52 protein-coding genes and 1 riboswitch (1 of these 53 only partly in view) are annotated in these 57,671 nt (G+C 39.9%); of the genes, 11 read left to right on the top strand and 41 right to left on the bottom strand.

What is annotated here, in order from left to right; all coding sequences use genetic code 11:
• Nucleotides 1–211: 211 nt before the first annotated feature.
• The 15 genes from MHH44_RS03690 to MHH44_RS03620 all read right to left on the bottom strand — a co-directional run bounded on the left by MHH44_RS03690 (nucleotide 212) and on the right by MHH44_RS03620 (nucleotide 14,273).
• Nucleotides 212–1,504 (bottom strand): methyl-accepting chemotaxis protein, encoded by a 1,293-nt coding sequence (locus MHH44_RS03690; RefSeq protein ID WP_008404464.1) that lies wholly within the window; start codon nucleotides 1,502–1,504, stop codon nucleotides 212–214.
• Nucleotide 1,505: 1 nt separating this feature from the next.
• Complete coding sequence (locus MHH44_RS03685) at nucleotides 1,506–1,955, bottom strand: low molecular weight protein arginine phosphatase (RefSeq protein ID WP_081483473.1); 450 nt, start codon at nucleotides 1,953–1,955, stop codon at nucleotides 1,506–1,508.
• A gap of 19 nt (nucleotides 1,956–1,974) precedes the next feature.
• The gene (locus MHH44_RS03680) at nucleotides 1,975–2,472 is read right to left on the bottom strand and encodes a manganese efflux pump (RefSeq protein WP_008404468.1); all 498 of its coding nucleotides are present in this window, start codon (nucleotides 2,470–2,472) and stop codon (nucleotides 1,975–1,977) included.
• Nucleotides 2,473–2,585: 113 nt separating this feature from the next.
• Nucleotides 2,586–3,617, bottom strand: coding sequence for an L-threonylcarbamoyladenylate synthase (locus MHH44_RS03675; protein WP_340797834.1), 1,032 nt, complete (start codon nucleotides 3,615–3,617; stop codon nucleotides 2,586–2,588).
• A 31-nt stretch (nucleotides 3,618–3,648) separates the two neighbouring features.
• Nucleotides 3,649–4,263: a stage II sporulation protein R gene (locus tag MHH44_RS03670; protein ID WP_008404472.1), complete on the bottom strand. Its 615-nt coding sequence runs from the start codon at nucleotides 4,261–4,263 to the stop codon at nucleotides 3,649–3,651.
• Nucleotides 4,264–4,306: 43 nt separating this feature from the next.
• Nucleotides 4,307–5,170, bottom strand: a complete 864-nt coding sequence (gene prmC / locus MHH44_RS03665) for a peptide chain release factor N(5)-glutamine methyltransferase (protein WP_340797833.1) — start codon at nucleotides 5,168–5,170, stop codon at nucleotides 4,307–4,309.
• Entirely contained in the window at nucleotides 5,157–6,233 is a 1,077-nt protein-coding gene (prfA, locus tag MHH44_RS03660; RefSeq protein WP_087615671.1) for a peptide chain release factor 1, read from the bottom strand. The genes prmC and prfA overlap by 14 nt, the downstream gene beginning before the upstream one ends.
• Nucleotides 6,234–6,440: 207 nt before the next feature.
• Nucleotides 6,441–7,013 carry a thymidine kinase gene (locus MHH44_RS03655; protein ID WP_008404479.1) on the bottom strand — a complete coding sequence of 191 codons (573 nt, stop codon included), beginning with the start codon at nucleotides 7,011–7,013 and terminating at the stop codon, nucleotides 6,441–6,443.
• Between the two features lie 420 nt (nucleotides 7,014–7,433).
• Entirely contained in the window at nucleotides 7,434–7,634 is a 201-nt protein-coding gene (gene rpmE / locus MHH44_RS03650; protein WP_008404481.1) for a 50S ribosomal protein L31, read from the bottom strand.
• A gap of 252 nt (nucleotides 7,635–7,886) precedes the next feature.
• Nucleotides 7,887–9,170, bottom strand: a complete 1,284-nt coding sequence (gene rho / locus MHH44_RS03645; RefSeq protein ID WP_008404483.1) for a transcription termination factor Rho — start codon at nucleotides 9,168–9,170, stop codon at nucleotides 7,887–7,889.
• 195 nt (nucleotides 9,171–9,365) lie between these two features.
• Nucleotides 9,366–10,331, bottom strand: a complete 966-nt coding sequence (gene glpX, locus MHH44_RS03640) for a class II fructose-bisphosphatase (protein WP_008404484.1) — start codon at nucleotides 10,329–10,331, stop codon at nucleotides 9,366–9,368.
• Between the two features lie 156 nt (nucleotides 10,332–10,487).
• On the bottom strand, nucleotides 10,488–11,765 hold the full coding sequence (locus tag MHH44_RS03635) for a UDP-N-acetylglucosamine 1-carboxyvinyltransferase (protein WP_008404487.1): 1,278 nt from the start codon (nucleotides 11,763–11,765) through the stop codon (nucleotides 10,488–10,490).
• 258 nt (nucleotides 11,766–12,023) lie between these two features.
• Nucleotides 12,024–12,674: a fructose-6-phosphate aldolase gene (fsa, locus tag MHH44_RS03630; RefSeq protein ID WP_008404490.1), complete on the bottom strand. Its 651-nt coding sequence runs from the start codon at nucleotides 12,672–12,674 to the stop codon at nucleotides 12,024–12,026.
• 185 nt (nucleotides 12,675–12,859) lie between these two features.
• Complete coding sequence (locus tag MHH44_RS03625; protein WP_065216618.1) at nucleotides 12,860–13,714, bottom strand: class II fructose-bisphosphate aldolase; 855 nt, start codon at nucleotides 13,712–13,714, stop codon at nucleotides 12,860–12,862.
• A gap of 187 nt (nucleotides 13,715–13,901) precedes the next feature.
• A complete protein-coding gene (locus tag MHH44_RS03620) occupies nucleotides 13,902–14,273 on the bottom strand; it encodes a response regulator (RefSeq protein WP_081483462.1) in 372 nt (123 codons plus the stop codon).
• A 342-nt stretch (nucleotides 14,274–14,615) separates the two neighbouring features.
• On the opposite strand from MHH44_RS03620, the gene MHH44_RS03615 reads away from it, so the two are divergent.
• Nucleotides 14,616–15,188: a DUF2529 domain-containing protein gene (locus tag MHH44_RS03615; RefSeq protein ID WP_340797832.1), complete on the top strand. Its 573-nt coding sequence runs from the start codon at nucleotides 14,616–14,618 to the stop codon at nucleotides 15,186–15,188.
• 161 nt (nucleotides 15,189–15,349) lie between these two features.
• On the opposite strand, the gene MHH44_RS03610 is transcribed toward MHH44_RS03615, so the two are convergent.
• From MHH44_RS03610 to MHH44_RS03535, 16 genes are all read right to left on the bottom strand, one after another.
• Nucleotides 15,350–16,954, bottom strand: a complete 1,605-nt coding sequence (locus tag MHH44_RS03610) for a CTP synthase (protein WP_340797831.1) — start codon at nucleotides 16,952–16,954, stop codon at nucleotides 15,350–15,352.
• 354 nt (nucleotides 16,955–17,308) lie between these two features.
• Complete coding sequence (gene rpoE / locus MHH44_RS03605) at nucleotides 17,309–17,893, bottom strand: DNA-directed RNA polymerase subunit delta (protein WP_008404501.1); 585 nt, start codon at nucleotides 17,891–17,893, stop codon at nucleotides 17,309–17,311.
• A gap of 511 nt (nucleotides 17,894–18,404) precedes the next feature.
• Nucleotides 18,405–21,647, bottom strand: coding sequence for a fused isobutyryl-CoA mutase/GTPase IcmF (gene icmF, locus MHH44_RS03600; RefSeq protein ID WP_340797830.1), 3,243 nt, complete (start codon nucleotides 21,645–21,647; stop codon nucleotides 18,405–18,407).
• A 92-nt stretch (nucleotides 21,648–21,739) separates the two neighbouring features.
• The gene (locus MHH44_RS03595) at nucleotides 21,740–22,375 is read right to left on the bottom strand and encodes a TetR/AcrR family transcriptional regulator (protein WP_340797829.1); all 636 of its coding nucleotides are present in this window, start codon (nucleotides 22,373–22,375) and stop codon (nucleotides 21,740–21,742) included.
• Nucleotides 22,376–22,378: 3 nt separating this feature from the next.
• Entirely contained in the window at nucleotides 22,379–23,515 is a 1,137-nt protein-coding gene (locus MHH44_RS03590) for an acyl-CoA dehydrogenase (protein ID WP_008404507.1), read from the bottom strand.
• Nucleotides 23,516–23,718: 203 nt separating this feature from the next.
• Entirely contained in the window at nucleotides 23,719–24,855 is a 1,137-nt protein-coding gene (locus MHH44_RS03585; RefSeq protein WP_340797828.1) for an acyl-CoA dehydrogenase, read from the bottom strand.
• A gap of 9 nt (nucleotides 24,856–24,864) precedes the next feature.
• Nucleotides 24,865–25,719: a 3-hydroxybutyryl-CoA dehydrogenase gene (locus tag MHH44_RS03580; protein ID WP_340797827.1), complete on the bottom strand. Its 855-nt coding sequence runs from the start codon at nucleotides 25,717–25,719 to the stop codon at nucleotides 24,865–24,867.
• A gap of 13 nt (nucleotides 25,720–25,732) precedes the next feature.
• Nucleotides 25,733–26,923 (bottom strand): acetyl-CoA C-acetyltransferase, encoded by a 1,191-nt coding sequence (locus MHH44_RS03575; RefSeq protein ID WP_339263729.1) that lies wholly within the window; start codon nucleotides 26,921–26,923, stop codon nucleotides 25,733–25,735.
• A 298-nt stretch (nucleotides 26,924–27,221) separates the two neighbouring features.
• Nucleotides 27,222–29,510, bottom strand: a complete 2,289-nt coding sequence (locus MHH44_RS03570) for a (Fe-S)-binding protein (protein WP_340797826.1) — start codon at nucleotides 29,508–29,510, stop codon at nucleotides 27,222–27,224.
• Nucleotides 29,511–29,716: 206 nt separating this feature from the next.
• Nucleotides 29,717–30,277 carry a cob(I)yrinic acid a,c-diamide adenosyltransferase gene (locus MHH44_RS03565; RefSeq protein ID WP_340797825.1) on the bottom strand — a complete coding sequence of 187 codons (561 nt, stop codon included), beginning with the start codon at nucleotides 30,275–30,277 and terminating at the stop codon, nucleotides 29,717–29,719.
• A 102-nt stretch (nucleotides 30,278–30,379) separates the two neighbouring features.
• The gene (locus MHH44_RS03560) at nucleotides 30,380–31,846 is read right to left on the bottom strand and encodes an adenosylcobinamide amidohydrolase (protein ID WP_340797824.1); all 1,467 of its coding nucleotides are present in this window, start codon (nucleotides 31,844–31,846) and stop codon (nucleotides 30,380–30,382) included.
• Nucleotides 31,846–32,844 carry a FecCD family ABC transporter permease gene (locus MHH44_RS03555; RefSeq protein WP_008404523.1) on the bottom strand — a complete coding sequence of 333 codons (999 nt, stop codon included), beginning with the start codon at nucleotides 32,842–32,844 and terminating at the stop codon, nucleotides 31,846–31,848. Before MHH44_RS03555 ends, MHH44_RS03560 begins: the two co-directional genes overlap by 1 nt.
• Nucleotides 32,837–33,784: an ABC transporter substrate-binding protein gene (locus MHH44_RS03550; RefSeq protein ID WP_014824741.1), complete on the bottom strand. Its 948-nt coding sequence runs from the start codon at nucleotides 33,782–33,784 to the stop codon at nucleotides 32,837–32,839. The genes MHH44_RS03555 and MHH44_RS03550 overlap by 8 nt, the downstream gene beginning before the upstream one ends.
• A gap of 141 nt (nucleotides 33,785–33,925) precedes the next feature.
• A riboswitch (cobalamin riboswitch) is annotated at nucleotides 33,926–34,113 on the bottom strand.
• Between the two features lie 117 nt (nucleotides 34,114–34,230).
• Nucleotides 34,231–35,385, bottom strand: a complete 1,155-nt coding sequence (locus MHH44_RS03545) for an acyl-CoA dehydrogenase family protein (protein WP_340797823.1) — start codon at nucleotides 35,383–35,385, stop codon at nucleotides 34,231–34,233.
• A 338-nt stretch (nucleotides 35,386–35,723) separates the two neighbouring features.
• Complete coding sequence (argS, locus tag MHH44_RS03540; protein WP_340797822.1) at nucleotides 35,724–37,391, bottom strand: arginine--tRNA ligase; 1,668 nt, start codon at nucleotides 37,389–37,391, stop codon at nucleotides 35,724–35,726.
• A gap of 2 nt (nucleotides 37,392–37,393) precedes the next feature.
• On the bottom strand, nucleotides 37,394–37,831 hold the full coding sequence (locus MHH44_RS03535) for a DUF1934 domain-containing protein (RefSeq protein WP_339263718.1): 438 nt from the start codon (nucleotides 37,829–37,831) through the stop codon (nucleotides 37,394–37,396).
• A 194-nt stretch (nucleotides 37,832–38,025) separates the two neighbouring features.
• Here MHH44_RS03535 and MHH44_RS03530 point away from each other — a divergent pair, with 194 nt between their 5' ends.
• The 3 genes from MHH44_RS03530 to MHH44_RS03520 all read left to right on the top strand — a co-directional run bounded on the left by MHH44_RS03530 (nucleotide 38,026) and on the right by MHH44_RS03520 (nucleotide 41,510).
• Nucleotides 38,026–39,105 (top strand): GGDEF domain-containing protein, encoded by a 1,080-nt coding sequence (locus tag MHH44_RS03530; RefSeq protein ID WP_340797821.1) that lies wholly within the window; start codon nucleotides 38,026–38,028, stop codon nucleotides 39,103–39,105.
• A gap of 32 nt (nucleotides 39,106–39,137) precedes the next feature.
• Nucleotides 39,138–40,217 (top strand): GGDEF domain-containing protein, encoded by a 1,080-nt coding sequence (locus tag MHH44_RS03525; protein WP_340797820.1) that lies wholly within the window; start codon nucleotides 39,138–39,140, stop codon nucleotides 40,215–40,217.
• 237 nt (nucleotides 40,218–40,454) lie between these two features.
• Nucleotides 40,455–41,510, top strand: coding sequence for an acyltransferase family protein (locus tag MHH44_RS03520; RefSeq protein WP_340797819.1), 1,056 nt, complete (start codon nucleotides 40,455–40,457; stop codon nucleotides 41,508–41,510).
• Between the two features lie 47 nt (nucleotides 41,511–41,557).
• Here the strand turns inward: MHH44_RS03520 and MHH44_RS03515 are convergent, their stop codons facing one another.
• Nucleotides 41,558–42,268, bottom strand: a complete 711-nt coding sequence (locus tag MHH44_RS03515; RefSeq protein WP_340797818.1) for a GDSL-type esterase/lipase family protein — start codon at nucleotides 42,266–42,268, stop codon at nucleotides 41,558–41,560.
• A 589-nt stretch (nucleotides 42,269–42,857) separates the two neighbouring features.
• Entirely contained in the window at nucleotides 42,858–43,730 is an 873-nt protein-coding gene (gene speB / locus MHH44_RS03510) for an agmatinase (RefSeq protein ID WP_014824749.1), read from the bottom strand.
• A gap of 327 nt (nucleotides 43,731–44,057) precedes the next feature.
• On the opposite strand from speB, the gene MHH44_RS03505 reads away from it, so the two are divergent.
• On the top strand, nucleotides 44,058–46,115 hold the full coding sequence (locus MHH44_RS03505; RefSeq protein ID WP_065216632.1) for a transglycosylase domain-containing protein: 2,058 nt from the start codon (nucleotides 44,058–44,060) through the stop codon (nucleotides 46,113–46,115).
• Between the two features lie 301 nt (nucleotides 46,116–46,416).
• Here MHH44_RS03505 and MHH44_RS03500 read toward each other — a convergent pair whose 3' ends face one another.
• Nucleotides 46,417–46,929: a YwhD family protein gene (locus tag MHH44_RS03500; protein WP_008404546.1), complete on the bottom strand. Its 513-nt coding sequence runs from the start codon at nucleotides 46,927–46,929 to the stop codon at nucleotides 46,417–46,419.
• Between the two features lie 65 nt (nucleotides 46,930–46,994).
• Here MHH44_RS03500 and MHH44_RS03495 point away from each other — a divergent pair, with 65 nt between their 5' ends.
• From MHH44_RS03495 to MHH44_RS03485, 3 genes are all read left to right on the top strand, one after another.
• Nucleotides 46,995–47,180 (top strand): 2-hydroxymuconate tautomerase, encoded by a 186-nt coding sequence (locus tag MHH44_RS03495; protein WP_008404547.1) that lies wholly within the window; start codon nucleotides 46,995–46,997, stop codon nucleotides 47,178–47,180.
• A gap of 120 nt (nucleotides 47,181–47,300) precedes the next feature.
• Nucleotides 47,301–47,864 carry a helix-turn-helix domain-containing protein gene (locus tag MHH44_RS03490; protein ID WP_340797817.1) on the top strand — a complete coding sequence of 188 codons (564 nt, stop codon included), beginning with the start codon at nucleotides 47,301–47,303 and terminating at the stop codon, nucleotides 47,862–47,864.
• Complete coding sequence (locus tag MHH44_RS03485) at nucleotides 47,828–48,691, top strand: IS3 family transposase (RefSeq protein WP_340799483.1); 864 nt, start codon at nucleotides 47,828–47,830, stop codon at nucleotides 48,689–48,691. Before MHH44_RS03490 ends, MHH44_RS03485 begins: the two co-directional genes overlap by 37 nt.
• A gap of 126 nt (nucleotides 48,692–48,817) precedes the next feature.
• Here the strand turns inward: MHH44_RS03485 and MHH44_RS03480 are convergent, their stop codons facing one another.
• Nucleotides 48,818–50,125: an HD domain-containing protein gene (locus MHH44_RS03480; RefSeq protein WP_014824751.1), complete on the bottom strand. Its 1,308-nt coding sequence runs from the start codon at nucleotides 50,123–50,125 to the stop codon at nucleotides 48,818–48,820.
• A gap of 123 nt (nucleotides 50,126–50,248) precedes the next feature.
• Nucleotides 50,249–50,473, bottom strand: a complete 225-nt coding sequence (locus MHH44_RS03475; protein ID WP_008404549.1) for a DUF1450 domain-containing protein — start codon at nucleotides 50,471–50,473, stop codon at nucleotides 50,249–50,251.
• Nucleotides 50,474–50,704: 231 nt separating this feature from the next.
• Between MHH44_RS03475 and MHH44_RS03470 the strand changes: the two genes are divergently transcribed.
• Nucleotides 50,705–51,346 (top strand): RsfA family transcriptional regulator, encoded by a 642-nt coding sequence (locus MHH44_RS03470; RefSeq protein ID WP_014824752.1) that lies wholly within the window; start codon nucleotides 50,705–50,707, stop codon nucleotides 51,344–51,346.
• 21 nt (nucleotides 51,347–51,367) lie between these two features.
• On the opposite strand, the gene MHH44_RS03465 is transcribed toward MHH44_RS03470, so the two are convergent.
• Nucleotides 51,368–52,195 (bottom strand): lipoate--protein ligase family protein, encoded by an 828-nt coding sequence (locus tag MHH44_RS03465; protein WP_065216634.1) that lies wholly within the window; start codon nucleotides 52,193–52,195, stop codon nucleotides 51,368–51,370.
• Nucleotides 52,196–52,360: 165 nt separating this feature from the next.
• Here MHH44_RS03465 and hemQ point away from each other — a divergent pair, with 165 nt between their 5' ends.
• Nucleotides 52,361–53,098, top strand: coding sequence for a hydrogen peroxide-dependent heme synthase (gene hemQ, locus MHH44_RS03460; RefSeq protein ID WP_014824754.1), 738 nt, complete (start codon nucleotides 52,361–52,363; stop codon nucleotides 53,096–53,098).
• 96 nt (nucleotides 53,099–53,194) lie between these two features.
• Here the strand turns inward: hemQ and MHH44_RS03455 are convergent, their stop codons facing one another.
• Nucleotides 53,195–53,383, bottom strand: coding sequence for a hypothetical protein (locus MHH44_RS03455; RefSeq protein ID WP_008404557.1), 189 nt, complete (start codon nucleotides 53,381–53,383; stop codon nucleotides 53,195–53,197).
• Nucleotides 53,384–53,792: 409 nt separating this feature from the next.
• Here MHH44_RS03455 and gerQ point away from each other — a divergent pair, with 409 nt between their 5' ends.
• Nucleotides 53,793–54,113 carry a spore coat protein GerQ gene (gene gerQ, locus MHH44_RS03450; protein ID WP_008404558.1) on the top strand — a complete coding sequence of 107 codons (321 nt, stop codon included), beginning with the start codon at nucleotides 53,793–53,795 and terminating at the stop codon, nucleotides 54,111–54,113.
• 187 nt (nucleotides 54,114–54,300) lie between these two features.
• Here gerQ and MHH44_RS03445 read toward each other — a convergent pair whose 3' ends face one another.
• The 3 genes from MHH44_RS03445 to MHH44_RS03435 all read right to left on the bottom strand — a co-directional run.
• Complete coding sequence (locus MHH44_RS03445; protein ID WP_340797816.1) at nucleotides 54,301–55,986, bottom strand: methyl-accepting chemotaxis protein; 1,686 nt, start codon at nucleotides 55,984–55,986, stop codon at nucleotides 54,301–54,303.
• 1 nt (nucleotide 55,987) lies between these two features.
• Entirely contained in the window at nucleotides 55,988–57,178 is a 1,191-nt protein-coding gene (locus MHH44_RS03440) for a M20 family metallopeptidase (protein WP_340797815.1), read from the bottom strand.
• 134 nt (nucleotides 57,179–57,312) lie between these two features.
• Nucleotides 57,313–57,671, bottom strand: partial view of a DUF423 domain-containing protein gene (locus MHH44_RS03435; RefSeq protein WP_008404562.1) — the 3' portion only. The gene runs 22 nt beyond the window's last position; only the last 359 of its 381 coding nucleotides appear in the window; its start codon lies off the right edge, out of view; the stop codon is at nucleotides 57,313–57,315.

The following is a 57,671-nucleotide window of genomic DNA, read 5'->3' as shown; positions in this document are numbered from 1 at the left end:
TTATTTGAACATCGATAACCTTTATTAGCAAATGTGAAAAGGATTTTAGAACAAGCAGCCAAAATATTAGAAGATAGACATTTTATTAGAACTTTACCGCGGTTATTAGAAAATCTCACCTCGATATTAGAAAACATCCTTCAAATAAAAAATACCCAACAGATAAACCATGCCCGTTTATCCATTCGGTATTTTAAAACGATCTTCCCATCTACTGTGTGCGGTCGAATTGTTGAATCATTCGATAAAGCTCTGCAGACTGTTGCTTTAAATTACTTGCCAGTTCTTCTACTTGCTTGATCGCTTCAGCCTGTTCCAATGAAGCAGACGTTACTTCCTGAGCGCTTGCAGAAGTTTGTTCGGCAATTGCCGCCACTTCCTGTGACTGGTGTGATGTATGTTCGATATTTTTCATTTGCTGTGCGACTAAATCCGAAATTTGGACGACATCATCTGCCATTTCATAAACGGATTTTGTCATGCCTTCTACTGCAGACGTTGTTTCAGAAACACGTGACGATTCATTTACCGCAAATGATACTTGTTCGTTCATCTGTTTAACGACAACCGATACATTTTGCTGCATTGTGTGGATCAATGTTGTAATCCCCTGAACAGCACTTGCACTCTCATCGGCCAGACCGCGCACTTCCTCTGCCACAACCGCAAAGCCTTTCCCATGCTCACCTGCTCGTGCAGCTTCAATCGATGCGTTTAATGCAAGCAGATTCGTCTGTCCTGCGATATCGCCTACTAAACCTATAATCCGTTCAATCTGCTCGGCATTTTTTTCTAGCTCACGAATATTTACTAATGAATTTTCATTATCTGTTGCAATTTTTTTAATACTGTTTACAACGCCATGGATGGCATCTGTTGTAGACGTTAAGTTTGTTAAAAGATTTTTTGAGCGACTTGCTGTATGTAACGCTTTATTGTTCACTTCCGCAGCTAATGTGCGAACTTCTTCAATGGCTTCCACTGTTTCTTGAATGGCAACCGCCGAAGATTCAGCCCCCAATGAAATCTGGCTAATATTGCTTGTAATTTGCTCAGCGTTGTTCGTTACAGAAATACTTTCTTCCGACAGCTTCAAAATCGTTTCATCGGTTGACTTATAATTGTCTTCAATCCCGTTTACCATCTTGCGCAAATTGATCACCATTGTTTGGAATGCCTCTGCTACTGAGCGGATTTCATCATTGGTTTTCGGCATTTCGACATCTTGTCCGATTTTACCTTCCGCTACATGGTTTGCACTGCGCTCCAATTGCTGTAATGGGCGAACAATGACTAAACCAAATACCGCAGCCAATGCACAAGACCAAAAGATCCCTAATAAATAGGTTATAATCTGAAATACGCTTGTGCTTGTCGATTCAAAAAACATTGGGCGTAAGTATTCGATAAATACAAAACTGCAAGTGTAGGTAATCAGCGCTAATATCCCGACAAATAATACGAGCTTCTTGCGCAAACTAAAGACCTTTTTCTGAGAGTTCATGTTAAATTTTATCCTCCAATTTCAATTTCGTTTCCAGCTTGTTGATTGCTTCGTTCAATTGCTCGTATGTTTGTTCATATACTTGCAGGTTTCCACCGAATGGATCTTGAATATCCAGACCAGTTTCCATCGCTACATACTCATTTAGCGTAAACGTTTTATGTGCCGCTTCTTCTACTAAACGGAGGACCATCTCTTTATGAGCGGTCGTCATCGTTAAAATCAGGTCCGCCCATTGTGCATCTTCTACCGTAAATCGGGATGAACGGTGCGATTGCGAAATATTTTTTCTATGCAATATTTCCTTTGCGTTCAAGGACATGTCACTGCCTTCGTGCGCATAAATACCTGCTGAACGCACAGTAATATTCTCATAGTTTTTTGCTTGTAAAATTGCTGCTGCCATAGGACTTCTACACGTGTTGCCTGTACAAATAAAATAAATATTAATGTTCCTCACACCCTCTAATTTACCATTTTAGTAGCATCACACTCATAATAATCAAGAGGAGTCCTGCTACTTTCTTTAATGCATTATTCTTAAAAATTGGTGATTTTTGCGCTATTACCAATGCCGCATATGACAATATGAATGTCGATAGGCCGGCACTAATAACAAAAACATATTTTTGTAAATTTAGCATACCAAAAGATAGGCTAACTGAAAAGGTGTCAATACTTGCAAAAATCGCAATTATCGGTAAAGACATCGCAGGAAAACTTTCATCTTTCTTCGAGAGCAGTAATTGCAGTCCAACAAAAAACAATAATAATGTAGAAAGACCTGATGCCCAGTTTGTTAAATAGACGGCAAGCCATTCCCCAAAGCGGTAACCGAGTAACGGAAAAAGCATATGTAAAAAGGCCGTCCATAAAGCTAATAACCATTTCGCCTTAACATTTGTAGCAATTAAATACAGTGCAACGACATCGAACGACATTAAGATCCCGGCAACTACTTCTTGCATCTATTCCCCTCTTCCACTAAGCGCTGTTGTAATTTATGCTTTTGGGCGGGGAAATATCCTTTTGTTTATACACAAAAACCACATCCCATTGTTATAAGATGTGGTTTGATTTTTTAAAGTGAATACCATTTGCCGCCTGCAGCTTTTTCCAGACGGTTCATAATCGCTGTACCAACACCGTTTTTTGATGTTGCCGTCGCTAAAATAATCGTAGCATCCGTTTTATCGCATGAACGCAATGCATCATATAGTGAAGCGCTCATTTGTTCGAGATCATGTGCACTTCCGAATGAAAAATAATAATCGGCCTCGATCTCTTCAAAGTTTTGCGGTGCCAATAAGGCCACTTTATGTACCGGTTTTAATTCGGCAATAGCCGTTTCAATCGCTTTTTTATTTGCTTCTATTAAATAGACAGGTGCATCCGGAGCATAATGGGTATATTTCATACCAGGCGCTTTCGGTGTCGAATCAATTTTCTGCTGTTCCAGACTTGGCTCAACAACTGGTCCAATTACTGCTTCGAGCATTTCTTTCGTCACTCCGCCCGGACGCAAAATAACGGGTGTTTCCAGTGTGACATCCAAAACGGTCGATTCAAGTCCGATTCCCGTCATCCCACCATCCAAAATACAAGGAATAATGTTTTGCAAATCCTCAAATACATGTTCAGCTTTCGTCGGGCTAGGCTTGCCGCTGCGATTCGCACTTGGCGCGGCTAACGGTTTCTTTAATGTTTGAAGAAGTTCCAGTGCTACTGGATGATCGGGCATACGAATTCCAACAGTATCTAATCCTGCCGTAACACTCGGCGCTAAAACATTCGGCTTAACATCCATAACAAGCGTCAATGGACCTGGCCAAAAAGCCTCCATACATTTTTGGGCAACTTCCGAAATATTTGTTGTATACAGCGATACTTCTTCCACCGTTCCGATATGAACAATCAATGGATTATCCGAAGGTCGTCCTTTTGCAGCGAATATTTTCTTCACTGCCTGCTCATTTGTCGCAACGGCACCCAAGCCATATACGGTTTCTGTCGGAAAAGCGACTATTTCGCCTTTATTTAATAAATCCACAGCCTGTGTATAATTTTCTGAATTATCCACAAATTCATCCACATTTAATTGAAAAGTGTGCATTACTTTTTCCTCCTTTCTCTAAAAGTTCCGTTTAACTATCCACAAATTGTGAGTAAGTTGGATCATTTTCTACAAGTTCTTCTGTATTTTGTGGATCACTTTTTTCCATATGTTTCTCCCACCATTCAGCAATAAAAAATGGCGGCCGTTCATTTTCCACCGGCTCATTAACTATACAAAGCGTTGGGAATACTGCACAGAACCAGTTTTCGCCACGACCCTGCCCAATAATGAAGTTAACTGAATAATATTCTTTTTGCGGATAAAACTGACCAGCCACCCATTTCGGAGGTATTAAGTTATCCCCAAACTTATAGGTAATTTTTAATTGTGGGTAAGTTTTCTGAATTTCCTGATACATGTTTTCCACACTGTGGATATCTTCTGAAAATTCAGGAGTATTTTGCAAATAGGTTTGAATTGTTTCCACTACCTCATACTTGATGAGTTGGTCGGCATTTGTCGAACTGTTGGCAATAACGCGGAATTTTAACTGGTCATTGCTTTCTCCTTGATCAATGCGGATATCATCTACAAAAGTAGGTATAAATGTAGCAGCACAATATAGAAATAAAACACTTATTAGTAATTTAGCAATCGCTAAAAATAGATTGGATTCATTTTGAATATCGTAATCATGTAACATAATCATTCCCCCTTGCAAACATTGTTTACAAGGAATCTATTTTTTATTCACTAATCTCACAAAAAACAATACGATCTTTTTTATTTATATCTTGAACGACTGATACATAGGCATTTGGAAAGCTTTTTTTGAAAAAATCCGATACGGCTTCTCCCTGTGTATATCCTATTTCCAGACCAATTAATGCCGGTTTCTTCATAAGAGCCGGTAAGTTTTCTGCTAGTTTACGATAAAGCAAGAGTCCATCTTCATCTGCAAATAATGCCTGATGCGGTTCGTGAGCTACGACAACATCGGACATCTCCTCCATTTCCTCATAGGCGATATAAGGCGGATTCGAAAGTACAACATCCCATTTTTCATTCGCAATCGGTTCTGTTAAGTCGCCAATCTTAAATTCAATTTCTGCCTGCAGCTGCTCAGCGTTTTTTTGTGCTGTTGCAAGTGCTGCAGGGGAAAGATCTGTTGCTGTTACATCAAGTTGCGGACATTCTTTTTTCATCGTAATAGCAATAGCACCACTGCCTGTCCCAATATCGGCAAACTTCAGCTTTTGATTATCCCCAAATAACTTGCGAATACGCTCAATCGTTCCGACAACCAGTTCTTCCGTTTCCGGACGAGGAATCAGTACCGATTCATCAACTACAAATGTACGGCCATAAAATTCCTCTACACCCGTTATATATTGTACAGGAAGCCCTTTCACATGTTCTTGAATAAAATCATCGAACTGCTGTTGCTGCTCTTCAGGTAGAACATCGTGCATCTTCATCATTAAACCCGAATAGCTTGTCTGTAAAATATGCTGCAATAAAATTCTTGCGGCATTTCCTTCGCGACCGTTCTTCTCTAAAAAAGAAGAAGCCCCATTCAGGGCCTCAAAAATGGTTTTATGCATCTTCATTTAAATTTGATAAGCGTGTTGCCTGCTCATCTAAAATAAGTGCATCGATGATTTCATCCAATTTACCTTCAACGATTTGATCAAGTTTTTGAATCGTCAAACCAATTCGGTGATCTGTTACACGGTTTTGTGGATAGTTGTAAGTACGGATACGTTCAGAACGGTCGCCTGTTCCTACTGCTGTCTTACGTGTTGCATCGATTTCAGCCTGTGCTTCTTGACGGTGTTTATCCGCTACACGCGCTACTAATATTTTCATCGCTTTTTCACGGTTCTTAATTTGTGAACGCTCATCTTGCATCGAAACGACAACGCCTGTCGGTAAGTGGGTCATACGAACAGCTGACATCGTTGTATTTACCGACTGACCACCCGCACCAGATGAAGCGAATGTATCAACGCGAATATCTTTTTCATGAATTTCTACATCTTCTACATGAACTTCCGGTAAACATGCAACCGTAGCAGTTGATGTATGGATACGGCCTTGAGATTCTGTCGCCGGTACACGTTGAACACGGTGTGCGCCGTTTTCATATTTGAATTTCGAATAAGCACCTTGACCGTTAATCATTAAGATTACTTCTTTATAACCGCCTGCCTGGTTTGGTGTTGCTTCCATTACATCCACTTTCCAACCTTGCGTTTCCGCATAGCGTGTATACATACGGAATAAGTCGCCTGCAAAAATATTAGCCTCGTCACCGCCAGCAGCTCCGCGGATCTCCATAATTACGTTTTTCGAATCATTCGGGTCTTTAGGAATTAATAAAATTCGCAGACGCTCTTCTAATTCCGGAACTTGTTTATTTAAATCATTAAACTCTTCCTTCATCATCTCCAGCATTTCTGCATCTTTTTCAATTTCCATTAATTCGCGTGTATCTGCCAGTTGCTCTTTCACCGATTTGTATACACGGTATACATCTACCATTTCCTGAATATCGGATTGCTCTTTCGAATATTCGCGAAGCTTATTAGAATCGCTGACGATATCCGGGTCGCTTAGCAATTCATTTAATCTTTCGTAACGGTCTTCAACCGCCTGTAAACGATCAAACATCTATATTTCACCTCTAAAAGTTATTTTGTTATTAGTTGTATTTCACTCGTCTTCTCACGAGTCACGTTAAAATGCACCTTTACTAGTATAAAGAAATTTTGCGGTTGTTGCTACATCTATGTTGAACTTTCTTCATATCATTTACACATTGGCACTCATATATTTAAATTTTGTTGTGTCGTTTCAATATCTATTCTTCACCTAAAATTATAGTGGCGGATTGGAATGACATTTGCGGCAAACAGGGTAATAACTATCATTACCCCCAATTTGAATTTGATCACCTGTACGGACTGGTTTTTTATTTTCATCTACTCGTAAATTCATCGTCGCTTTCTTATGGCAGAACCAGCAAATTGTTTTCATTTCCTCAATTTTATCCGCGTAAATCGTCATATAACGGCTGCCTTCAAACAGTTCGTTCTGGAAGTCATTTTTTAAGCCAAAGCCCATAACCGGAATGTTCAGCTCATCTACAATTTGAGTCAGCTGCAAAACATGTTCTTTTGTTAAAAATTGCACTTCATCAACTAGTACACAATATAATTTTCCTTCGTGTTTTTCCACGATTTCATATATATTTGTATCTTCAAAAACCGCAACTGCCGGACGTCTTAAACCAATTCGGCTTGAAACCGTTCCGACTTCATCGCGCGTATCAATTCCTGAAGTAAAAATCATTACCGCTTTATTCTGTTCTTCATAATTGTGGGCAACTTTTAAAATTTCAATCGATTTCCCGCTATTCATCGCCCCATGCTTATAAAATAATTGCGCCATTTATTTATCCCCGTTTCTAAATAAAATTACAAGTTCGTTTTTCACCAACAAAAAACCTTGAGCATGAAACCCAAGGTCAACTTTTCACTTCTTTTATCTTAGCTAGTTTTTTGCCATTCGTCTATTGCAAAAGGTCCTCTATTTATTAGAATATTTCTCTTTAGAAAAACATGTGCGAAAGTTTTCTAATATCTTCTAAATTCTTCTAATATATTTTTATTTTTTCTAATAAAAGTCTGAAGTTCTAATATAATATGTACATTTTCTACTATCCGGCGGAGGTTTTCAAATAAATGATTCAGATTTTCTAATAACCTGTAAAACTGTTCTAATACCTGCTCAATATCTTCTAATAAAATGAAATCAGTGCTTTAAAAAATTAAAAACCCATTTCCAGCAATGCGGAAATGGGCAGAGGTATTATTTCATACCATATTTTTTGTTGAAGCGATCTACACGTCCGTCAGCAGAAGCGAACTTTTGACGACCTGTATAGAATGGGTGACATTCGTTACAGAACTCGATTGAGATCTTTTCTTTAACTGAACCTGTTTCAAAAGAATTACCACAAGAGCAAGTTACTGTTGCTACTTTGTAATCTGGGTGGATACCTTGTTTCATATTCGTTTTCTCCTCTCGCCCTGAACCATCCGGAACAGAGTATTTTCGAACTGCACCTTACATAGCCCGAATATGTCACTACATACGTAATGTGTTGAGGTCAGCTATATATGTGCACGTTTCATACTTAAAGAAGTATAGCAAGTTTTAAAAAAGGTTGCAACTATTTTATATTATTTTACGAAATTGAATGTATGTAGTTCCTCACTAAATCAAGAACTTGATATCCATTCGCGCTCAATCTTCTAAAATCTATAACAACCCTTTACCGTTCGTAGCTTTCTTCATATCTGTATCAAGCTTTTCAAAGAATTCTTCGTTTGTTTTTGTTGTGCGTAGTTTGCGTAAGAACTTTTCACCAAAATCATGTGAATCGCTGAATGTTTTACGGATTGCCCATAATTTATCAAGCTGGTCTTTCGGAATAAGAAGCTCTTCTTTACGCGTACCTGAACGGCGGATATCGATTGCAGGGAAAATACGGCGTTCTGCCAAGCTGCGATCCAAGTGCAGTTCCAGGTTACCCGTTCCTTTAAATTCTTCATAAATTACTTCGTCCATACGGCTGCCTGTATCAACAAGAGCAGTCGCTAAAATTGTTAAACTGCCGCCCTCTTCAATATTGCGGGCAGAACCGAAGAAACGTTTCGGACGGTGGAATGCAGCAGGGTCAATACCACCTGAAAGTGTACGGCCGCTTGGCGGAATCACTAAGTTATAGGCACGTGCCAAACGTGTGATCGAATCCATTAAAATAATAACATCGCGTTTTTGTTCTACTAAACGTCGTGCACGTTCCAATACGATTTCTGCTACTTTTACATGATTTTCAGGCACTTCATCAAACGTTGAAGAAACAACATCCGCATTTACTGAGCGCTCGATATCCGTTACTTCTTCCGGACGCTCATCGATTAGCAGGACGATTAGTTCCGCTTCCGGATGGTTTGTCGTAATAGCGTTGGCAATTTCTTTTAATAAAGACGTTTTACCGGCTTTTGGCGGTGCCACAATTAATCCACGTTGACCAAAACCAACAGGCGCTACTAAATCCATAATACGTGTTGAAAGTTTTGTAGGTACAGTTTCCAACTTAATATGGCGATCCGGATAAAGCGGTGTTAACGCCGGGAAATGCACACGCTCTTTTGCAACTTCAGGATCTTCGCCATTTACAGCATCAACTTGCAATAAGCCATAGTAACGTTCATTTTCTTTTGGCGGACGAACTTTACCTGAAACTTTATCACCATTTCGTAAATCGAAGCGACGAATTTGGGAAGCAGAAATGTAAATATCCTCTTTTGAAGGAGAATAGTTAATCGGGCGCAGGAATCCGAAGCCGTCTGTAGGAATAATTTCTAAAACACCTTCCATGAAGAAGAAGCCTTCTTGTTCAGAGCGGGTTTTTAAGATTGCAAAAATTAGTTCCTTTTTATTTAGCTTACTAGCATTTGATAATTTGTATTGCTTCGCCAAAGCATATAATTCTTTTAATGTCATGCTTTCTAATTGAGCAATTGTTAATGCTGTCATACGTTTTCTCCAGTCTATTAAAATTTAATTTTTTAATTAAGTTATTGAAAGATGTTTAGGAATTTGTGTAAGAGAAGTATACTACACTTTATTTGAAAGATGCCCAGTTTTTACACTGGGCATTTATTATATTATAGTGTAAGTAATTTGAAAATGGGCATTTTCTATTTGAGGCTACTTACATTATACGGGAAGTTATATTTGGTCATACTTTGGTTTTTTATCAATGCTGTGGCGTCCTTCAATAAAGCGTACTGTTCCTGTTTTTGCACGCATAACAACTGAATGTGTAAGTGCATAGGAACCTTTATATTGAACACCGCGTAAAAGCTCCGAATCTGTTACAGCTGTTGCTGCAAAAATAGCATCATCGCCTTTAACTAGGTCTTCCATCATTAATACTTTATCTACGTCGACTCCCATTTTTACGCAACGAGCAAGCTGTTCTTCATCTTCAGGTACTAGTTTCGCTTGGAAATCGCCACCTAAACATTTTAACGCAACTGCCGCAATAACGCCTTCTGGTGCGCCACCCATACCGAACATAATATCGATACCAGTTTCATCGAATGCTGTGTTAATCGCTGCACCTACATCACCGTCTTGAATGAATTTAATACGTGCACCGGCTTCACGGATTTCATCGACAATATGCTGATGACGTGGACGGTCTAAAAGTGTTGCTACAACATCGGAAATATCTTTGTTTTTTGCTTTTGCCACTTGCAATAAGTTGTACGTAACAGAAGCGTTAATATCAACTTTACCTGCCGCTTCCGGCCCTACAGCTATTTTATCCATATACATATCAGGCGCATTTAATAGATTGCCTCGGTCTGCAATTGCCAGTACTGTCATCGCGCCATTTGTACCTTTTGCTACGATATTTGTACCTTCTAATGGATCTACTGCGATATCAACTTCAGGTCCGCCATTTCGAAGCCCTAATTCTTCACCGATATAAAGCATCGGTGCCTCATCCATTTCTCCTTCACCAATTACAACTGTCGCATGCATTGGGATTGTATCAAACATAACACGCATCGCTGTTGTTGCTGCGTCGTCCGCTTCGTTTTTAAGTCCGCGTCCCATCCATTTCGCTGATGCAATCGCTGCTGCTTCTGTTACACGTACTACTTCCATTGATAAACTACGTTCCATTTTGTGTTTGCCTCCTGTAATCGGTTAAAACCGATTTTAACAGCCTAAATTAACTGCTTTTTTGAATTGTATTATGAACTAACATATTTTTATTACCCAAATATATATTATCATACTCTCATCGTTGCGCGATTCGGATCACGAATTATAGCAAATTTATGCATTATTCTTTGTTTTAATGACAATGGACTCTTTACGAATATTTGCACCAATTGCACAAAGCTTTTCAATTAATGAACTATAGCCGCGTTCAATATGGTAGATATCGTGAATTTCTGTTTCACCTTTTGCGATAAGTCCAGCCAATACTAATGCAGCACCCGCGCGTAAATCTGTTGCCGTTACCGTGGATCCTTCCAAAGATGCAGGTCCTTGAATGATGGCCGTATTGCCTTCAACACGGGCTTTTGCACTCATACGTCGCAGTTCGTCTATATGCTTGAATCGGGCAGAATAAATTGTATCTGTAATCATCGATGTCCCTTCCGCCTGCGTCATTAAAACAGATAAAGGCTGTTGAACATCAGTCGGGAATCCTGGATAGACCAGTGTTTTTACATCAACCGCCTGCAGGTTCTTTTGCTTTGAGATGTAGATGCTTTCCTCATTCTCTTCCACAGTTACACCCATTTCGCGAAGTTTAGCTGTTACGGCTTCCATGTGAAGCGGAATGACATTATCGACAAGTACACCATCACCAATCGCTGCAGCCATAATCATAAATGTAGCTGCTTCAATTCGATCCGGTATAATTGTATGTTTCGTACCTTTTAGCTCATCGACACCTTCAATACGGATAACGCTCGTTCCTGCGCCTTTAATATTGGCACCCATATTTGTTAAAAGTGTCGCAACATCAATAATCTCAGGCTCTTTCGCTGCATTCTCGATTGTAGTTTTCCCTTTTGCCCGCACTGCTGCCAGCATAATATTAATTGTTGCGCCGACACTTGCAACATCCAGATAAATTTTCGCACCAATTAATTCATCTGCGCGTAAGTAAATCGCACCGTGCTCATTTGTTACTTTTGCTCCTAAAGCTTCAAAACCTTTAATATGTTGATCGATTGGACGTGGCCCTAAAAAACACCCGCCTGGCATGCCGATTACCGCTTGTTTAAAACGTCCCAGCATGGCACCCATCATATAGTAGGAAGCACGCAATTTTTTTACATTGCCGTTTGGCAGCGGCATCGCAACCATTTTTGATGGATCAATCGTCATCTTGCCATTTTCGAATGTTACTTCTCCGCCAATTTCTTCTAGAAGTGCTTTTAACGTCCATGCATCTGAAATTTCTGGAATTCCCCCAATGGTAACGGAAGAATCTGCCAAAATTGATGCAGGAATTAAAGCAACTGCGCTATTTTTTGCACCGCTAACGGTTATTTTACCTTTTAGACGATTTCCGCCCTGAATTTTATAAACATCCATTTTGTGTTCTCCCTTACGATTGGACAAATTTCATCTTCATTCAGCAGAAGTCTACGGACATCTGCTGAATGAAGATGAGCTTCTGGCAGATGTCACAGATTTTTTAAAGGATGTTTTAATGAGGAAGTCAGCCTAAAAACGTCGCCGTGCGACAACGGCTGACTGACCCACGTCCTGTAGGTCTAAACTCAAAAAAATCTGGACACAATTACGCCGAGGCGTAATTGATAATAAGTCAACTGCTGTGAGTTATTCTTATTATTTCCCTTCTCGCTTTGCCCAATCCGCTAAAAATCCTTCAATTCCCTTGTCTGTTAATGGATGATTAAACAGTTGCTGTAAAACTTTGTATGGAGTTGTTGCAATATGTGCGCCAGCTAATGCAGCTTGCGTAATATGTTGCGGGTGACGAATAGATGCGGCAATAATTTCCGTTTCAATTTCGTGGATAGCAAACATTTCAGCAATTTCACGGATTAATTCTACGCCATCTTGACCAATATCATCTAGACGTCCTAAGAATGGAGATACATAAGATGCGCCTGCACGTGCCGCCATCAATGCTTGGTTTGCAGAGAAAATTAATGTCACGTTCGTTTTGATGCCTTTTTCAGAGAAGTGTTTACATGCTTTTAATCCTTCTGGTGTCATTGGAAGTTTTACAGTAATATTCGGGTGAATCGCAGCCAATTCTTCCCCTTCACGAATCATTCCTTCTGCGTCTAAAGAAATAACTTCACCAGAAACCGAGCCGTTTACTAACTCAGCAATTTCACGTAAGCGGTCGTGGAAATTCACGCCTGATTCCTTTGCAACTAATGATGGGTTCGTCGTTACACCTGAAAGAATCCCCCAAGAGTATGCTTCTTTAATTTCGTCAAAGTTTGCTGTATCGATAAAAAATTTCATTATAATAGCCTCCGATTTACATTTGATTATAAAAACACATCTCGCTCATTTGTGAACGAGATGTCTTATGTTGAAAAACACGTGTTCACAAAGAAAAGTACGCATAGTTTGTGCACTTTTCTTTTGTGGATTCATTTATCCCGCTTTAACGGGTAGTAAAATTCTGCCTCTAAACTTAAGCAGGCTTAGGCTTTTCCAGAGCTGCCGAATTCGCGCATTTTACCGATTACTGTCGCTTTAATCGCTTCACGAGCTGGACCTAAATATTTACGTGGATCATATGTTTTCTTATCATTTTCTAAAAACTCACGGATTACTTTCGTTGCCGAGATTTGGTTTTCTGTGTTTACATTAATTTTTGCTGTCCCTAAAGAAATTGAACGTTGAATATCTTTTGTCGGAATACCTGTTCCACCATGTAGTACTAACGGAACATCTGTTAATGTTGAGATTTCTTCCATTTCAGCAAATCCTAAGTTTGGTTCGCCTTTGTAAGGACCGTGAACTGAACCTAATGCTGGAGCTAAACAGTCGATACCTGTAGCTTCAACTAATGATTTACATTCTTGCGGGTTTGCGTACATAATGCCACCAATGACACCGTCTTCCTCGCCGCCTACAGTACCAAGTTCTGCTTCAACAGATACGCCTTTTGCATGCGCATAGTCGACAACTTCTTTAGTCGTTTGGATATTTTCTTCGAATGGATGATGTGAAGCGTCAATCATTACAGAAGTAAAACCAGCATCGATCGCTTCTTTACATTTATCGAAGCTTGAACCATGATCTAAATGAATTGCTACTGGAACAGTTGTTTTGTAGCTTTCCATTAAGCCTTCAACCATTTTTACAACAGCAATGAAACCGCCCATATATTTCCCGGCACCTTCAGAAACACCTAGAATTACTGGTGACTTTTCTTCTTCTGCTGCTTGTAAAATGGCTTGCGTCCATTCTAAATTGTTAATATTGAATTGACCTACTGCATAACCTTCCGCTTTTGCTTTAATTAACATTTCTTTCATTGAAACTAATGCCATTATTAAAATCCTCCTCGAAGATACATAAATAGTTTGCTGCTAGAAAAACATAGTTTGCGCAAAATACTTTTTTTAAGTATTTTTTTCATCGTCTATTCTTTGCAAAATCACATGAATTGACAAAAACATTTAGATTAATCATAACAAAAACAGACAGTATGCGCTACTGCCTGCTCGCCTGTTTCATTTATATTTTTTCAGCCTTTTCTACTAGTTTATTAACTTCATCACGTACTTCAAAAATATTAAAAGGTTTTGTAAAGTATTTCAACACACCTAATTCGTTTGCAGTGTCCATCATATGCTGTTCAACATAAGCAGTCATCATCATTACAGGCAGCTCCGGGTGTTCTTCTTTCAAACGTGCTAAAATTTCCAGACCGTCCATTCCGGGTATTTTCATATCCAGTAGAACACAATCGAGCTCATTTTCCTGTGCAATTTTTATTGCATCAAAACCGTTTGCCGCTAAATAAGTCGTAAATCCTTCTTTTTTAAACACTTCATTTAGAAGCATCCTTATCCCCTGCTGATCATCTACTATTAGTATCCCCTTCAATGTGATCCCCCATTACAATAATAATTTATCCCGCATTAACGGGTAGTAAGACTCCCGCCTCTATACTTCTCAAGGGCGAAAAGGATAGGCGGTAGCTCAACTACCCATAAGTGCCCGATCGGTTCAGGCCAACACGATGTTGGTCACACAAGCATTGTCTCAGGACGTGACGGTTTTAGCTTGTGTTCCTTCTAATCAGTGGGCAAGAAAACCCCACTGATTGAAGTTTCACTTTATATAAGTTACATTCTATTACTAAATTGATTTCCCCTCTTTTATAGAGAGAGTTTGTGCTTTTGCTTTTTTATGTGCACAATTTTATAATAACTTTGAGGTGTAAATATGTCTAAAATTTTAACTACGCAATTAACAGGCCTTCTACAGCGCATACAGCAAACTGAAGAAGAATCAATTGAGGAAACTGCACGATTATTGGCACAGGCAGCAATCGGACAAGGAACAATTTACTTTGCGACATTTGGTGAAATGGAAGCTGTTGCGGTAAATGCAGAGCTTGGTGCAGGTACATTCACTAAATTTGCACGTTATACAGAAGAGGTCGAACTAATGCCTGCTGACCGTGTGATTATTTTTACGCGTCATGCTACAGATGAACAAGCATTAAAGCTCGCACAGCAACTGCATGCAGAATTCATTCCATTTGCGGCTGTCGCAAGTGAAGTGGCCAGTGACGACAATCCGTTAAGCGACCTTGCTTATACGTATATTTCATTAAAAGTGCGTGGCGGCATTTTACCGCATCCGACGAAGCTCGGCGAACGCATCGTTTTTCCACATATTATAGCAGCTTTATATATTTATGAAGCGATTAAGATGGAATTCGATGAAATGCTCGTAGACGATGATGAAGAGGATGACGAGTTACTTGACGACCATCCATCACCATTCGCATAATTTATTGGCGACTCTTAATCCATACTGGTATGGGGGTCGTCTTTTGTATTTTTGAATTTATATGCGCCTCTCTAAAGTAGGTATACAAATTAAGCAGCTCAAACTTTACTATCGTAAAATTGAGCTGCTTTTAATTTTGGAGCTACTTTTGCCCCAACTCTTTATTTTTTATTATTAAATGCTGCGCCAACAAACTCACGGAATAATGGTTGTGGACGTTGTGGTCGTGAAATTAATTCCGGGTGGAACTGACCCGCAACAAAGAATTTCTTCTCTGGTAGTTCAACAATTTCTACTAATTTATTGTTAGGAGATAATCCTGAGAATACCATACCTTCCGCTTCCATTGCTTCACGGAATTCATTGTTGAACTCGTAACGGTGACGGTGACGTTCGTATACTAACTCTTCACCATTGTAAGCCGCGCGTGCACGAGATCCTTCTTTTAATTTACATGGATATAAACCAAGACGTAATGTTCCGCCGATATCTGTATCTTCTGTTTGATCTGGTAAGAAATCGATAATCGGATACTTCGTATTTTTGTCCAGTTCTGTTGAATGTGCGCCTTCCAAGCCCATAACATTACGCGCAAATTCTACTGTCGCCATTTGCATACCTAGGCAAATACCGAAGAACGGTACATCGTTTTCACGTGCATAACGGATAGATTCGATTTTCCCTTCAACACCACGGTCGCCGAAACCACCTGGTACTAAAATACCGTCTGCTTGTCCTAGCAACTCATCAACATTTTCCGCTGTAACATGCTCAGCATTGATCCAGTCGATCTCGATATCCGAATTGTATACATAACCTGCATGTTTTAATGCTTCAACAACTGAAATATAAGCATCTTGCAATTCTACGTATTTCCCTACTAAAGCGATACGTGTTTTGTGCTCCAAGTTTTTCACTAAATGTACAAGCTCTTTCCAATCTGTCATATCTGCTTTCGGCGCTGAAATACCGAAATGATCAAGAACGATTTGGTCAAAACCTTGTGCATGAAGATTTAATGGAACTTCGTATAAATGTTCTGCATCACGTGATTCAATAATATCAGAAGGTTTTACGTCACAGAATAAAGCGATTTTTTCTTTCATGTCCTGCGGCACTGGTTGTTCTGTACGTAATACGATAATATTTGGCTGAATACCTAATGAACGCAACTCTTTAACAGAGTGCTGTGTCGGTTTTGTTTTCATTTCACCAGCAGCTGCAATATAAGGCATTAATGTACAGTGGATGTACATTACATTTTCATGGCCTAAATCACGGCGCATTTGACGGATCGCTTCAAGGAATGAAAGTGATTCAAAGTCACCTACTGTACCACCGATTTCCGTAATAACAACATCAGCAGAAGTTTCACGGCCAGCACGTTGTACACGGTCTTTAATTTCATTTGTTACGTGAGGAATTACTTGAACTGTACCACCATTGTAGTCACCGCGGCGCTCTTTATTTAGTACCGATTGATATACTTTACCTGAAGTAACAGTTGAGTGTTTACCAAGATTAATATCGATGAAACGCTCATAGTGACCTAAGTCTAAGTCCGCTTCTGCACCATCATCTGTAACGAATACTTCACCATGCTGGTATGGGCTCATTGTACCTGGATCAATATTTAAATATGGATCAAATTTTTGAATTGTTACTTCCAATCCACGATTTTTTAATAAACGACCTAATGATGCTGCTACAATCCCTTTACCAAGTGATGAAACTACCCCACCTGTTACGAAAATATACTTTGTCATACAAATTCCTCCTTCTTTTAAAACAAATTAGAAAAACACTCTATTGCTTCCTAAATGCAAGGGAATGTTTTTCTAATAAAGTGAAACTACCAATCATCGGGAATTTTCTCCATCCCCTCGGATTATTAGTTGAACCCTCTGGATTTTACGGGGAGTTGATCTCCCGCGGAGTCTTACCACCCGTTAATGAGGGATTAAAAACGCCTGAAAAAATAAAAAACGCTCCTCCTGCACTATTTTGCAGGGGGAGCGTATAACTTATACGGTCAATCTCCTTTTTAAAGGAGCCCAAGTAAAAGATTATACGGAACTGAAATAGAAGTCAAGCACTTTCAATTTCCAATGTGAAAATACTTATTTTAACTCTTCGTCTTCTTCGTCTAGCTCTTCATCTATTTCTTCTTCATCATCATCCTCGATAATAAATGTATCATCTTCATCGATTAGTTCTTCATCGATGTCAGGATCGATTTCTTCAATGTCTTCTTCAACGAAGTCGATGTCCTCATCCACTTCTTCCTCTTCTTCTTCGTCGTCAACGAATTCATCGTAATCTTCCTCGAATAAAACATCCTCTTCTTCAAGGTCGATAACTTCATCTTCATCTTCGTCGTCAACAGCTTTTGCTTTCTTCTTACGTGTCTTAATTGTTGGCGCTGTTTCTTCTTCGATTGTTTCTACTTTATACCACTCACGTAAACCCCAGCCATTTTCTTGGTTTAATAAAAAACGGCCTTCTACGTTTAAGTCAGTATAAAATTGCACTAAACGTGATTTTAAATCTTCATCCGAAATCCCATTTAATGCTTGAATACCTTTTAATAATTCATTTAATGGCATTGCTTGTTTTTTATCTTCTAATAGTGCGTATGCTAAGTCGATTAATGACTCTTCTGCTAATTGTTCATCTGTCATACCACGAAAGTTCAAATCGTGCACGTCCTTTCCATCCTTACATGTCTATTTATCAATTACGACTCGGCGTAATTGCGTCTGGATTCGTCTTCCAAATCCTTACCATCTGCCGAAGATCTTATACCCGTTCTGCTGTTGCTTGTACAACAACTGGATGGATATAAGCATAATACCCATTATATACAAACATGCTATCACTATGCTAGTTTCATTTCTTGTTTTTTAAATTTGTTACTTTTTTATAGGCAACATAAAATAAAATAAAGGATAAAAGCAGCAAAGGGATTGCTGCTAATTGTCGGTTATATAAAAAGAAGGTTGCAATTAGGCATGCTAAAATTAAAATATAATGTACATACTGTTGCACTATTGCGCACCTTCCTTCATCAGATCGTCCATGTATTTACTAGTATAACGAAAATTTCCGCACTCGTGGTATTCTAAGTTCATTTTTTTGCTTTTTTTTCAAATAACTAAGTAAAAAAGGCTTGTTATTAAGTTGTTTTCTGCAAGCTGCAAACAACAAATCTATCCCTTACATATTACGGCGGTATTGGCCTCCTACTTCATAGAGGGCCTGAGTAATTTGGCCAAGGCTCGCTACTTTAACTGTTTCCATTAGTTCTTCAAAAATATTGCCGCCTGTTTTTGCGACTTCTTTTAATTGATCTAGCGCTTTTTGACTATTGTCCGCATTCGCTTCTTTAAAGCCTGCCAAGTTTGCAATTTGTAGATCTTTTTCTTCTTTAGATGCACGTGCAATCTCCATGTTATTGATCGCTTCTTCAGATGTCGGATTCGGGTTTAAATATGTGTTCACGCCAATAATCGGCAGTTGTCCTGAATGTTTTAAATGCTCATAGTGCATCGATTCTTCTTGGATTTTTCCGCGTTGATACTGTGTTTCCATCGCACCAAGTACCCCGCCGCGATCATTCATGCGGTCAAACTCTTCCAGCACCGCCTGCTCTACTAGTTGTGTAAGCTCTTCGATAATGAACGCCCCTTGTAACGGGTTTTCGTTTTTCGATAAGCCGTGTTCCTTTGTAATAATCATTTGAATCGCCATCGCGCGGCGTACCGATTCTTCTGTAGGTGTAGTAATTGCCTCATCGTATGCATTTGTATGCAGTGAGTTACAGTTGTCCTGCAATGCCATCAATGCCTGCAGTGTTGTACGAATATCATTGAAATCGATTTCCTGTGCATGCAGACTGCGGCCCGAAGTTTGAATATGGTATTTCAGCTTTTGCGAGCGGTCATTTGCGCCGTACTTTTCACGCATGACAACAGCCCAGATGCGACGTGCTACACGACCGATGACTGTATATTCAGGGTCAAGACCGTTCGAGAAGAAGAAACTTAAGTTCGGTGCAAAATCATCGATATTCATACCACGGCTTAAATAATATTCAACATACGTAAAACCGTTTGCCAATGTAAATGCAAGCTGCGAAATCGGATTCGCTCCTGCTTCGGCGATATGGTAGCCTGAAATGGATACCGAGTAATAATTTCTTACTTTATGATCGATGAAATATTGTTGGATATCGCCCATCATACGCAGCGCAAATTCTGTTGAGAAGATACATGTATTTTGCCCTTGATCCTCTTTTAAAATATCCGCCTGTACGGTACCGCGCACTACTTGCAATGTCTGTTCACGCGTTTCTGTAAATTCTTCCACCGTTAAAGTACGGCCCAACTCCTGTTCACGCTTTTGTACTTGCTGGTCGATTGCTGTATTCATAAACATTGCCAAAATAATTGGCGCAGGTCCGTTAATCGTCATCGATACAGATGTAGAAGGTGCACATAGATCGAAGCCTGCATAAAGTTTTTTCATATCATCCAATGTACAGATGCTTACGCCAGACTCCCCTACTTTTCCGTATATGTCAGGACGTGTATGAGGATCTTCCCCATATAACGTTACTGAATCAAATGCCGTCGATAAACGCTTTGCATCATCATCTTTAGATAAATAGTGGAACCGTTTATTTGTACGCTCAGGAGTCCCTTCACCCGCAAATTGACGTTTCGGGTCTTCACCTTCTCGTTTGAACGGGAAAACACCTGCTGTATAAGGGAATTCACCTGGTACATTTTCTTTATACACCCAGCGTAAAATTTCACCGTAATCTTTAAAGTTCGGCAACGCGACTTTCGGAATCTTCAAGCCTGACAGAGACTCGGTACGTAAAATGGTTTTAATCTCCTTATTACGCACTTTCGTAATGAGTTCGTCGCCAGCGTAAGCTTCTTTTAATGCATTCCAATTTTTCAGTATACGCTTCGACTCCGCAGTTAATTCATTTTGAACCCCTTCCAGTAAAGAATCAATTGATGCAGTTAATGCTGTTTCACTTTCCGGAAGCAGTGCTTTCGTTCCTTCTAGCTGATACCACTTCGTTGCCAGTAATGCCTGCTGTTCCGCATGCTTATGATAATTTCTGATCGTTTCCGAGATTTCGCGCAAGTAATAGCGACGGTCATTCGGAATAACGATGTTTTGTTTTTGCGTTTTCACAAATTGCTCATACGAAGTTTCCCAATCTAATCCGAACTTCTCATTAATTTTCGCTACAAGAGCCGCAAATAATGAGTTCGTCCCTAAATCGTTGAACTGCGAAGCGATTGTCCCGAATACAGGCATATGATCAAGTGGTTCTTCCCATAGTTCACGTGAACGCTGGAATTGTTTCTGAACTTGACGCAATGCATCCTCAGAACCTTTTCGTTCAAATTTGTTGATCGCAATCAAATCTGCAAAATCGATCATGTCGATTTTTTCAAGCTGTGTCGGTGCACCGAATTCGCTCGTCATTACATACATCGAAAGGTCTGTATGTTTCGTAATTTCAGCATCCCCTTGCCCGATACCACTTGTTTCAACAAGGATTAAATCAAATCCTGCTGTGCGTACAACATCGAGTACATCACCAATCGAACTTGATAATTCCGTATGTGAGCCGCGTGTTGCCAAACTGCGCATGTAAACGCGATTATTAAAGATGGCATTCATACGGATACGGTCACCTAATAAAGCCCCGCCTGTTTTTTGTTTTGTCGGGTCAACCGATATAATGGCAAGCTTCTTATCCGGGAATTCTTGCAGGAATCGGCGGATAAGTTCGTCTGTCAGCGAAGATTTCCCTGCGCCGCCTGTACCGGTAATCCCAATAACCGGTGTGTTTAAGCTTTTAGTTCGTGCAAGCTGCAGCATTTCTTCAATTTCTGCATCCCCGCCAACTTCGGCAGCTGTAATTAAATTCGCCAAAATTTCCGGCGTATCGGTCGAAAGTTTTTCTAAAAGTTCTTTGTAATTTCCTTTTAGTGTAGAAAAATCTGCACCTTCAAGCTTTTTGTTTATCATCCCTTGTAAACCTAATTGGCGCCCATCTTCCGGTGAAAAAATGCCGGCAATGCCATAATCATGCAGTTCCTTAATTTCGCGCGGCAATATTACACCACCGCCGCCACCGTAAATTTTAATATGTGGTGCCCCTTTTTCGCGAAGCAGATCGTACATATATTTGAAATATTCAATATGACCGCCCTGATATGAAGATAGCGCCACCCCTTGCGCATCTTCCTGTATTGCAGCATTAACCACTTCCTCTACAGAACGGTTGTGGCCTAAATGAATGACTTCAGCCCCACTTGACTGTAAAATTCGGCGCATAATATTTATTGAAGCATCATGCCCATCAAAAAGGCTCGATGCTGTGACAAAGCGAATATGATTTTTTGGTTTGTATACTTCAGTTTTCCCCATTTTAATAACCCCTTTGTTATGTTGGAATAATGAAAAATCGCCATACGAAGCAAACTGTTTAACTAGTTGCTCTACATGGCGATTCTCCTTTCCTAATTTTCAAACTGCATAATGCCTTGTAAAAACATTGTTGTTTGCAAATTTATATATTGATCGATCGTGTATCGTTTTTGCAGTGCCCATTTGCGGAATGCCCAACTTTGCCCCTGTACGACGATGTGGTTTGCTGCTAAATAGATTGCATCTTCAGAAAGCGATAAATTACCAGCTTCCACACAGTCCTTTAATATGCGTTCAAAAATAGCGACCATTTCAAGTTCTTTATCGAGAATGTAATGCATCGCAGCTTTTTGCAATGACTTCGTTTCTTGATACATAATCGTAAACTCCTCAGGCATTTGATCAATCAGTAAATAATAATGACGGATCGCCTGTTTCAAACCTTCGATTGTACCTGTATCGGACGTGAAATCGGTTAAGCATTTCGTTACTTCATTGAAGATATTGTCGCAAACTAAAAATAAAACATCTTCTTTTGTACGAATATATTCATATAAAGTCCCGATAGAAAAACCGGCTGCTTTTGCAAGTTCCCTTGTAGTTGCACGGTGGAAGCCTTTTTCTTTGAAAAGCTTCACACCGGCATCGATAATTTGCTGACGGCGGGCAATAATTTTATTTTCATCTTTTATTGACGATTGGACGTGCAGCTTATCATTTTTCGCCATAGGCTATTTCGTGATCATACGCGAAATTACAAGGCGTTGGATTTCTTGTGTACCTTCATAAATTTGCGTAATCTTCGCATCGCGCATATAACGCTCTACCGGGTAATCTTTCGTATAGCCATAGCCGCCGAAAACCTGAACAGCTTCTGTCGTTACTTTCATCGCTGTATCACCCGCAAGCAGTTTTGCCATCGCCGATGCTTTTCCGTATGGTAAGTCATTTGATTCCAACCATGCCGCCTGGTACGTCAATAAACGTGAAGCTTCAATTTCTGTTGCCATATCCGCTAACTTGAATGATATCCCTTGGTTTGCAGTAATCGGCTTGCCGAACTGAACACGCTCTTTTGCATAATCAACCGCTGCATCCAATGCGCCCTGTGCAATCCCAACCGCTTGTGCTGCAATTCCGTTACGTCCGCCATCAAGCGTTTTCATCGCGATAATGAAACCTTGACCTTCTTCACCTAGTACGTTTTCTTTCGGTACACGGCAGTTGTCAAAAATGATTTCAGTCGTTGGAGATGAACGAATTCCTAGTTTCTTCTCTTTTTTCCCTACAGAGAAGCCTGGGTAGTCCGCTTCAACGATAAAGGCAGTCGTACCATTTTTCGCTTCCGGATCTGTTACCGCAAATACGACATAAATATCTGCCACTCCACCATTTGTAATGAAGATTTTCGAACCGTTTAAAATATAGTCGTCCCCGTCTTTTACGGCATATGTTTTCATTCCGCCTGCATCACTGCCTGAACCTGGCTCTGTTAAACCGTAAGCACCGATCTTCTTACCTTCTGCCATTGGACGAAGATATTTTTGCTTTTGCTCTTCATTTCCAAATTTGAAAATCGGCCAGCCTGCAAGTGATGTATGTGCTGACAATGTTACCCCTGTCGATGCACAAACACGTGATAATTCTTCAACTGCGATACAGTATGCCAAGTAGTCAAACCCTGCTCCGCCGTATTCTTCCGGCCAAGGAATACCTGTTAAGCCTAGCTCGGCCATTTTATCGAAAATGCCTCGGTCGAATTCTTCGTGCTCATCGCGGTGCTCTGCTGTTGGTGCTACTTCATTGATTGCAAAATCGCGAATCATTTCGCGTAATTGTTGGTGTTCTTCTGATAATTGAAAGTTCATATCCCTATATCCCCTTTAAATTAGATTACCCGTTGATTTCCGTTACGGTTACGCTTTCCGCGGGCACGAGGCCAACACGGATGTTGGTCACAAAAGCGTTGCCACAGGACGTGGCGTTCTTAGCTTTTGTTCCTAGTCTCTGGCGTCGTGCTTTTCCCGCTGGAGTCGAACCTCCACTTCAATCAACAATATTTTTAAGTACGTCACCCCATCACATTCTTACTAATAACGATGCGCTGGATTTCGCTTGTGCCTTCGTAAATTTGTGTAACTTTTGCGTCGCGGAAATAGCGTTCCACCGGATAGTCTTCGGTATAGCCGTAGCCGCCTAATATTTGTACGGCTTCTATCGCTGTATCCATCGCTGTTTGAGAAGCAAACAGTTTTGCCATCGATGCTTCTTTTCCGCATGACAGCCCTTCACTGCGCATGTTGGCAGCTCGGTAGACGAGCAGTTTCGAAGCTTCCACTGCTGTTGCCATATCGGCAAGCTTGAAGCCGACCCCTTGCTGCTGGGCAATTGGCTTTCCGAACTGTATCCGCTCTTTTGCATAGGCAGTTGCCGCTTCCAATGCTGCTTCGGCAATTCCTAAACTTTGAGCTGCAATGCCGATTCGTCCTACATCCAAGTTGGCCAATGCAATTTTAAAGCCATCCCCTACTTGCCCGAGCAAGTTTTCTGCAGGAACGCGCATGTTTTCAAATGTAAGCTGAACCGTACGAGAACCGTGAAGACCCATTTTTCGCTCGTCTTTTCCGATTATCAGACCTGGTGTATTTTTCTCTACGATAAATGCGGAAATCCCCCGAGAACCTGCTTCCGGATCGGTAGAAGCAAAGACGATATACACATCGGCTTCCCCACCATTTGTAATAAACACTTTTGCGCCGTCCAGCACATAATGTTCGCCGTCACGAACTGCCCGAGTTTTCAGTGAACCTGCATCACTACCGGCACTTGGCTCTGTTAAACAAAATGCTCCGATCGATTCTCCACTTGCTAGCTTCGGTACATACTTTTTCTTTTGTTCTTCATTGCCGAAATATAATATCGGATTTGTGCCGACTGAAGTATGCACTGATAAAATAACACCCATTACCGCACTTACTTTCGACAGCTCATGAATCGCTATAATGTAGGAAGTAAAATCCATTTCCGCCCCGCCATATTCAGCAGGTGCAGTAATTCCCATCAGACCAAGCTCACCCATTTTCGTCAGCAAATGCCTCGGAAACTCTCCCGCTTCCATTTGCTCGATAAACGGTTCAATTTCGGTTTTAGCAAAATCACGAACCATGTTACGCATCATCAACTGCTCATCAGTAAATTGTAAATTCATAGAAGTCCCTCAGCTTTCGTATATGTAGAACCCTCGACCGCTCTTTTTGCCTAACCAGCCGGCTGCCACATATTTGCGTAATAACGGACATGGACGATACTTACTGTCACCTAGTCCTTCGTGTAAAATTTCCATAATCGACAAGCATGTATCCAACCCGATAAAATCAGCTAATGTTAATGGACCCATCGGATGGTTCATCCCCATTTTCATCACATCGTCAATTGCTTCTTTCGACGCTACGCCTTCATACAATGCATAAATTGCTTCATTGATCATTGGCAATAAAATACGATTTGAAATAAAGCCCGGGAAATCATTTACTTCCACACCTGTTTTCCCCAGCTGCTTTGTCATTTCAGCAACCGTTTCATACACTTCATCCGCTGTTGCCAATCCGCGAATAATTTCAACAAGCTTCATGACTGGAACCGGATTCATGAAGTGCATACCAATTACTTGCTCAGGTCGTTTTGTCACTGCCGCAATTTCGGTAATCGGTAAACTCGATGTATTCGTCGCTAAAATGGCATGCTTAGGTGCAATTTCATCAAGCTGCTTAAAAATCGATTGTTTAATATCCATGTTTTCAACTGCCGCTTCAATGATAATGTCCGCGTCTTTTGCATCTTCAATCGTCAATGATTTAGTAATTCGAGCTAAAACAGCAAATTTTTCTTCTTCTGTTTTACGGCCCTTTTCAACATCGCGTGCCAAATTTTTCGTTATGGTATTTAAACCGCGTTCGAAAAATTCATCCTTCATATCATTCAAAATGACTTCATAGCCTGCCTGTGCACAAACTTGTGCGATCCCGGAACCCATTTGCCCTGCGCCGATGACCATTACTTTTTGAATTGCCATTTATTTCATCCCCTTAGTTTGTTACTTCGATTAATACCGCGTCCCCTTGACCGCCGCCAGAACAAATAGCCGCAATTCCTAGACCGCCCCCACGACGCTTCAGTTCGTAAGCGAGTGTTAATATAATACGGGCACCACTTGCTCCAATCGGATGTCCTAAAGCTACGGCACCCCCGTTAACATTTACTTTGCTCTCATCCAGTCCGCTAATTTGATTGCTTACAAGAGCAACCGCTGCGAATGCTTCATTAATTTCGATTAAATCAATGTCTTCCAATGTTTTGCCAGATTTTTTTAGCAACTCATTTATTACAAGTCCCGGTGTTTGCGGGAAATCTTCAGGTGCTACCCCTACTTCCGCATGCGCGAGAATTGTTGCAAGTGGCTGACGGTTTTCCTGATGTGCTTTTTCTTCACTCATTAGTACTAGTGCACATGCTCCGTCATTCACACCTGGGGCATTACCAGCTGTAATTGTACCGTCACTGCTGAATGCCGACTTTAATTTTGTTAGCGTTTCCAATGTTGTCCCTGCTCGCGGTGCCTCGTCCGTCTCAATACGAAGTGGTTCGCCTTTACGCTGTGGAATTTCCACTGCTACGATTTCCTCTGCAAATTTCCCTGAGTCCATTGCCGCCAATGCTTTTTCATGGCTACGTACCGCCCATGCATCCTGCTGTTCACGAGAAATCTCAAACTTGTTCGCTGTGCTATTACCGTAAATGCCCATATGCACTTGTTTCGGATGGAAGGCACAAGACAAACCATCATAAATCATGCCATCTACTAAACTAGCATCTCCCATACGCAAACCAAATCTACCTTTTGGCATATAGTACGGTGCGTTTGACATCGATTCCATTCCACCTGCCACGATTACTTCTTCGTCCCCTAATCGAATAAGCTGATCGGCAAGAGTAACACTGCGCATGCCTGAAGCACATACTTTGTTAATTGTTTCGGTTTTCACATTCCAAGGAATTCCCGCTTTTGTTGCAGCTTGCCGTGAAGGGATTTGCCCCTGCCCCGCCTGCAATACGGTTCCAATAATGACTTCATTTACCTCATCTGCTGATACATTGGCCTTCACCAATGCTTCTTTAATTGCAATTCCGCCTAAGTCACTTGCTGTTAATGAACTTAATGCGCCACCAAATTTACCGAATGGTGTTCGTGCGCCGTCTAAAATAACTGTTCTCGACAATCCATACACCCCTTTGTTTGAATTAATCCGAATTTTTTACATCGTCATCCGTATTGTGAAGTTCCTGCAGGCTATTAATCTATTAGTAACGATCCCCATCATTTACTAATAGAAACACTGTTTGCAGTCTGTAATTAGTAATTCGACTGAACGCTCGCTCAATCAATATTTAGAAAAAAATGAGAGTATTTACTACTCTCATTTCTTCGCTTACTTTCATTGTATTAAAACCAATTTGAATTCGCAACAAATTATTCAAATATACTGACTATAAATTTTATTCTCGTTAATTCTATTTTTACTTGTTTTGATCGTTATTTTCATTTTCAGCAGGTGCCGTATCTGTTGCCACTTGCTGCTCTTCTGTAAGTGATGAAGTTTCAACTGCTGATGCTTGTTTCTCAACTTCAATCGGTTCTACAGGTGCAGCAACTGTTTCTTCTACTACTTCTTCTTGCACTTGTTGAACTTGCACTTTTTCCGGTGTTCCGAATACTGCACGCTCTAAAATTTCAGCAATATCGTAAGTGCCTACTGTATCTTCCACTTCTTTTGCTTTCGTTCCATCCGAAAGCATTGTTAAACAGTAAGGACAGCCTGAAGAAATAACCGATGCCTGTGTTGCAATTGCCTGTTCTGTACGTGCAACGTTAATACGGTTTCCGACATGCTCTTCCATCCACATTAAGCCACCGCCTGCACCACAGCACATACCGTCTTCACGATTACGCTCCATTTCAACTAGCTTCACGCCTGCAATACCTTTTAAAATTTCACGTGGCGGGTCGAATACATCATTATAGCGTCCTAAGTAACATGAATCGTGGAATACAATCGTTTCATCCACACGGTAATCCATTGTTAAACGGCCTTCCTGAATCAGATCGTATAGTAATTCTGTATGGTGAAGTACTTCACCTTTCCAGCCGAAATCCTGATACTCATTTTTGAAAATGTTGTATGCGTGCGGGTCAATCGTTACAATTTTCGTCACGCCATTTTTCTCAAATTCGTCAATGTTGGCTGTTGCAAGCTCCTGGAACAAGAATTCGTTACCTAAGCGGCGTGGTGTATCTCCAGAGTTCTTTTCTTTGTTACCTAAAATGGCAAACTTAACGCCTGCTTTATTCATTAATTTAGCGAATGCCAATGCAATTTTTTGTGAGCGGTTATCAAATGAACCCATTGAACCGACCCAGAATAAATATTCCATTTCTTCGCCTGATTTTTTCAATTCTTTTACTGTTGGAACGTGTACTGTTTCGTCCATTTCTCTCCAGTTTTCTTTTTCTTTACGGTTTAAGCCCCATGGATTCCCTTGGCGCTCAATGTTTGTCATTGCGCGTTGGGCATCCGGATTCACTTTACCTTCAGTCATTGTTAAATAACGTCGTAAATCAATAATTTTATCAACATGCTCATTCATTACCGGACATTGATCCTCACAGTTACGGCATGTTGTACAAGCCCAGATTTCTTCTTCTGTAATAACATCGCCGATTAATGACGGGCTGTAAATGTCTTCAATTACTGCACCTTCAGCACCAGCAGCCATTGCCAATTGGTTACCTTGTGTATTATTAAAGAATGAGAATGGTACCCAAGGCTTTTTCTTTAGCTCAACTGCACCGGTAAATGTTAGATGGTCTCGTAATTTTACGATCAGGTCCATCGGTGACAGCATTTTTCCTGTACCTGTTGCCGGACACATATTCGTACAACGTCCACATTCTACACATGCATACAGATCAAGCATTTGCTTTTGCGTGAAATCGTGAATTTTTCCGACTCCAAGCGGCGGCATACTTTCTTCATCTTCCGCTTCTTCCAATGCAGCAAAATCGATTGGACGTAATGTGCCAATACGGTCTTGACGGTTGTAATAAACGTTGAAAATCGACGTAATTAAGTGGAAGTGCTTACCTTGCGGGATATAAACAAGGAATGCTAATAACGCCAACAAGTGTGCCCACCACATAACGAAGAACAAGACAGCAGCAATCGTCGGATTCATCCACTGGAATACCCAGGCAATTGCAGATGCTACTGGTTCAGAACCTGTTAAACTATGTTCCTGCCATATTAAATAAAAGCCGTTGCCAAATAATGTGGCAAACATCAGGATTGCTAAAAACATATACACTAAGCCATTTTTAAAACCTTGCTTTAAACGCGCAAGCTTTTCCATATAACGACGGTAAAATGCAACCGCAACTGCGATTAAAATTGTTAGTACAACTAACTCCTGTGTAAATGTAAATACCGGATACAGGCCGCCGAGCGGTAAATGTGAACCTGGCGCCAGACCTTTCCAGATTAAATCGATTGCTCCGAACTGAACCATTAAAAATCCATAGAAAAACAGAACGTGTACAAGACCCATCTTTTTATCTTTTAATAGTTTTGACTGGCCGAATACTTTCTCGACAATATCCGACATACGTTCAGAAAATTTGTGATTGAACTCTTCTTTGCGACCAAGCTGAATGTAGTCATAACGTGTTTTCAACAAATATGCGAATAACCCCAGCGCATAAAGTAACACGGCGAAAAATGCAATCCAGTTAATGATTAAAAATGTATTCATCCTTTTCCCCCCTAGAATACGAAGCTTTAAACCCCTTTGTTTATCTCATACACCCCGATAAACTATTTTTCCATATTAAACTATAAACCCATTGTAATAATGAATGAGCATTCAGTCAACAGATTTCGTCATTTATTCTGAAAATTAAATCAAAATATAAAAAATGCTAGTTAGACGATTTTTCCGTCTTAACTAGCATTTTTCGTTTATTTAAATACGTCGCCACTACGAATATATTCGACATCCTGAATCGATAATCGATAGTTTACAACACGTGCTGCAGCAAATAAATAATCCGATAATCGGTTTAAATATTTTTGTACAACTGGTGAAACATCTTCAATTTCTTTCATTAAAGATACAGTTTCGCGTTCCGCACGGCGGGCAACTGTTCGAGCGATATGCAGAGTAGCTGCTGCAGGTGCTCCCCCTGGTAAAATGAAACGTTTTAATGGTGGAGCTTCTTCGGAAAGTACATCGATACGGTTTTCCAAAACAGTGATTGGTTCTTCGGTAAGTTTGTAATGGCGTTCTTTCATTACATTTGCCAAGTCCCCGCCTCCATCAAACAATTCATGTTGAATGGCTGTTAAGTCGTCAATCAAATCCTTGAACTTTTCTTGCTCCAATTCACTGACAGCTTTACCGATAAATGAATTCAGCTCATCAATTGTCCCGTATGCTTCAACACGCAGATGGTCTTTATCAACACGTCCTCCAATAATGCTCGTCTTTCCTGTATCGCCTTGCTTTGTATATAATTTCATCCATCATCACCCTTTCGATTTAGTATTCTAGAATTTTTGAAAATTTCCTTTAAGTATATTGACACTCTTTTTCCATGCGTAAGCTTTTTCCTTTAAGGTTTTTCATTTATTATAATGCTGTTTATATTTCTTAATCGCTTCGATCGTCACTTCAAAAACGGCCCGGCCGATCAGTTTGCCGATTTCTGTAATAGGTCCGGCATACGGCATTTCTTCACCTTGTTGGGTAGCGGCAATTAATAAACTGTCCGTTGCGGTGCTTGTTGCTATCGTATTTGTTACTGCATCTTTTATTTGCTGATCTGCCAATGCTTTCGTTTTGGCTTCTGTTGCCGTAATCATCGCCTGAATAAATGCTTCATCTGTCAGCTTACCATTAATGATTACCCATGTATTAATCGTACCAATATGTGGCTCTTCTTCGCGCAAATATGTTTTCGTAACGTCAACACTGTTGCCTACCCCTGCTGTTACCATGACAAGGATTTCTGCATTATTTTTCGAAAAATGACGAATTGCCGCGCAGCTTGTTTCCACGGCTGTCAGCATGACGACCGTATTTGTTGGAGAAAACTTGCGCTCTTTCAAAAAATGCTCCGTTTCCTCTTTCACATTATAAATATCGTATTCAGGAGCAATGGAACGGTTGAGTAATGTGTCATACCAGCCTATGCCGGCATTATGAACAGCTGATGAAATTACTTTTAGCGGTGCCTGTGCCTGATATTCGATATAGTCTTTAGTTATTTGAAACTTGTTGATATGGATTGCCGCAGCTTTTCTTTCCATTTCATTCGTTGGCAGCATCGTAATTTGCGGTTTTGGCAGTTCCGGATGGGGATATGTCGCAATTCGAGCCTGATACACATCGGCAATCTGCTCTTGCAGCACGACTTCATGCGGTTCACCAAACGCCCGTACTTCACCATTTTCCAATAGCAGCAGCTCATCACAATAAAGCGATGCCAAGTTAATATCATGGAAAATCGAGACAACTGTCAGCCCATGCACCTCAACTTGCATTCGAATCATATCCAAAATCTGCTTTTGATGCGCGATATCCAAATGGTTTGTCGGTTCATCCAATAGAAGCAGCTCCGAATTTTGTGCAAGTGCCTGTGCAATAAATACCCGTTGCTGCTCGCCGCCGGATAAAAACTCCAAGTATTGATTTTTATATTTCGAAACACCTGTGCTTTCCATCGCCCGCTGTACCGTCGTTTCATCTTCTTCCGTCCAAGATGAAAAAAAACCGCTCTGATGAGGGTAGCGTCCTAACGAAACCGCATCATATACACTGTTCGTAAATGCGCTTGCATTTAATTGAGGGAGTACGGCCATCTTTTTCGCTAATTGCTTGTTATCATAACTTTTAAGCGGTTTCTCTTCAATGAAAATTTCGCCTGTTTCACATTTCAGCACACCACTGATCATCTTCAGTAATGTCGATTTTCCGCTACCGTTTGGACCAAGAATCCCGAGAATTCTTCCTTTTTCCACGTGAAACGTCATATTTTTCACAACCGTTTTCCCACCGTAACCGCCGGATAGATTATTTACTTTTAACATTATGCAACAACCTTTCTACGTTGCTTGAAGAAGATATAGGCAAAGACGGGTGCTCCAATAAAGGAAGTAATAACACCAATCGGCAGTTCAATAGGGGAAATAATTGTACGTGATACTAAGTCACAAATGACGAGCAGGCTTGCACCGTTCAAAAACGACAATGTCAATAAATGTCGATGGTCTGCTCCGATTAGCAGGCGAATCATATGCGGTACTACTAATCCGACAAATCCAATTGTCCCGGATGCAGCAACAGCCGCTCCTGTTAGAATGGAACCACCCGCCAATATCATATACTTGCTGCGCTTAACATTTACCCCTAAATACTGGGCACGCTCTTCTCCATAAATCATCGCATTCAATTCACGGCGAGTCAGCCAAATAATTGCCGTTCCAAGCACCATAAATGGCAGAACCATCCGGACATATGGCCACCCTCGCATCGATACACTTCCTAGAAGCCAGCCGATGATTTCTCGTAGCTGTTCACCAGTAAGTGCGACCATTAAGGAAATACAGGACCCTAAAAACGAGCTGAAAATAATTCCCGTCAAAATCAGTGTCTCCATTTTCATCGAGCGGTCAACAAGTCTGGCAAATGTCAGGACGATGATCATCGTACATGCAGCTCCAGCCATACTGAATACCGGCAATGTGAATACACCGAGCACCGGTATGGAAATGCCTAAAAAGATTGTCATTACCGCACCTACCGAGGCCCCTGATGAAATACCTAATGTGTATGGATCTGCCAAAGGGTTTTTAAGCAACCCTTGGAATGCTGCCCCCGCAATTGCTAAAGAAGCCCCGATTAATGCGGCTAAAATGACGCGTGGCATTCGGATTTTCCACAAAATACTGTATGCAACCGGATCTGTTGTTTTATCCCACAATGTCGAAAACGGAATATTAACAGACCCGAACGAAATGCCAATCCATATACTGCTTAAAAGCAATCCAATCGATAGTACATAGGCGATTGAATATTTTTTATTCATTGAATACCTCTGGATAAATTGCTTCCCCAATTGATTCAATACCTTCTACAATACGCGGACCTTGTCGACTTGTCGTATCGCTATCGACTAATTTCACATTGGCGTTTTTCACAGCATCCATTTCTGCATATGCATCATTTTCCTCGATTGCTGCCAAGTCGTTTTCATATGTTACTAAAATGATATCCGGATTGCTCTTTACAAATTGCTCCGAGCTGTACTGCGGCCACCCGAGTTCCGGAACGGCATTTTCTACATTTAATACTTCAAGCATTTCACTAATGAACGTCTCCTGTCCAGCAACATATAGTTGCGGATTTGTCCCAACAACAACAAATACGGACTTCTCTTCCAGGTCGGCTACTTTCACTTCAATTTCTTCAATCCCCTCTTTAATGGAGACGATCATTTCTTCTGCTTCTTTTTCTTTATTCGTCAGATTGCCAATTTGTTCGATTGTTTCATATGTTTCTTCAAATGTTTTCGCATCTTTTACAACAAATACAGGAATTCCTACTGATTCAAGCTGAGCAATCGCCTGTTCATTGAAGCTGTACAATCCCGATTCATGTGCGACAACTAAGTCGGGCTGCAGGCTGATTATTTGTTCTAGATTAAATTCCATGCCGCCAACTGATTCTTTAGATAATGCTTCTTCAGGATATGTATCATTGTCGTTCACAGCGATAATTTCATCGTTTAACCCTAGTCCGAATAAAATTTCCGTATTGGATGGAGCCAATGTAATAATGCGCTCTGGTGCTTTTTCAAGCGTGATTTCTTTGTCCAAGGCATCTTTTATAGTTACCGGGAATTGTGCTGCTTCAGTTACTTCTGTATTGTCTTTTGCTGATTGTTCATCTGTTGCTTTTTCCGAGTTGCATGCCGCCAATGTTAATGTAAGTAATGCTGCGGAAGATAGCAGTTGCCATTTTTTCAAAATAATAACCTCCAAAATTTCGTTGTATAATTTTCTACAAAAATAAAAAGCTTCCTACTAAAAATGAAGGAAGCTTTACGTATGCAAATAAAATTCAATGGAAAAAGAATTTATCCGCCACATCCTATCCTCGTAGGTTTATTTTAGGGCATTATAAAGGCAGGTCTCCTGGCTTATGCATAACGTTGTAAGCGCCTTCCCGAAAGTTTTTCAGTGGCATACTGCTCTCAACTAGCATTTACAGTGGCGGGACCGCATCGGAATTGCACCGATTTCCCTTTTACTCCTTACTCTATCAGTGAGCAAGAACCTTTATCGTCCATATAAAATTAATAGCTCTATTATAGCTGATATTCAGAAAAATGTGTGCTCAATCGCCAAAGTTTCAGATAATTCTTCTTATTTCGCTGAAATTACGAATAAAAGAACTGCTTACCCCTTTGCTTTTAAGCTTTTTCAATTGCCGTTTCAGCTAAACGTTTAATCGTAATGTCATCCATTGGCGGGTTGTGCAGACCTGCACGGACATCACGGTAATAGCGTTGAAGCGGATTTGATCTTTGCAGGCTTTTTGCCCCAACAAGACGCATCGCTTTATCGACAACTTCGATTGCTGTATTTGTCACTACATGTTTCGCAATATTGATTTCATTGACTAGTGTCGCCTTTTTAATCGGGTCATTATATAGTCCCGCAACTCCGTAAAGCGTAAAGCGTGCTCTCGTCAACGCCAAATCCATTTCGCCAATCAGCGTTTGTACATTTGGCAGCTGGGCAATCGTTCCTTGAATACTGTTCGGGGAATGGCTATTCGCAAAATTAACTGCGTAATCGCGTGCAGCCTGGGCAATACCTAAATAGGTTGCCGGGATAAGCAGCAACCAGCCGTTCAGTTTAAATCCGGTTGAATAATTCGGTAATTCCACTAAGTTTGTTTTATCAACTCGTACATTATCGAGCACTAAATCATCGCTTCCCGTACCACGCATTGATGCAACATCCCATGTATTTTCGACCGATACCCCTTCAGCCGTTTTCGGAACGAGGAAAAATCCTAGCTGTCCCTCATCTTCAATCCATGCCGAAACTAAAAAATAGTCGAGGTCCGGTGCACCGCTCGTATAGTTTTTACGTCCATTAATTACATAATAATACCCATCACGTTTTGCTGAAGTTCCCGGACGTCCGCCACGTACTGGACTTCCCATTGCAAACTCGCTTACCGCACGATTGACTGTCGCGCCATTTGCAACCTGTTTACCAAACCAGTCGAGCTTTTGTTCATCCCAGTAACGATTTTCGAAAATCTCGCCTACATTTTGAATTGTCCAAGAAACAGCCAGCCCGGTGCTTCCGCAATAGCTCGCCAATGTTTCCTGCAGTAATAGCGCATCATAGACTGTGAAGCCATCCCCGCCATATTCCTTTGGCAGCGTTATTTTTGTATAGCCGATTTCACGCAGCTTCCGGAAATTTCCAAATGGAAATGTTGCTTGTTCATCTGTTTGCTGAGCATTTACTTTCACGCTCTCTGATATTGTTTCTAACTTTTTCAGCCATTGTTGCTGCTCGTCGGTTTGAATAAATAATTCCTTGCTCATGGAAAGCACCACCTCATATTTATTGTCCTGTATATAGAAGTCAAATTTAATAGTACGTTTCGGGAAATTACAAGTCAATAGATATCCCCAGTTCCTTTATAGGGATTACACTAGATGCGTTTCCCTGTTTTGTAATTGGAAGGTTTGCTGGCGGAATTGGAACAAATTACGGAAAAAGGAGAACTGATTCAACTTAATGTGGAAAATAGCACCTCAAAAGGAGAACTGTTGCTCTCGAAACGTAAAACGAATCACGCTTAAAGTAGAAATCTCACAATCCTCAAAGAAAAAACACCCTATTTTCGTATACAGAAAATAGAGTGCTTTAAATAGTTGAATTACATTTTTTCAGGTGCGCTTACGCCGATTAGTTTCAGTGCATTCGCCAATGTTGCTTTTACTGCTGTGATTAATGCTAAACGAGCTTCTGTCAGCTCTTTGTTATCCTGGTTCAATACTTTTTCTGCATTGTAGAAGCTATGGAATGCAGCTGCCAAGTCTTGAATATAGTTTGCGATACGGTGTGGTGTGCGGTGTTTTGCTGCATCTGCCACAATTTGCGGGAATGCGCCGACTTTTTTCAGTACATCTTCTTCTTTTTCTGCTACTAGCAAGTTCAGGTTTTCCAATGAAGCTTCGAAACCTTGCTCGTTAGCTGCACGTAAAATCGATGAAATACGCGCATGTGCATACTGTGCATAATATACTGGGTTTTCGTTCGATTGTGATACCGCTAAGTCTAAATCGAAGTCCATATGTGAATCCCCTGCCGTTTTAACGAAGAAATAACGTACAGCATCCAAGCCCACTTCTTCTACTAACTCACGCATCGTTACAGCATTACCTGTACGCTTACTCATTTTGAATTTCTCACCGTTTTTGTACAGCTGAACCATTTGGATAATATCTACTTCCAATGTGCCGCGGTCATAGCCAAGTGCTTCGATTGCCGCTTTCATACGTGGAATATAGCCGTGGTGGTCAGCACCCCAAATATTGATCAGTTTATCAAATCCACGACGCAGTTTGTCTTCATGGTAAGCGATGTCCGGTGTTAAATATGTGTATGAACCATCGTTTTTAATTAATACACGGTCTTTATCATCACCGAATGTTGTTGAACGGAACCAAGTTGCGCCGTCTTCATCAAACACATGACCATTTGCTTTTAGTTTGTCTAACGCTACATCGATTTTACCGTTTTCATATAAAGATGTTTCTGAATACCAAACATCGAATTCAACACGGAAGTTTTTAAGGTCGTTTTGCAGTTTTGCCAATTCCAGTTTCAAGCCGTGCTCACGGAAAAATTTAAAGCGTTCTTCATCAGACTTGTCCAAAATCGTCGCACCGAATTCTTCAGCCAGCTTACCAGCGATTCCGATAATATCCGGACCGTGGTATCCATCTTCCGGCATTTCTGCATCCATTCCTAACGCTTGCTTATAACGTGCTTCCAAAGAATACGCCAAGTTATTAATTTGGTTACCGGCATCATTAATATAATATTCACGTGATACATCAAAACCAGCAAAATCCAGTACATTACACAATGAATCGCCTACAGATGCACCGCGCGCATGTCCTAAATGCAAGTCACCAGTCGGGTTAGCAGATACGAACTCGACTTGTACTTTTTCTCCTGCGCCTGCAATTGAACGACCGTAGTTTTCGCCTTGTTCAAATGTAGCTGTAACTACACTTGCCAAGAAGTCTTTACGTACTGTGATATTCATGAAACCTGGTCCGGCAATTTCAATCTTCTCAATATCTGTACCTTCAGTCGTTAAATGCGCTAAAATTGCTTCAGCTATTGCACGTGGTGGCTTCTTCGCCAATTTTGTCAATTGCATTGCGATATTTGTTGCGAAGTCTCCGTTTGCTTTATCCTTTGGTGTTTCTAAATGAATATTGATTTCCGTGCCTGCTTCTACTAGGCCTGCTTGATCGATTGCCGCTTTGAGTGCTGCTTTAATCGATTGCTGTAATTGTTCTACTGCGTTCATCGTTATACCTCCGTAAATTGAATATCTAATTTGTAATGGCCAACTGAGTTGCCACCTATGATAAGGTCATATTGCGTTTTAAATTGCCCTGACACTTTTTCGCTTTGTACTACTTCTATGGCTAACTGATGTGTATCGGTAACAAGAGGTAATGAGCCGAATGGACTTTCATAATGACCATTCTCGCGTAAGTCCGGATTTAAAGGCAAACGCATGTTCACACCGCCTTTTCGCATAATAAACGAATTCGCTTCATTCAGTTTAATCGTCGTTTGAATTTGCAGATCCTCCTGAACTTCCTCATAGCGCAGATAATGACTGTTCCCTTTTTCCACACAACTGCCTTCAAGCCACATTTCATATTGTTCAAGCTCGCCCTCGGTTGGAATGATTGAGGAAACTAGTTTAATTTTGACTGTTTTCCCGCTCTCGTTCGCCATAGCAGTCAGCTCCTATACATATATTTCTATAACCTTTTTATTATAGGATAAGTATATCTCTTTAAGCAACAACGAACTTAACTTTGCGCTTACTCCCTCAATCATCTTGATTTGGACAATTTTCCTTCAATTCCACTATTTTTATAGCAATTTCCGTTCATAACAGTAATGATTAGTGTATAAAGGAGCTTATTATGTTAATCGAATTACTATCTTACTTCTGTATATTATTTACGTTTACACTTTTAATTTATTGGCCATTTATCAACTACTTTAGACAGACACCATTCATCAGTCGAACGAAGCCTTATGTAATTGGATTGAAGTTTGGTGTAACCGGCCTTGTGCTGACATTCTCTGCTGTTCACCTTACGAATGATTTCATGATGAACATTCAGTATATTCCGGTGTTATACAGTGGTCTTTTAGGCGGGCCATTTGCTATTCTGATCAGTGGTCTGATTATAGGAATCGGACTTTTTTTCCTGCCATATTTGGCATGGGTACCGATGTTCCTGAATATTAACTTTATTGTACTTGTTCTGATATTATTCTTTGTCACAAGTAAATATAAAATGACGCAAAAAAATATATTTTTATTTTTTTGGGGATGCTTTATTGAAACATTTATCGCATTATTTCTCGGGCTTTGCTTCCATACTAAAAGCTATGAATACTTATTGCTTTATGGCATCTTTACGATTTTTTCATTTTATTTCATTTACTTTGTCATTCGCCAAATAAAACTTGCCAATGATACTGTACAACAGACCACTCATTTGAAAAAGATCGATTTTTTGACACAGTTGCCAAACAATAAGGAAAATGAGAAATTTGTCAAAAACCTGATGAAAAAGAAAACCTCTTTCAATTTATTGCTCGTCGATATTCGGGATTTTAAAATGATAAATTTACGGCATGGTTTTTCTACAGGTGATCTTGTTATTAAACAACTTGCCCAACACTTGATGGAATATGCCAATAAAAATGGAGCATATGTTGGCCGATTAGGCGGTGAGGAGTTTCTTCTCGTATTAAAGGATGTACCTCCTGCTATTGCGATTGTAGAGGCCAATAATCTAATTAATATGATTGCCCAACAGCCGTTCGAAGTATCCCAAGATTTATCTTTACATATTTCTGTTACGGTTGGAATTAGTTCATTTCCTGATAATGGGGAAACATCTTTGGAGCTCCTGGAAAATTTAGTTATGGCAAAACAGCAGGCAAAAACAAAACTATCTTCTTATTTCCATATAAATAATCTAAAATAAGGGGTAACGATACATTACCAAGGGGTGATGCCATGTTTTTGGAGCTGACAATCAACTTTTCGATTCTATTTTGCTTTACGATTTTAATTTTCTGGCCTTTTATACAATATGAAGATAATCCTTTCATCCATAAATACAAGTCCATTATCGTCGGTGTGACATTCGGATGTGCCGCCTTTATTTTAACTGCATTGGCTACTCCCTATGCTCACGGTATGCTAATAAACAATCGGATTATATTTGTACTTTTTAGTGGTTTGCTTGGAGGACCTGTTTCAATTTTCATTACAGGTTTTATGATTGTGATCAGTCGGTATGTTTTATTGTACACATCAGTATTGTCGTTCATTATCATGCTGAATACTTTAGTAGTGACAGTCATTACATGTTTTTTCGCATTCAAACGTCCGATTACCTATCAAAATTTACCGGTCTATTTTTTCGTTATAACGATCGAACACATTATCGTCCTCATTATTTATGACCGTTTTCAAATAAATAATCTGTTCTATTTAATCCTTTACTTTGCTGTTTCGACCATCACTTTTTTTGCAGTCAGAAAAATCTTAATGCAGCTTGAACATAAAAATAAACAAATCAGACAAATATACGCAATGCGGAAAACGGATTTGCTTACACAGCTGCCGAATAATATTGCGATTGAGCAGAAGTTATTATCATTTGTGAATGCAAAAATTCCATTTGAGCTCCTTCATATCGATATTCGTCAGTTTCGTGAATTGAATTATATGTATCACTATAAAGCTGGCGATGAGGTGCTTGTCCAAGTCTCAAAACTAATGAAAGACCAGCTGCCGAAAAATGCGCTGATCGGGCGAATTGATAGTGATGAGTTTTATGTCGTGCTGCCGCATTTGGTACCTGCAGAAGCGGTTACTTTAGCCAACGCAATCAATAAAGCTGTACAGCAGCTCACTTTTGAAAATTATCCATCCAGTCAGCTCGTTCTTGCAATTGGAATCTGTTCTTTTCCGCAAAATGGACAGAGCGTTAAAGAGCTTTACCGCTTTTCATACGAAGCCTTATTGAGAGCAAAGCATCAGGCAAATATTCAGATCTGCCACTACAACCAGATGAAACAGCGATACTAAAAAGGTGTGTTAAAAGTTTTCAAGACTTTTAACACACCTTTTTTCTTATTTTACCAAGCCTAAATTTCCATTTTGTAAAATGAAGTGAATTTCTTTTATGATTTATGACACCATAAGAATCCTTTATATCCGTGATTTACCGTTTATTTAACAATTACATAACGATGCTGTTACATTGCGCTATTCACACGAAAAGAGGGTATATAATGGGAGCATATTTTTTTAAGAGGTGGATTAATGAAGAAAAAACGGATAACGTGGGTGGATATTACGAAAGGATTCTTAATGATCCTTGTCGTCATCGGGCATTATCCAGGTGAGCTCGACTTTCCACTCGCGAAATATATTTATTGGTTTCATATGCCAGCATTTTTCATATTAAGCGGTTTGTTCTTTAAGCCGATTTTAGATAAAAAGGAGATAAAGCCGACGATTCACAAGCGTTTTATGCAATTAATCGTCCCTTACCTATTTTTCCTTGCAAGTATTACACTAGTCCGTTATGGAATGGAGATTTTTTCAGGCAATTGGAATTTAGAATGGTATCTTAATGATTTATGGACACTTGTCATAGGGGGGCGTTTTGTTCGAGGAGCATATGGTGTTTTCTGGTTTGTGACGACATTATTCTTCACCTACCTGTTATTCATGTGGTTGACGACCTACTTCAATCGGAAGAAACAGTTTATCATTCTAGGGCTCTTTTATGTTCTCGGAAATTTTGAGAGCATCGTCGCTATGAAAGTCATCGGCGGCAAACCCTCCGAAGCAGCGCAATCGATTCCAATGATTTGGAACCTCGATGTGGCGCTGATGGCAATCATCTATTTTGCAATCGGGTATTATTTCAAACATCTATGGATGGATATTTCAAAACGATGGATGAGTACGGCCTTGTTCCTGAGTGCAACGGCGGTATTGCTTGATCGAATTAATATCATCGATTACCGATTGAGTATGAAGTTCTTACGGTATGACCATTTTATATTAGATTTAGTCATTCCCATATCATTTACAATTGTATTAGTAGGATGCTTCCAGTTGCTCGCAGCAAAACTGTCGATTAACTGGCTGCAGAAAATAGAAAATCACTCGCTTTCCATTATGTATTTGCATATATTTGCAGATATTATACTAAATGATTATTTCACGTATGGGCTTATTGGTTACACAACGATCGGGATATTCATTCCTATCATTGTTTCAATTTTAATCAAAAATTTGCTACCGAACGGAAAAATTCTGCTTGGTGGGTTTTCAAACAAGAAAGAAAAGACACCGATTCCGACGTAAAAAAAGCTGGACCTCATCTCCGAGGTTCAGCTTTTTTATATTTGATTTTATTTTGAGCGAAGCCGATCGACCCAAACTTCATACCCTTTCCCATTTAAATGAAGCCCATCACCAGTGAACTGCTTATCCAGTTGCCCGTTTTTATCAGTAAAGCTCGAATGCAGATCGATATACTCAATTCCCTTATCATCCGCAATCTTTTGCAAAATAATATTAAACCGCTTCACTTTGTCATTTGTCACTTCATTTCCTAATAACCCGTTATTCACAGGCAGGATTGATTGAATAGCGAGACTTGTATCTTTTCCTTCAAACGAATCCACGATTTTCTCGACGTTACTTTTAAATACTTCGGCTTCCGTTCCATAACGGATATCATTGACACCGATCATTAAATACGCCTCTTTCGGGTTTCGGTCCACTACTTCCTGTATACGGTTCAATACACCTTCTGTCCAATCATTCCGGATTCCCCGATTCAGCACAACCTCACCAGGAAAGTATTCCTGGAATTCTCCGTAATCGGAAATGCTGTCACCAATGAATACTTTATCAATATTACTAATTGACGAATGTTCAAAGACGCTTTTTTTCGTAAAGTAATAAGCAGAATCCTTATTGGGAGAAGGTGTTGACTGCATTTTTGTTTTAACAACTTCAAGTCCACCGATATTTCTCACCACATAGCTCCCTGTTCCTAACAACAGTACATTTACTAGTAATGAAATTATTAATACAATATGACCCTTTTCCAACATAAACACTCCTATTTCTAACTTGGCTCTGGCATGCTATACCCGTTTAGTAGTCGAACAAATAAACAAAGTTCGCTACGTCCTGTTGCAATGTCTTATTTCCACGCCTCCTGCAGACCCCAATCAATCGGGCTTTTACTGACAGTTGACACCTCGTATATGATGCAATACTTTATGTATAATTTGGGGTTTTATCGATGCGTTATACGCTTCGTTATTAGCGCAATGCCTCGAAATACCCGAATCAACCGATTTCACTTGGTCATGGCAGCAGCATATCATTCTTTACCCCTTTAAGATTGAACTGTAACCTGGCACATTTTTTCGAACATAAGCATTTGTCTAAATGAAGATCAATGTATTCATCTGCTCTGTATCGTCCCAAATGGGATACCATGCTTTTTAGTATACTTTGCAAGTGTACTTTTGATTGTTTATTATTCCCTATTAATTTCTCCCCAGTTAACCATGATGTATGCATCAACACCTCCTCAAAATTCAATAAAAAAAGGTACTCCGTAGAGTACCTTCAAAATAACATTAGCAGTTAACCCCGCAATGCCTTACTATATCTATGTTTTATAAACCCGTGCTATTTTACCCAGCCTAAAATCATTTCACGAATCAATTTTGCAGCTGTATTTACTGTTATTTCGGAATGGTCGTAAATTGGTGCCACTTCAACTAGGTCAAAGCCGACAACATTTACTTCAGATCGTGCAATTTCATGAATTGCTGCTAAAAGTTCCTTTGGAGTAATACCGCCAGCATCAACCGTGCCTGTCCCAGGTGCATGTGCAGGGTCCAACACGTCAATGTCGATTGTCACATAAACATTGCGACCTTTTAATGTAGGCAATACTTGTTTTAATGGCTCGAAAACTTCAAATAATGAAATGTGCATGCCGTTTTCTTTTGCCCACTGCAACTCTTCTTTTAAGCCTGAACGGATTCCAAATGAATAAACATTGTCCGGTCCGATTGTATCGGCAATTTTACGAATTGGTGTTGCGTGTGAGTATTGCTCCCCTTCGTAATCCGTACGTAAATCTGTATGTGCATCAAAATGAATAATCGCTAAATCTTCGTACTTTTCATAGACAGCTTCCATTACCGGCAGTGATACTAAATGCTCCCCGCCCATCCCTACTGGAATTTTATCGTCTGCCAGTACTTTACGGACAAACGTTTTAATTTCTGCTAATGATTTTTCCGGATTCCCAAACGGCAGTGGAATATCCCCCGCATCAAAAAACGGTACATCTGCTAGCTCACGATCCAAGTAAAAACTGTATTCTTCTAAACCAACCGATACTTCACGAATTCGGGCAGGACCAAAACGTTGACCGGGACGGTAGCTAACTGTCCAGTCCATTGGCATGCCGTATAAAACGGCTTTACTTTCTTCATAGTTTTGGTGGCTTTTAATAAACATATTCCCTGCGTAAGTTTCATCAAATCTCATTTACAGTCACCTATACCTTTCTCTATTTTTAATTACGTATTTTAAACCGATTTCTTAATTTAGAATGCATAGCGATAGAAGAAGTTGCTCATACTAAATCTAACATATGAAACTTTTGTTTCGCTATTTTCGTATAATTAAGAGCAACTGACATAATTCGACATTATGGATTGCTTTTGTAATAGCTGCGTATACGACTAAATTCGTAAGGTGCGCTACGAAAAAGTATAGTTGTTTTCATTAAAAGTGCAATAGAATTTTCATTACTTTTTGTAATTGACTAAATTTAGTTTGCTCTCTATTAAAAAAGAAATGAGGTGGAAAAACTTGAAAAGACAGCAATTTAAAAAACGAAAAAAGCGAAAAAATTTCGCGAAAAAAATCGGACTCTTTATGATTGCCCTTTTATGTTTTTTCGCTGTTATGTTCCTTTCATTACGTATATATGCGCAAGTTGCCGGAGCACCTCCGCTTACCGTTCCGAAAGCTTCAATTTTTTTAGATAGCAACCATAATCAGATTGGTGACTATTTTACAAAGGAACGTCGCTACTGGACAGACCTGGATGAAATATCGCCTTACCTTATTGATGCTACTGTTGCTGTTGAAGATAAAGATTTCTTCGAACATAGCGGTTTTGACTTTTCCCGGATCGCGGGAGCCGTTTTAGCGGATATTAAAGCCGGGGGTAAAGTGCAAGGTGCCAGTACGCTGACACAGCAATATGCACGAAACCTTTATCTAACCCATGAAAAAACATGGAACCGAAAATTAAATGAAGCCCTTTTTGCTTATCGGTTGGAGTTATTTTACTCAAAAGAAGAAATTTTAGAAGGCTATTTAAATACGGTTTATTATGGGCACGGAATGTACGGTGCTGAAGCTGCAAGCCGTTACTTCTACGGCAAATCCGTAAAGGATCTGACATTAGCCGAAGCTTCAATGCTTGCTGGTGTGCCAAAAGGACCGACGTATTATTCGCCGATTAATAACTTGGAAAAGGCGACAAATCGTCAGCAAGTAATTTTGCGGTTGATGAATGAACAAGGGAAAATTACAGACGAAGAAAAAACTCATGCCACTTCAGAACATGTTGCTTTAAAAAGTGATGATTGGATTGCAAATAAATCAATCGCTCCTTACTTTTTGGATGTTGTATGGGAAGAAGCAAGCGATATTTTAGAAAAGAAAAACTTGAGTATTAGTGAAGGTGGATGGACAATTCAAACAACGCTTAACCAGGCACATCAACGAGCAGCGGAAAATGCGATCAAAACGAATATGCCCAACAGTGAATTGCAGGTTGGATTTGTGAGCATGGAAGCAGATACAGGGTTTGTAACAGCTCTTGTCGGCGGACGTGATTACAGTATAAGTTCGTTTAACCGAGTTGCGTTAGGTAACCGACAGCCTGGTTCTGCCATTAAGCCGATTTTGTATGCAGCCGCACTGGAAAAGGATTTCACACCTATGTCCTTCTTGGATGTGAGCGAAACGACCTTTACGTATGATAGTGGACGAGCAACTTATACACCGCAAAACGTCAATAAGAAGTATGCTGACCATGAGCTTTCCATGGCACAGGCATTGGCCATTTCCGACAATATTTATGCGGTGAAAGCACTGGAAAACATCGGCTACCGATCTTTCCGGGATGTCCAGAAACGTTTCGGGCTCAACTATTCCGAAAAGGATATACCTTCCATTGCACTTGGAACTGCCGAAAACTCGCTGTATGATTTAACAAACGCCTATAATATCATTGCTGCAGGCGGAGAAAAACGACAACCAATTACTGTATTGTCGATTACCGATGCAAAAGGAAAAGTCGTTTACAAATATAAGAAACCTGAAAAAGAACAAGTAATTTCTAAACAGGATGCATTTATTTTAACGCAAATGATGACAGGTATGTTCGATCCTGTGTTCAGTGATTATTCTCCGGCAACTGGTTTATCATTGCGTTCACGTATGAGCCACACATATGCAGCCAAATCAGGAACGACAAATAGTGACCAATGGATGATTGGGTTTACACCAAGCTTAACGGCAGGTGTATGGAATGGCTATGACCAAGGCAAAACATTATCTGTCCAGACAGATATGGCCGCATCGAAGCAAGTGTGGATAGATTTTATGGAAACAGCGCTTGATGGAAAAGCAAACGAAACATTTACAATGCCAAATGGTGTAGAGCCTGTAACGGTCGATATTCGAACGGGTAAACTGGCGCACGAGTCGTGCTCAAGCCAGCGTATTGTTTACATGAAAACTGAAGATGTACCAACAGAATCATGTGCATCATTCGATCTTTTCAATCAGGATTCATGGGGTAATTTCTTTGAATCATTGCCTTTTGAAGCATTGCGGAACTTTTGGGAATAAATTAAAAAAGCTCTTTCGTATCCGGTTCTAGTCCGTGACACGAAAGAGCTTTTCTATTGTGGTGAATGAATGGTTGAGAACCATGGGGCATTCGGCTTGGGAAGGTTCAAATGCCGCATACTGCTCAACCTGTTTCATTTCCCACATGTCCTAGCCTACTATTTCGCAAGCTTTAAATTCAGTTTACTTTCTTTTAGAACCAGTTTCAACTACGGATTTTGGTAGAATTTGAAATGTCACATATTGTTCACTGAATTTTGTAATATTATTGTAAGATGTTTATTTCGTTCAAGGTGCACCTTTATGCTAAATCCTGTCTCAATTTCTCATCACTGTTGTTCCACATTTCTTCGTTGTGGCTTTTCAGGAAGTCGGCCAGTATTTTCTTTGACGGCTCATCCATATGGTCTACAATAATGTGACGCTTCATTGATTTATCCATTCTGTTCACATGGTCTGCCAAAATTTTATAGCCTCGGCGTTTTTCACGGTTTACGACCATTTCACATGCTGTCACACCGGCAAAGTAAGCACCTGATTCTTTATGGTCAATTGTTACCCATACAAGCCAGTAATCTTTTCCGCCAGCTGAATCTTCACGGTTCATTGTAAACTTAATGCCGCGCTCTACTTCACTTTTCGCATGCATTGCTCCGATATCAACAATTGCTGTTCCTTCTGCGACATCGACAATGACCGGCGATACATTTTCCAAAGAAAGTGAACCAATACCGAATCCTTTATGCCCATCGGTAGGATCATTTTTTATTATCGTAAAACCCATTTTCGGTTTTGGTTTTTCTTCATTTGCCATTGTAAATCCCTCCAAATACGCTAATATAAATACTATACACTATATTTTAACTAGGAGGCGACTTTATGCCAATCGTTACAATTAAAATGATTGAGGGCCGCACTGATGAACAAAAACGCGCGCTCGTAGAAGAAGTTACACAAGCTGTTTCAAAAACAGTTGACGCACCAGTAGAAAATGTATCAATCATTATTGAAGAAATGTCTAAAAACCACTATGCTAAAGGTGGCGTACGCTATAGCGACCAATAATGGTTAAGCTAGCGTTGAATTTCAGTTAATTAATAATCGAAACACCTCAATCTTCTTTAGGGAAAAGGTGCTGCACCCCAAAAGTTAGAGTTAAAAAACTAACTTTTGGGGTGTTTTTCTATGGTTAAATATAGCGAAGAATTCAAATTGATGGTGGTTAAAGACTACCTGAGTAGTTCATTAAGTTATCGAGTAACAGCTAGGAAACATGGCGTCGCTGAAGAATCTCAAGTAAGACGTTGGGTGCGTGCTTTTAAAGAATTTGGTCAAGGTAGCCTATCGATTAAGAAAAAGAAGCAGTTTTATTCTGTTCAATTTAAATTAGATATATTAAACTTTATGAAACAAACAGGTGCTTCTTATCTAGATACAGCGATTCAATTTAATATGAATAATCCAAGTTTAATCGCAAATTGGTACAGTAAATTTTTAAAAGAAGGGATAGAGGGCCTGCAAGAAAAAGCAAAGGGGCGCCCATCTATGTCTAAAAAATCAAAAACTACACAAAAGAAGCAAGAAAAAGAACTGTCACGTGAGGAACAGTTAGAGCGCGAAAATGAACTGCTTCGTTTGGAGGTTGCGTATTTAAAAAAGTTGAAGGCTTTTCGAGAGAATCCGGATGCCTTTCTCGAAAAGCACAAGCAGCGATTACCTTTGGACTCAAAGAAGAAGGATTCCGATTGATAGATATTTTAAAACGAGTGGACATTCCAGAAGCAACGTATCATTATCATATCAAACAAATGAATCAGGAAGATCCGGATAAAGCATGGAAAACATTGATTTTAGAGACGTTTGAGAAACATGAGGGTCGATATGGCTATCGCCGAATTCACGCAGAATTAAAGGCAGAAGGACACATAATCAACCATAAAAAAGTACAGCGAATCATGAATGAAATGAATTTGAAATGTGAGAAATTCGGGCGTAAATCTCGTTATAAATCTTATAAAGGAACTGTGGGTAAGGTCGCAAAGAATCGATTAAACAGACGTTTTATCACACCAAATGCCCTTCAAAAATTAGTAACAGACATAACCGAATTTAAGTGTACAGATGATGAAAAATTGTATCTAAGTCCCATCATGGATTTATTCAACGGTGAAATACTCGGTTTCAGTATGTCGAAACGCCCTACACTCGATTTCGTAATGGAGGCACTTGACCAAACACTTCCGATTATTCATGAGCAGGCGAATTATCGAACAACGATTCATTCGGATCAGGGGTGGCATTATCAACATAACAAATGGGTGAAAACATTAAAGAGAAACAAGATTTTCCAAAGCATGTCTCGTAAAGCAACATGTGCAGACAATGCGGCCATGGAGAACTTCTTTGGCATACTCAAACAAGAAATGTATTATGGGGAAGTATTGATTTCCTATGAAGCGTTACAGAAGAAAATTGTGAAGTACATCAGTTATTACAATAATGATCGAATTAAACAAAAACTGGCCGGCATGAGCCCGGTAAAATACCGAACTCATACCAGCCAATTAGCTGCATAATAAAAACTCTAACTTTAAGGGGTCACTACCAAATTGGGGTGTTTTTAATTTTGCGGGTATTGACTTTTTTAACTGAGCGAAGGTTTTCCATCTATTCACTCAAACTATGGACCTTCCCTGCACCCGTTACGCTTCCTCAATGAGCTGTTTTATTTCATTCCGCAATGTAGCTGGAATCCGCTCGTCTGTAAATAACTCTTCCGGATAATACACTTTATGGTCGACTTTGATGCGACCGGCAATTGCTTCGACGATTTGGCTTTCCTCTGATAGTTCACGCTGCATACCGTCCTGCATTAGCAAGTAAATTGGCTTCTTCGTCCCTTCAATACCAGGGCGGTAAAAGTCATAAGGTAAATCCGATGTGGAATCGTGCACTAAATAATATTCCGGATCAATGCCAGCCTGCAAAAATAGACGTTGCAGCTGTGCATATACTTCAGGCTGCTTGTAAGGATTCAGATTCGTATATTGGAACAGTTTCCGATTGACGAATCTTCGGCATAAATCCCGTAAAATTTCATCGTCTTCTCCCATCCAAAATTGGAAGTACGCCAGCATAATGCTTTCATCGAGCGCAATATAGTCTTCCAATGTAACATTCCCTCTGAAAAAGGATAAAAAAGGCGTCGGTTCATATTTAAATGGATAATCATTTTTACACAGCACTTTCACTCGTTTTAAAATATGATTCAGCACGACTTCCGCACTTCTTGACACCGGGTGGAAGTAAATTTGCAAATACATTTGGTAGCGGCTCATAATGTAATGCTCGACCGCATGCATCCCGCTTTCTTTTATAACAACACCATTTGCACGTGGACGCATAACACGCATGATACGCTCCATATCAAAATGTCCGTAGCTGACGCCCGTATAATACGCATCACGCTGCAGGTAATCCATACGGTCTGCATCGATCTGACTGGAAATTAGGCTGACAACCAATTCATTGGGATACGTTTTTTCAATTACTTGCGCGACCTTTTCCGGAAAGTCATCGGCCACTCGACGGAGCACGGCATTTACCTCTGTGTCCCCCAGCAGAATTTGACGCGTAAAATATTCATGATCTGTTTCAAATACATTTTCAAATGCATGAGAGAACGGCCCGTGCCCCAAATCATGCAGTAATGCGGAACATAATACGAGTAGACGCTCAGAATCATCCCATTCTTTTCTTCCTTTAAATACATCATCCACGATTCGACGGACAATTTCATATACTCCCAATGAGTGATTAAATCGGCTATGTTCAGCTCCGTGGAACACTAAATACGTCGTACCAAGCTGCTTGATACGGCGCAATCTCTGAAATTCTCTTGTTTTGACCAAATCCCAGATGACTTGATCCCGAACGTGAATATAGCGATGGACAGGGTCTTTAAAAACTTTTTCCTCTTGCAGTTTTGTTTTTGCATATGTCATCAACATAGCCCACCTCCTTATCTCTTAACAACATTATAAGTGAGATGTCAGTGAAATAGAAATGAATCCGCCGAAAACGCAAAAAGGACGTGTTCTGAAAATCTTTCAGAACGCGTCCTTGTTACGCTGTTACTTTTTCAATTTGTCGAGTACCTTTACCATTAACTCCTCTTCAGTTAATGCGGCAACTGGACGGTTATTTACAAATGTAAATGTTTTTTTGCGGCCTGGACCACAGTATGAATGACAGCCAATTTCAATCGTTGCTTCTGGATCAATTTCTTTTAATTTTGGAATTAACGTCTTTAAATTAACGGCCTGACATTCATCGCAAACGTGGAATAAGTTTGCCATAGTGTCAACACCTCTCTATGTGCTATTTTCGCTGTTTTAACCTATTTGCTATTGTATCTTATTTTGCTTATTTCATTCAAGCTTTATCCTAGCAATTCCGTTCAAAGTTCTGCTAGGAACATATTTCTCATCATTCTAGCAACAATTTACGATATATTGAATAAATGTTTTCCTCTTTGGACATGATAGATTTACAACAACAAAACTATTATAATTCAGGGGGAGTTTTTTATGACAAAAACAAGACAAGACGCATGGGTGAAAGAGAATGATGAGCTGTTAGCAGAGGCTGTTTTACGCCATGTAAAAGAAGGTAGTACACAATTAAATGCATTTGAGGAAGCTGGGGATTTACTAAACAGAACAGCTGCAGCTTGCGGTTTTCGCTGGAATGCTGTAGTCCGACGCATTTATGAAGAAGATTTGGCACAGGCGAAAAAGGAACGCAAAGAACGTATGCGCATGATGAATACGGCTACAAAACGCAGAACAACTCCAGTATACTTACTGCCGTCAAACGAAAATCAGCCAACATCGATTCCATTATCGGCATTATCACTAGATATCGTCATTGCATACTTAGTACAACTGCAGCATACGAATTCAAATGAACAGGATTTATTGAAATGGCGCAAATTGACATCACTATTAACAGAACAGAAAAGCCAGCTAGAGCAACAGCTGACAGCACTGCAAAAAGAGAATAAAGCGATTAAAGAAGATTACGAGCAGTTTGTTTCTATTATGAACCGCGCAAGACGACTTGTAGCACTAGAAACAGATACTGAGGCCACGCCAACATTCAAAATGGAGCGTAACGGCAACTTGATTTCCCAAACATCGTTAAATGATTCAGGCGAAGCGCTATATTAGCACCTCGCCTCTTTTTTTTTCTTATTTGCTTAGCATCGACTCATTGCGTTTGAACACGCGTTCTAAATAGTAGTCGTACAATTCCATTTCCTCTTGCTCCAATGGCAGTTCGAACAGCTGTCCATTCCACTGCCTCAATAGGTTACGAAGCCTTTCATTCACTTCGAATACTGTCACATTTTGTCCTGTCAGTTGTTGAAGTGAAGCCATGACTTCCGGCTTTATATCCGGATACTCGAATTTCGTTTTCTCGCCTTGCAGACCATTTTCATAAAAACGTTTAATCAGTTCCGCACGCTCACTGCCACTGCCTTCCACACATAAATAAATTTGAACTGCAATTCCGCTTTTCATACGGCGCTGTGAAATACCGGCAAACTTTTGCCCATTAATACTTAAATCATATGAACCTGGACAATAAGAACCAACAATTTCATATGCTTCTATTTTCGTTGAAATTTCAGGGAATAACTGACGAATTAATGCAACCATCATTTCAAACGCATTATTAATACTTAACGGCTTGTCCTCATTTAACACAATCGAAATGTTTAAAACTCCTGCATCCAATACGACCGCCAGTCCTCCAGAATTGCGGACAATCGGATCATATCCACTGTTCTTCAATGTCTCCATTCCTTGCTCAATATAAGGCAAGCGGTGATCTTGAATGCCAAGAACCACTGCATCATGATGAACCCACGTACGTATTGTCGAATTGGTCATTTTCTGACCGACAAGATGACAAAGTGTATCATCCATTGCAAAGGACTCTAATGGCGAGCGTTTATTCGCGCTGATCGACTGATCGATAAAACGCCACATTGTTTGCTGCAAAAAATCATTCATATTTTATACTCCTAGCCTAATTTTTCCTCACTTTAGCATACCGCATTTTAAAGTCATGTCAAATTGGTGAATTGACGGATTTTGCAATGTTGAAATGATATTTTTTCCTGAAACTATGCTACACTAATTGTGAATCATTTTCATTTACAAGGAGTGTTTGAACAGATGAATGAAGCAGCAATTACATTAGACGGCTGGTACGCATTACATGATTTCCGCTTAATGGACTGGGCATCATGGAAATTAGTTTCAGCTGAAGAACGCGAAGCCGCTACAAAAGAATTTATCGCATTTTTGGAAGACTTAAATAAAGATACGGGTTCAAATGCTTTTTACTCAATTATTGGGCAAAAAGCAGATTTCATGATTATGACTTTACGTGAAACACCTGAAGAACTAAATGAAATCGAAACAAAATTCGCGAAATTGGCGATTGCTGATTTTACAATTCCAACGTATTCATATGTTTCCGTTGTCGAATTATCGAACTATTTAGCAGGTAAATCAGATGAAGATCCATATCAAAACCCGCATGTTCGTGCGCGTTTATATCCTGAACTGCCAAAATCAAAATACGTATGCTTCTACCCAATGGATAAAAAACGTGAAGGCAATGACAACTGGTACATGCTTTCTATGGAAGATCGCAAAAAATTGATGTATGACCACGGTCTAATTGGCCGCAGCTATGCAGGTAAAATCAAGCAAATTATAACTGGTTCTGTCGGCTTAGATGATCATGAGTGGGGCGTTACATTGTTCTCTGATGATATGCTTCAATTCAAGAAAATCGTTTATGAAATGCGCTTTGATGAAGTTTCAGCTCGTTACGGCGAATTCGGTGAGTTTCTAGTAGGAAACTTGCTGGACAATGAAAAACTAGAAAAACTTTTAGCAATTTAATGTCTTAACCCGTTCCCCCACTTGATGTTTGGCTTAACCAACTTCAAAAGTGTGGAACGGGTTTATTTTTTCCTGAAACATAAAAGATGAGCCGATTTATTTCGGCTCATCTTTTACGTTTGATTCATCCTGCAACTTTAAAATTATAATGATTGTATTAATGAAGAAACCGATGATGATTAGAAGAACCAATAAATACCAATGAATCGGCTGTTCATAAAATATTGCAACCGCAAAAGACAATAATGCGCTAATTATTATGCCTAACCAAACTCCTATTTTCATGATGTTCCACTCCTGCGCTTTTCGTCAACACCGGCAACAATCTCTTATTTATTTACTTTATCTTTCCCAATACATTGAAATTTATTACATATATCCGAACTAATTAACCTATAGTATGTCACCTGTTCAAAAAACAACACTGTTTTTGGTGTTCAACTTTTTTATTTATGCATATACTAAGTCGAAAAAGGAGGTCACATCGAACGCCTAAACTTCAAATAAAAGGTTTACATGCCGCCCTTCTTTCTTCGGTTACAGTGCGGCAGAAGGTGAAGCAAGTGTCCTGCTTATTGTAAACACAGAGAAACAGCAGCCATTTCTTCGTTTACTGTTTCTTACGCCGATGACTGCAGTATATTAAATTTCTTTATGAAAGGATGCAAAATTGACTTATTATTGGACGTCTCCAATGCAACAAATGAATCCTGCGACGGTTCCGATGTCTTCGGGTATACCAGGTATGCAAGGAGTAGGCTTTCCACGTGAGGAATCCTATATCGAGAATATTTTACGATTAAACAGAGGTAAACCAGGTACGTTTTATTTTTCATTTGATAATGCGGTAGCTGGCAGTAATACACGGGCGGTCCGTGGGGTTGTGGAAGCAGCCGGCCGTGACCATGTAATTTTACGTGATTTAAAAAATAACCACCGATTCCTGTTCCCGATGATTTACTTTGACTATGCGGAATTCGATGAAGAATTAAGTTATTTCACACAACAACCTTAAAAAAGTAAGGCGCATTTTTTAAGCGCCTTTTTTTGTTGCAGAAAAGCAGCAGACATAACTCAAAAACGTCATTTTTCTCAGGAGAAAAATGACGTTTTTTGCTGTAAATAAAAATATTAGCTTCTTACTACGACTACTTAACTCTTTTTCAAGCAGGTTTCCACTCATTTCACCCTTATGGAATGGATTATACTTTAAACTGCAAAATTTCCTGTTGGAGTGTTTGTGCATTATCGCTTAATGTCACGGCAACTGCATTTACTTGCTGCATTGTAGCGGTCTGTTCCTCTACTGCTGCCGCGATCATCTCTAAGTTGCCGCTTGATTCAGTTGAACTTTGAGCTATTTCATTAACCGATGCCGTCACCTGCTCTGCACTTGCAGAAAGCTCTTCAGAAGTAGCTGAAATTTCCTGGATTTGCATCGACATTTGTGTCACTGCATCTACAATCGTTGTAAATGAATCGCCGGCATTTGAAATAATCTTTACACCATCTTCCACAGAAACTAACGACTCCGATACGGCACGTTCTACGTTTTCCGTATCTGCTTTAATTTCAAGTGTTAAGTTGACAATTGAACTGGCAGATGACTTCGATTGCTCAGCCAGCTTCCGTACTTCATCTGCCACGACAGCAAACCCTTTTCCATGTTCTCCTGCGCGCGCTGCTTCAATCGTTGCATTTAATGCCAATAAATTCGTTTGATCCGTAATCGATGTGATTAATTGGGAAATATTATTAATTTCTTCTGTTTGTTGTGCCAGTTTTTGTACTAAAGCATTTACAGAGTTTGTTGATGAACTAATAATGCTCATTTGTTGTTGCGCATCATAGATAATTTGACCACCATTTTTTGCTGTTTGTGTCGCATCAACCGAATTTCCAAGCAATTTCTGTGTTGATTCCGCAATTCGTTGTACCCCTGCTGCTGTTTCTTCCATTGCACGGGCACTTTCATTTGATGCATGTGCAGAAATTTGCGCTCTTTCAGTCGTATCATTTACCCGCATCGTGACATCTTCCGTCGTTGCCGTTATTTCTTCGGTACTTGCTGAAAGCTCCTGTGCCGCCGCATTTACTTGCTCTGAGTTGACTTGAATATTTTTTATCAGGTTCGATAAATTATTTTTCATCGAATTGAATGCGTTGCCCAGCTGCCCAATTTCATCCTTTGTTTTCACATGAATATCCTGCTGCGATAAATCACCTGCTGCAATAAGATTCGCTTCATTCACAATTCCATTTAAAGGGGAAATAATTGTTTTACGAATATACATCATAACAAGTATACCAATAAGAACACTGATTGCTAAAGCAATTCCTGCAACTAAAACGGAGAAGCCAATCGCATCATCGGCTTTCGTTTTAATTGCATCAAGTTCTTTTTCCTGATGCTCAACCATTTGAGCTGTTGCATCGAACATTCCGTCATTTGCTGCGCGCAGTTTTGTATTAATAAAACCGTTTGCGAGTATTTGATCGCCCCGTTCGAAAGCATCCATCATATCAAGGTAACCGTAATTAAAGTCATCTCGGTACTTAATGATTTGTTCCATCAGTTCTTTCATCGTATCGCTTGAGACTAATTTCCCTAAATATTCAATCTCCTGATCCAGCAACTCGTTATACTGTTTAAAGCTTTCGACAGATTCCTCTTTTCCATCAAAAACAAGTGCACGTACATACATTCCTTGCATCGCGACATTAAACCGGATTTTGTCTACGGAACGAATTTGTTCAACCCGGTAGTCGAGTGCTTCATTCATATTTCCCTGTATATTTTTCAGACTAATATAGTTCAGTATTACTGTAATCATAATTAACACTATCATTATAATTAGTGCAGCATTTAATCTTTTCCCTACGCTCATATTATTCCTCTTCTCGTTGTTCAGTTAAAAGAAACTCCAATGTTGCCTGTCCTAAAACTTTTGCTGCGATGAGCATTGCACGTTCATCGAAATCAAATCGGGCATGATGATGCGGATATACCGTTTCCCAGTCCGGGTCTTTGGCTCCTGTAAAGAAGAAAGTTCCTGGAACGTGCTGCATATAGTAGCCGTAATCTTCCCCTATCATAAATGGAGAACAAACTGTTACCTTTTCAACACCCGGTGTTTCGTTCGCTATTTGTGCAACAAGTTGTGTCTGTTCTACATGATTTATTACAGGCGGATAACCATCAAAATAGTCAAATCGATAGTCAGCATGCATTCCTAAGCAGGTCGCTTTCAATAATAGTTCAATTTCCTCTTTCATTTGTCTTCGTACTTGTTCGTCAAAGGCACGTACAGTCCCTTGCATTTTCACTGTATCCGCTATGACATTGAACGGATTGATCGCCTCAAATTGCCCGAGTGTCACTACAGCCGATTCAAGTGGGGCGATACGGCGAGAAACAATCGTCTGCAATTGTGTAACAAAATGTGCACCAACAACGATTGCATCAACTGAATGCTGTGGTTCTGCACCGTGTCCACCCTTTCCTTGGATCACAATTTCAAACCGATCTGCTGCCGCCATAATAGCCCCTTCGCGTACAAGAACTTCGCCTAAAGGGGTCGGTGCCCATAAATGTGTTCCAAATATTACGTCTACTCCGTCTAAACAGCCATCTTCAATCATTGCCTTTGCCCCACCTGGAGCAAGCTCTTCTGCATGCTGGTGGATAAATACAATAGTGCCGGACAGTTGATCCCGCATCTCTGTTAATACTTTTGCCAGAACGAGTAATGTTGCCGTATGCCCATCATGACCGCACGCATGCATCACTCCATCATTTTTCGATTTATAAGGAACATCATTTAATTCCTGAATTGCCAATGCATCAAAATCAGCACGTAAAGCCACTGTCTTTCCTGGTTTTGCCCCTTTTAATGTGGCTACAACTCCACGCCCTCCTACAAATTCGCGAACTTCCAAGCCTAGCTCCCGATGGTAATTTGCAATGTATGCAGGTGTATGTATTTCCTGATGGGATAGTTCCGGGTGCTCATGTAAATAGCGTCGAATACTTACCATCTCTTCAAAATTATCTTCTAACTTTAATAATAATTGGTCCATTTTCCTTACCCCTTTACTCTCTTACTTTATAACTATACAATAAATTCAAATAATTTAGATAAAAGATTTGATTTTCCAATTAAAATAATAAAAAAAGCATATACTTCCAATTCATGAAGTATATGCTACAGATTTTATTGAGTCTTTTTTACTACTGTTATTATAACCATAATCCAGCCCACTAAAAAGAATACCCCGCCAATAGGAGTAATGGCACCTAGTATACCGATTCCTGTTAATGCTAATACCATTAAGCTTCCAGCGAAGAACACAATGCCTGCATTAAAGCAGAACATCGCAATTTTTAACTGCTTTACTTCACCGAAAATAGCTTTTGACATTAAAATACCGACCAAAATAAGTGCTGCTGCATGGAACATTTGATATTGGATTGCTGTATCCCAAATTCCTGCACTGTAATCATCGAGCAAATCTTCCAGTGCATGTGCTGCAAATGCGCCTAAGGCAACTGCTAAAAATCCGTGAATTGCAC

Source organism: Solibacillus sp. FSL K6-1126 (assembly GCF_038003445.1).
Lineage (GTDB): Bacteria > Bacillota > Bacilli > Bacillales_A > Planococcaceae > Solibacillus > Solibacillus silvestris.
Note: the sequence above shows the minus strand (reverse complement) of the source record. Positions and strands in the feature narration are given on the sequence as shown.

Coding starts and splice junctions, on each gene's coding strand:
- MHH44_RS03590 (WP_008404507.1), bottom strand. CDS start 23,515: ATGAACTTTCAATTATCAGAAGAACACCAACAATTACGCGAAATGATT.
- MHH44_RS03515 (WP_340797818.1), bottom strand. CDS start 42,268: ATGTTGGAAAAGGGTCATATTGTATTAATAATTTCATTACTAGTAAAT.
- MHH44_RS03525 (WP_340797820.1), top strand. CDS start 39,138: ATGTTTTTGGAGCTGACAATCAACTTTTCGATTCTATTTTGCTTTACG.
- MHH44_RS03625 (WP_065216618.1), bottom strand. CDS start 13,714: ATGGCATTAGTTTCAATGAAAGAAATGTTAATTAAAGCAAAAGCGGAA.
- MHH44_RS03520 (WP_340797819.1), top strand. CDS start 40,455: ATGAAGAAAAAACGGATAACGTGGGTGGATATTACGAAAGGATTCTTA.
- MHH44_RS03555 (WP_008404523.1), bottom strand. CDS start 32,844: ATGAATAAAAAATATTCAATCGCCTATGTACTATCGATTGGATTGCTT.
- MHH44_RS03480 (WP_014824751.1), bottom strand. CDS start 50,125: ATGTTGATGACATATGCAAAAACAAAACTGCAAGAGGAAAAAGTTTTT.
- MHH44_RS03670 (WP_008404472.1), bottom strand. CDS start 4,263: ATGTTACATGATTACGATATTCAAAATGAATCCAATCTATTTTTAGCG.
- MHH44_RS03455 (WP_008404557.1), bottom strand. CDS start 53,383: ATGAAAATAGGAGTTTGGTTAGGCATAATAATTAGCGCATTATTGTCT.
- MHH44_RS03465 (WP_065216634.1), bottom strand. CDS start 52,195: ATGAATGATTTTTTGCAGCAAACAATGTGGCGTTTTATCGATCAGTCG.
- MHH44_RS03570 (WP_340797826.1), bottom strand. CDS start 29,510: ATGAATACATTTTTAATCATTAACTGGATTGCATTTTTCGCCGTGTTA.
- MHH44_RS03675 (WP_340797834.1), bottom strand. CDS start 3,617: ATGCACACTTTTCAATTAAATGTGGATGAATTTGTGGATAATTCAGAA.
- MHH44_RS03470 (WP_014824752.1), top strand. CDS start 50,705: ATGACAAAAACAAGACAAGACGCATGGGTGAAAGAGAATGATGAGCTG.
- MHH44_RS03445 (WP_340797816.1), bottom strand. CDS start 55,986: ATGAGCGTAGGGAAAAGATTAAATGCTGCACTAATTATAATGATAGTG.
- MHH44_RS03545 (WP_340797823.1), bottom strand. CDS start 35,385: ATGAGCAAGGAATTATTTATTCAAACCGACGAGCAGCAACAATGGCTG.
- MHH44_RS03495 (WP_008404547.1), top strand. CDS start 46,995: ATGCCAATCGTTACAATTAAAATGATTGAGGGCCGCACTGATGAACAA.
- fsa (WP_008404490.1), bottom strand. CDS start 12,674: ATGAAATTTTTTATCGATACAGCAAACTTTGACGAAATTAAAGAAGCA.
- MHH44_RS03690 (WP_008404464.1), bottom strand. CDS start 1,504: ATGAACTCTCAGAAAAAGGTCTTTAGTTTGCGCAAGAAGCTCGTATTA.
- MHH44_RS03580 (WP_340797827.1), bottom strand. CDS start 25,719: ATGGCAATTCAAAAAGTAATGGTCATCGGCGCAGGGCAAATGGGTTCC.
- argS (WP_340797822.1), bottom strand. CDS start 37,391: ATGAACGCAGTAGAACAATTACAGCAATCGATTAAAGCAGCACTCAAA.
- MHH44_RS03585 (WP_340797828.1), bottom strand. CDS start 24,855: ATGAATTTACAATTTACTGATGAGCAGTTGATGATGCGTAACATGGTT.
- MHH44_RS03530 (WP_340797821.1), top strand. CDS start 38,026: ATGTTAATCGAATTACTATCTTACTTCTGTATATTATTTACGTTTACA.
- prfA (WP_087615671.1), bottom strand. CDS start 6,233: ATGTTTGATCGTTTACAGGCGGTTGAAGACCGTTACGAAAGATTAAAT.
- rho (WP_008404483.1), bottom strand. CDS start 9,170: ATGACAGCATTAACAATTGCTCAATTAGAAAGCATGACATTAAAAGAA.
- MHH44_RS03565 (WP_340797825.1), bottom strand. CDS start 30,277: ATGAAATTATATACAAAGCAAGGCGATACAGGAAAGACGAGCATTATT.
- MHH44_RS03500 (WP_008404546.1), bottom strand. CDS start 46,929: ATGGCAAATGAAGAAAAACCAAAACCGAAAATGGGTTTTACGATAATA.
- MHH44_RS03490 (WP_340797817.1), top strand. CDS start 47,301: ATGGTTAAATATAGCGAAGAATTCAAATTGATGGTGGTTAAAGACTAC.
- MHH44_RS03615 (WP_340797832.1), top strand. CDS start 14,616: ATGTCTAAAATTTTAACTACGCAATTAACAGGCCTTCTACAGCGCATA.
- MHH44_RS03475 (WP_008404549.1), bottom strand. CDS start 50,473: ATGGCAAACTTATTCCACGTTTGCGATGAATGTCAGGCCGTTAATTTA.
- rpmE (WP_008404481.1), bottom strand. CDS start 7,634: ATGAAACAAGGTATCCACCCAGATTACAAAGTAGCAACAGTAACTTGC.
- MHH44_RS03680 (WP_008404468.1), bottom strand. CDS start 2,472: ATGCAAGAAGTAGTTGCCGGGATCTTAATGTCGTTCGATGTCGTTGCA.
- MHH44_RS03440 (WP_340797815.1), bottom strand. CDS start 57,178: ATGGACCAATTATTATTAAAGTTAGAAGATAATTTTGAAGAGATGGTA.
- MHH44_RS03535 (WP_339263718.1), bottom strand. CDS start 37,831: ATGGCGAACGAGAGCGGGAAAACAGTCAAAATTAAACTAGTTTCCTCA.
- gerQ (WP_008404558.1), top strand. CDS start 53,793: ATGCAACAAATGAATCCTGCGACGGTTCCGATGTCTTCGGGTATACCA.
- icmF (WP_340797830.1), bottom strand. CDS start 21,647: ATGGGGAAAACTGAAGTATACAAACCAAAAAATCATATTCGCTTTGTC.
- glpX (WP_008404484.1), bottom strand. CDS start 10,331: ATGGAACGTAGTTTATCAATGGAAGTAGTACGTGTAACAGAAGCAGCA.
- MHH44_RS03635 (WP_008404487.1), bottom strand. CDS start 11,765: ATGGATGTTTATAAAATTCAGGGCGGAAATCGTCTAAAAGGTAAAATA.
- speB (WP_014824749.1), bottom strand. CDS start 43,730: ATGAGATTTGATGAAACTTACGCAGGGAATATGTTTATTAAAAGCCAC.
- hemQ (WP_014824754.1), top strand. CDS start 52,361: ATGAATGAAGCAGCAATTACATTAGACGGCTGGTACGCATTACATGAT.
- prmC (WP_340797833.1), bottom strand. CDS start 5,170: ATGAAGATGCATAAAACCATTTTTGAGGCCCTGAATGGGGCTTCTTCT.
- MHH44_RS03610 (WP_340797831.1), bottom strand. CDS start 16,954: ATGACAAAGTATATTTTCGTAACAGGTGGGGTAGTTTCATCACTTGGT.
- MHH44_RS03595 (WP_340797829.1), bottom strand. CDS start 22,375: ATGGCGAAAAATGATAAGCTGCACGTCCAATCGTCAATAAAAGATGAA.
- MHH44_RS03655 (WP_008404479.1), bottom strand. CDS start 7,013: ATGGCGCAATTATTTTATAAGCATGGGGCGATGAATAGCGGGAAATCG.
- MHH44_RS03560 (WP_340797824.1), bottom strand. CDS start 31,846: ATGTTAAAAGTAAATAATCTATCCGGCGGTTACGGTGGGAAAACGGTT.